Origin of the sequence: Heyndrickxia ginsengihumi, from assembly GCF_011008565.1 — a bacterium.
GTDB lineage: Bacteria > Bacillota > Bacilli > Bacillales > Bacillaceae_C > Weizmannia > Weizmannia ginsengihumi.
Window position 1 is genome coordinate 1 of record NZ_JAAIWK010000025.1, and the last position, 55,154, is coordinate 55,154.

Genomic DNA, 55,154 nt, shown 5'->3' on the forward strand with positions numbered 1-55,154 from the left:
CATTTGTTTCTCGACAATTCAAGTGTAAAGGATTTAGGAGTTTACGTGTATTTTTATGTCTGAATTTTATTCACACCCCAACAAATATAATAGAGCCAATATTTTATACAATGTTTACTGCTCAATAAAAAAACCGCTTGGATGATTATCCACGCGGTTTTTTGTCAATTAACGTATTTACGCTAAGTGGGTAGCAGATGTTAATTTTGAAAATCTCATACTCATCAGCATAGAAATGATACTTGTCACAATTAAAATAATCCCTAACGTAACAAAATGTGAAGGAGTGATTGCTTTTCCAAACACCATTCCAAGAACGACAGAAGACAAAATAGAGCCTAAATAGCGGCAAGTTTGAAAGAGACCGGAACTTGTGCCGACCATTTTTTCAGGTGTTGTGTCCAACATCGCAACTTGCAGAGCGACATTGCCAATACCATAACCAATGCCGAGAACAAATAAAATGATGCCCATTGCCCAAATCGGTACATGTACAAAGAAGAGCGTGAGTAAAATTGCACCAAGGATCATTGTAAACGTACCAATTTTGATCGGCTTAACAGCACCGACTTTATCGACCCATTTTCCTGTCAATAAGGAAACAAGGATGCTGGCACCAGACATAAATAACATCATTAAGCCGCTGGCATGCACGCTTAAATGCATACTGTCTTGGAAAAAACTCGGTAATCCGAAAAATAGACAATAATTAAATAAATTAAGGACGATGAATTGAATATAGACCATTGTTAACGGCCGATTTTGGTTCAAAAAATGAATATCGATAAAAGGTGTTTTTGCTTTTAATTCATGCCATACAAAAATCACCAGGAAGACGATACCAATCATACCGGCTACAATATGAAAGGCGGTATCAAGTGATAATAAGAACCATAATAGAAAGACAAGACCGATTGAAAATAATAAAATGCCGAACCAATCTAAATGGAGGATACTTTTTAAGTCGCTGTCTTTCTTTTTCTCATCTTTCGGAATCATGTACCATCCAAGTAGAAAGCTAATCACGATAAAAGGGAAGTTAACGGTAAAAATCGTTGGCCAATTACCGATGCCGATTAATAGTCCACCAACTGTTGGTCCAAGAGCGGTCATTGCTGAAGCAAAAATTGATAAGACGGCCAATGCTGATGCTTGATTTTCGTGAATATGATTTCTGATCAGTGCTACACCAGATGGATAAATGGCGCTGCTTCCGACAGATTGGAATAAACGCATGACAACTAAAAAGAAAAAACTTGGTGCCAATGGTGCCCCAAAGGCAGATACGGCAACAAGCAATAGGCCAATTAGAAAGACTTTTTTGCGGCCCACTAAGTCACCGATTTTACCGGTGACTGGTTGGGCAACAGCACTTGCTAAATAGAAAGCTGAAATAAGCCACGACACTGTTGAGAAAGAAAGATGGAAATCTTTTTGAATACTGTGCAATGCCAAGGAAATCATCGATGAATTAAGCGGATTGAGCATTGTCCCTGACGCAATGGCCGTTAAAAATAAGGCACGATTTTGTTTTAGGCTTTTCATTGTTGCACCTGATTCACAAATTCCTCTGTCGTTCTAATTCTGCCGATTCTTGGGAAAATATAACGAATCGTTGCATCGTGTTCCTCTTTACTGAAAGTAGTCATTGCGTCTGTAATAAAGATTTGTTGATAGCCATATTGGAATGCTTCACGAGCAGTACTTTCTACCCCAATATTCGTAGCAATTCCGCAGAGGACAATTGTGTCAATGCCGCGTCTTCTTAATTGAAGATCTAGATCTGTTCCAAAAAAAGCACCCCATTGTCTTTTCGTAACAATATAATCATTTTCTTGTACGCCAAGACGAGAATCTAAAACTGCCCAATCTGATGGACGTTCAAATTTAGCCGGTGCTTGATCAAGGATTGGTGAAAGAGCATCCTTTCCATCGTGAAAAGCGACACGTACGAAACTAATAAAGCCATTATTTTTTCTAAATACGTCGATAAGTTTGACAGCATTTTCTACAACTTCTTCGCCACCTGGAGATGCGACAATTCCTTTTTGAAGATCTATTAGGACGAGTGCAGTTTTGTTAAAATCAAGATTTAATGAATTCATGTTTTTCCTCCTATGTATTATGATTGCAGTTTTCTTCTTTTTTCGATTTTGCGATTTAATCGGGTCAGTAACGTTGCGAAAATGTCACGCTCTTCATCTGTCCAGCCTTCCAATATTTCCGTATAACTCTCATAACGCTCTTTTTTTGAATGTAAAAAGGCACGGCGACCATCTTCAGTAATTGAAAGAAAGCTAACACGAGCGTCTTTTTCATCAATTTCTCGTGCAATCAATCCTTTTGACTCAAGGGCGGCAATTTGTCTGCTGACGGTTGAAATATTTAATTGAAAAAGCTTTGAAAGCTCTTTCGTCGTTGTTGGACCATCTTCGTAAAGTCGCTGCAAAATTAAATATCCTGAGCGATCAAGGCTTTTTTGGCGCCCATCTAATGTTCTTTTAAAATCGGCTCTCCGTAATAATACAACAATTTCATGCTCTATCGTTTCAATCGTATCTTTTACATAATCAGCCATTTTATCCAACCTTTTTCTTTCTCATCGTTATTGTGGTTTCAGCAAAATCAGTTGTATTATACAATCAATTAGTTGTATAATGCAAACAGTTTTGTTCCATCATGTGATCGTTTTTGTGCAGGATATTTTGTGTTTTCCTGCAATCGTGGCATAATAAAGAAGCAAAATAATAGAATAGAGGTAATAAGATGAACGTAAAGATCAATCGCAATGCAGCTAAAAAATTAAACAGTATATTAAGCACTCCTGAAGCAGAAGGGAAGATGATCCGAGTTTATATTACACATATGCATGGGGATCATGCCCATTATGATATTGCTTTAGATACACCGAAAGAACATGATGAAATTGTCAAAACAGATAAGGACATTGATATCCTTGTTGATGCTCGTGAAGAGTTTTTAGATGGTGTTTGGATTCAATATTTCTATGTCCCACAAGAGGAATTTGTCATTACAAATCCAGCTAAAGATCGGGAGCACCATCATCACCATCATCATTGAGTGGTCAGATGAAATTCAAATTGCAAATTGACGGAATATTTCCCGATGTGATAAGATGGGAATATTCTTAATATTATTGAAAGGTGGTTACGTGTCATGCGAAGATTAGTGGTAGTTCAAAAAACGCAACAACCTCATACAACCGTAACCTGCCTAATTTGACATTGCCTTTTAGTTTGAAATGATAGCGCAGGTTACAATCCTGCGCATTTTTATGAAGCATAGTGCACTCATCATAAAGAGCGCACTATGTTTTTTTGTGCTACCTAATTTTCCGGGAGACGAGCAACTCGGTGTAGAAATAAACAACTTTTTTTGATAATAAAACAGCTTTTATAAATGAAAGGATGATGACATTGCGTAAATTAATTGTCTGTATTTCCATATCAGATGACGAAACGGGCTAATAAATCGAAACAAAAGAAGAGGAGGAGTATCCTTTGTTTAGTGTGTTAGTGAAATTGCGCTGGTTTTTTAAACAATATTGGAAAAGGTATAGCATCGCAATTGTTACGCTGTCTCTATGTAATTTTTTTGAGGTTATTCCCCCGATGATGATTGGCAATACGATCGATAAACTTTATCTTGGTGAATTATCAGCAAAATTATTTAGCTTGTATATCGCTATTTTTCTTACTGGTTCAATATTAAACTATCTTATTACGTATATTTGGCAGTACGCTTTATTTGGCGGTGCTTTCATTGTTGAGAAAACATTGCGTTCACGACTTATGAATCATTTGTTGAAAATGGGACCGACATTTTTTGAAAAAAATCGAACAGGAAATTTAATGGCAAGAGGAACGAATGATTTAAAAGCGGTGTCAATGACAGCGGGATTTGGCATTCTTACACTTGTAGATTCCACGATGTATATGCTTACTATTATTATGACGATGGGAGTATTCGTGTCATGGAAATTAACATTTGCTTCTATATTGCCATTACCTATTCTTGCGATCGGCATTAAATATTTAGGTGGAAAAATTCACGAACGCTATACGGTCGCCCAAGATGCTTTCGGTCAATTAAACGATCGAGTTTTAGAGTCTGTTGAAGGCGTTCGTGTTATCCGTGCATACAATCAGGAATTGAAAGAAGAATCAGTTTTTAAAGCGATGACAGATGACGTTTATCATAAAAATGTTACTGTTGCAAAAATCGATGCGCTCTTCAATCCATTAACTAAAATTGTAGCAGGTTTAAGTTATACGATCGGTTTATCATATGGTGCTTATTTGGTATTTCATCAAAAGATTACATTAGGAAATTTAGTATCATTTAATGTATTTTTAGGGATGTTAACGTGGCCAATGTTTGCGATCGGTGAACTGATTAATGTTATGCAGCGGGGAAATGCCTCTTTGGACCGTGTGCAGGAGACATTGAATGAGTGTGAAGATGTAGAAGATCCAGAGAAACCAAAAGAGTTGAAGAAGTTAGGTGATATTACATTTGAAAATAGTTCATTTCAGTATCCACGCTCAAAAACGATGAATCTCAAACATATCCATCTCCATATTCACCGTGGAGATACAATTGGTGTTGTAGGAAAAACTGGGAGTGGAAAAACAACATTCATTAAACAACTGCTGCGGGAATATCCGCTTGGTGAAGGTACTGTAATGGTAGCGAACACTAGAATAGATGAGTTATCTAAAGAGCAAATTCGCAGCTGGATTGGCTATGTCCCTCAATCGCATTTCTTATTTTCACGAACAGTGAAAGAAAATATTTTATTTGGTGTTGATGATGCTGCAGAGGAAGAAGTTCAAAAAGTGATTAAACTTACGGCATTAGATAAAGATATTCGAATGTTTCCAAATGGACTTGACACTTTAGTCGGGGAAAAAGGTGTGTCACTTTCAGGTGGACAGAAACAACGGATTTCCATTGCTCGTGCATTAATGGTCGATCCAGAGCTGCTCATACTAGATGATGCCTTATCAGCTGTTGATGCCAAAACAGAGGCGCGGATCATTTGCAATATTCGTAAAGAAAGAGCAGATAAAACGACGATTATCGTGACCCATCGTTTGTCTGCGATTGAACACGCTCAGTGGATTGTTGTTTTGGATGACGGCAACATTATCGAAGAAGGCACTCATGAACAGCTGCTTGCGCTCAATGGATGGTATAGACAGCAATTTGATCGCCAACAAGTTCATCTGCCGGGACAAATGGAGGTGCAAGCATAGTGGTCGCAAAACGGTTATTTCAATACGCTTTGCATGTTAAAGGCATCATTTTAACAGCGGTCATTGCATTAATCCTTTCGGTCAGTGCGGATGTTTTAAGTCCGCTCGTTGCGAAAAATTTAATTGATCATCATATACTTGGCATTGAACACGGATGGGTTGAAACGAATCATTCATCGCAAGCTGTTCACTTTCAAGGAAAGTTATATAAAAGGATGACCTATGCAACAGCAGAAGAAAAAGAAGGAAAGAAAGCAAGCATATTACAAGTTGGTAAGTATTTTTATTTTGTGAACAGTGATGTACCGCAGGAGGGAGAACGGACTGTTAAGAACCATGTACTTATTGTCTCTCTTCATGGAAAAACGACATCATATAAAGCGACACCATTATCGGTTACAGATATTTTTCATTTTTACCAGCCTGAAGTCCCATATATGTTAAAACGATTTATCGTATATCTATTATTATTTATTGTGTCAGGTGTAGCAGCATATGGTCAGTTTTATTATCTTCAAAAAGCTGCAAATCGCATCATTCAAAAAATGCGCAATGATTTGTTTAGCCAGCTGCAAAGATTACCAATCTCTTATTTTGATCATTTGCCCGCAGGAAAAGTTGTTGCCCGCATTACGAATGATACAGAAGCGATCCACGATCTTTATGTAGCAGTATTATCAAATTTTCTTACAGGCATCATTTATATGGCTGGGATTTATACGGCGATGTTTCTATTGGATGCAAAATTGGCTCTGTTTTGTTTGGTGCTACTGCCGATATTATATGTCTGGATGAAAATTTACCGGATCTTTGCACAAAAATACAACCATATCATTCGTTCAAAAAACAGTGAGCTAAATGCGATGCTGAATGAAGCGATACAAGGTATGAGTATTATCCAAGTCTTTCGGCGCCAAAAACAAGTTTATCATGACTTTGAGCAGCTGAACGACACCCATTATAAATATCAAAATAAATTGTTAACTTTAAACTCTTTATCTTCTCATAATCTAGTAGGAATATTGAGAAATCTAATTTTTGTAGTGTTTATTTGGTATTTTGGCCACGATGCGATTGGCATCCAAACGACATTATCAATTGGATTATTATATGCTTACATTGATTATATAAATCGTTTATTTAATCCAATTAATAATATTGTGAACCAATTTGGCAATTTAGAGCAAGCACTCGTTGCGGGTGAACGTGTTTTTCATTTGCTTGATCAGGAAGGGATCACTGTGAGCAAGCAAACGATTCCCCGTTTTCAAGGAAATGTTACTTTTGACCATGTTTATTTTGGCTATAAGGACCATCAATACGTACTGAAGGACATTCATTTTGAGGCAAAACAAGGGGAAACGATAGCACTTGTCGGTCATAGTGGTTCCGGAAAAAGTTCCATTATGAACGTATTGTTTCGATTTTATGATTGCCAAAAAGGGGAAATTCGTATTGATGGAGTCAATATTCAAGACATACCGAAACAAACATTGCGTGAGCATATGGGCATTGTACTTCAAGACCCATATTTATTTACAGGGACAATTTTTACGAATGTCAGTTTAAATGATCCGCGGATAACGCGTGAAAAAGTAGAGGACGTTCTGAAAGCAGTAGGGGCAGAGCAAATTTTGCAACATCTTGAAAAAGGGATAGATGAACCAGTTATTGAAAAAGGAAGTACGTTATCAGCAGGACAGAGACAGCTCATATCGTTTGCGCGAGCATTAGCATTCAATCCTGCTATTTTAATATTAGATGAAGCAACATCAAATATTGATACGGAAACGGAAGCACTCATTCAAGGTGCAATGGATGTATTGAAAAGAGGGCGAACGACATTTGTTATTGCTCATCGTCTTTCCACGATTAAAAATGCAGATCAAATCATCGTGTTAGATCGAGGAGAAATCGTTGAGCATGGCAGTCATGATTCATTAATGGCTCAAAAAGGAACATATTATCAAATGTACCAAATGCAGCATGGGCTTGCATTTAGTGATGTCAGTTAGCAAAAAGATAGCGTGAATGCGAGGACACTGAAAAAGTCTCTTAAATTAAATTGTGATATTAAATTGGGCTGTTAATTTCCGCTCCAGGCGCCTTCGCTTTCCACTGCAATCAACCACGTTTTTTACCTAGGCTAAATTTAAAAAGATATAATGAACATATTAATTTCAAACGGGTTTAAAAGATGTAAATCTTTTGGTCTGTTAATCAATAAAACCATTGAAATTGCCATTGAGAAAGGAATTATAAAGAGTAAAGCCATTATTGTAGATGCTACCTACAAAAGCTTGCTACAACCAAATGAAACCAAGAGAAATACTGATGGCCCGTTCTAAGAAGCTGAGAAAAGTTATAGATGTGTCTATGAAAAACAAGTTTCATGTCAAAAATACAACCGATGTTTCGGAAGATGAAATTGCTTATTGCCAGGAGTTTATTGACATAATTGAAAAGGAAAAAGCTCTATCGAGTATCCAAAAGTAAAGGGACATTTAAAGAAAGGGTTACCGATAATATTGAACATTTACAAAGCTCCGAAGAGAAGGATGCAAAAGGAGGTCATAAAACCGCTGATTCATCCTTTTTTGATATAAAACTCATATGGCAAAATCCTCGGGTTTATTAGGCATGGAACTGCAAAGCGCATGGCTATATTCACAGTAAATCTAAAAAGAATATTGAAAATAATGGATCAAAAATAAGGGAAAGTAGCTACGGTAACTAAAAAGCCAAGGGTTTTCAGCGCCCTCCGTGAATATCATCTTTCTTACTTAGCTGAAATAATATAGTTGTTTCCGTTTCGAAGTTTGAAAAATAATTTTTATTTTTAGCCTTGCTATTTTTAGTATATGCTGATAATATAAAGAAGCATTAATTGGAAACCTAATATTCAATATATCAAGGGGGCTTTCCAAGCAGATAATTTTGACCACTTCTTATAAGGAAGGAATGGCCATACGGACAGCCGGGTCAAATGCCGATTGGCAACTTTAGTTGCCTTATTGATTGAGTTAAAAGCTCAAATTTTATAAGTTGGTTACTTTACAACCAGTGCATACCATCAACTTGTGAAACAGTCAATAAGAGTACTAAAAGTAATTATTTGCTATATAGACTCTATCTAATGAAGATATATTTTGAATATTAAAGAGCTTTCTTCCATAATGTCTTTGAATTTACGTATGTATGCTTTTTTAATATTGATGACTATATCTAAAGCAAGTGTTATGCGCGATTTTGCGTCCTGCACTTGCTTTTTTATTGTTTAAACCATTTTTTTAAGGATATTACAATACTACAGACATCCTAAGAAGAAAGTTCTTAGCCTGTTGTGTTGTTTATGTTAGAAAATTTACATAGTGAGGAGATTAGAGAATGGGAAAGGCACTTATTATCGGTTGTGGTGGGGTGGCTTCAGTAGCCATCCATAAATGTTGTCAAAACAGTGAGGTTTTTGAGGAGATTTGTATCGCAAGCCGTACGAAATCAAAATGTGATGAGTTAAAAGCAAAACTAGATGGTGGAAAAACGAAAATTTCAACTGCACAAGTAGATGCAAATAATGTAGAAGAGCTAATTGCTTTAATTGAAAAGGTAAAACCAGATGTCGTGATGAACTTAGCATTACCATATCAGGATTTAACGATCATGGACGCTTGTCTTGCAACAAAAACAAACTATTTAGATACAGCAAACTACGAGCCAGAAGATACGGCAAAATTTGAATACAAATGGCAATGGGAATATCGTGAACGTTTCAAAGAAGCTGGTATCACAGCTCTTTTAGGAAGCGGATTTGATCCTGGTGTAACAGGTGTGTTTTCTGCATATGCATTGAAACATCATTTTGATGAAATTGAATATATTGATATTCTTGATTGTAATGCAGGTGATCATGGCTATCCTTTTGCAACGAATTTCAATCCTGAAATTAATATCCGTGAAGTTTCAGCAAAAGGAAGCTACTGGGAAAATGGTAAATGGATTGAAACTGAGCCAATGGAAATCAAACGTGTGTACAATTTCCCTGAAGTTGGCGAAAAGGATATGTACTTATTGCATCACGAAGAAATTGAATCTCTTGCACTAAATATTCCGGGCATTAAACGTATCCGTTTCTTCATGACATTCGGCCAAAGCTATCTTACTCATTTAAAATGTCTTGAAAATGTAGGGATGACTTCGATTGAGCCAATTGAATTTGAAGGGAAACAAATTATTCCACTTCAATTCTTAAAAGCCGTTTTACCAGATCCTTCTTCACTTGGACCACGTACGAAAGGTAAGACAAATATCGGCTGTATCTTCCGCGGCAAAAAAGATGGGAAAGATAAAACATATTATTTATACAATGTATGTGATCATGAAGCATGTTATAAAGAAGTGGGTTCTCAAGCAGTGGCATATACAACAGGTGTCCCTGCAATGATTGGTGCGATGATGTTAATGACAGGAACATGGGATTATAAAGGCGTATACAATATTGAAGAGTTTGATCCAGACCCATTCATGGAAGCATTGAACAAATGGGGACTACCATGGAAGGAAAGCTTTGACCCAGAGCTTGTTGACTGAAATGAGATTTGAAGAATTACCTACACCATGTTATGTCGTCGATGAAAGTCTTTTGGAGAAAAATTTACAGATATTAAATGGAGTCATGAAGCGGACAGGATGTAAGATCGTTTTGGCTCAAAAAGCATTTTCGATGTATACGATGTATCCTCTCGTCGGGAAATATTTAAGCGGTACGACTGCAAGCGGCTTGTATGAAGCGCGGCTAGGTTACGAGGAGATGGGAAAAGAGAATCATATCTTTTCCCCAGCTTACCGTGATGATGAAATTGATGAAATTATTGCCATTTGTGATCACATTATCTTTAATTCTTTCTCACAGGTGGAGAAATTTAGAGAGAAAGTGCTTAAAGCAGGAAAAAAAATAGGATTGCGTATCAATCCTGAATGTTCTACTCAAGTTGGTCATGCTATCTATGATCCATGTTCCCCAGGTTCTAGATTCGGTGTAACAATAGAACATTTCCGCCCTGATTTACTTGAAGGTATTTCAGGATTACATTTTCATACACTTTGTCAACAGAATGCTGATGATTTAGAAACAACGCTTCGTGCCGTGGAAGAAAAATTCGGACCATGGTTATCACAAATGGAGTGGATTAACTTTGGTGGCGGCCATCATATTACAAGGGAAGATTATGACATTCCATTATTAGAAGCATGTATTAAAAGAATGCAGGAGAAATATGGATTGGAAGTATATCTTGAGCCTGGAGAAGCAGTGGCACTTAATGCAGGTTATTTGGTAACAACTGTACTTGACACACTCCAAAACGGTATGGATATTGCGATTCTTGATACGTCTGCATCATGTCATATGCCTGATGTGTTAGAAATGCCTTACCGCCCGCCACTTCTTGGGTCAGGTGAGGTAGGAGAAAAGCCATTTACGTATCGACTTGGCGGACAAACCTGTCTTGCAGGTGACACAATTGGAGATTACTCCTTTGATCAGCCATTAAAGAGTGGAGATCGGTTAGTTTTCGGTGATATGGCGATCTATACGATGGTAAAAAACACGACATTTAATGGTATGGCGTTACCAGCCATCGCTGTAAAAGATAAAAATGGAGATTGTCATGTTGTCCGCGAATTTGGTTATCAAGACTTTAAGATGCGTTTAGGATAAAAAGTTTCTAATATTGTCCAAAACTCTTAGAGGCTCGTTAAAGGTTCGGTTATTTGTAAAAAGGGCTGGCAGAAAACTTAAAAGTGGTTAGCTGAAGACGAACATTGCATAAACCAGCTCTGGAAATAGACGTAGACTCTTGCGGGAGGATAGGCATCGGTGAAACCCCGCAGTGCATGAGCACGGCACGGGGAGGCTCACCAGCCATCGCGGAAAGCGAAGTTTATTTCCGGAGCGCAATATTCGGGTTTTCTTTCGTTAATATACTTTTGGCCCGGCCTCTTTAATATTTATATTTAAGATGGAACAAATAAGCCCCTGCTTCAGTCTTCTAATTCTCCTCATAAAGATGTTTTATTTTTTATCTATAATTGAATAATTAGCAGATGTAAAGCAGACCCCTCAAATAGAAATCAATTTCCAAGTTAAAAACAAAGACCGTAAATACTGCTGCTGCGATAGAATAGAATGGCTTCTCTTCTACATCGCAAAAAAACAGATTCATTTAGAATCTGTTTTTTTGTAAAATACTGTATTAAAGGTTCCTAGTGTGTTTTTAAAAATTTAAAATATTGCTATTTTAATAAATAAAAGTCATAATAATAAAAATAATAACATTGAGCAAAAGGGGAATTGCATAGATGACGGATATCCATAGACAGTTTTTACAGCAGGCAATTAAATTAGCTGAGAATAATGTACTTTTAAAAGGAGGGCCATTTGGAGCAGTTATTGCTAAGGGAGATGAATTAATTGCTACTGGCGTAAATCGAGTAACAGCCAACAGTGATCCAACAGCACATGCGGAAGTAACGGCGATAAGAGAAGCATGCAAACAATTACAAACATTTGATTTGTCGGGATGTACACTCTACACGAGTTGCGAGCCTTGTCCAATGTGTCTAGGCGCTATTTATTGGGCACGATTAGATTCAGTATATTTTGCGGCAACAAGGCAGGATGCGGCTTCAGTGCAATTTGATGATGATTTCATTTATAAAGAAGTTCCCTTAGATCCAAAAAATCGCACGATCCCATTCCATCATCAGCTATTAGAAGAAGCGCTGCGTCCTTTTGAAAAATGGAATCATCAGGTGGACAAAATGAGATATTAATAAAGGATGATCCTCCTCTACATAATCGCAGGATGAAAATGCTGAACCCCATTCTTAAGGGATGGGGTTTTCTTATAATGCTATGGCAGAAGAAGGAAAACGATTTATTTCGAAACATAAACAATGTTGACTTTTCTGACAAATTGTAATAATATAATTATTATTGAACAGGGTTTTATAATATTGAACATTATAATTTGATGAAGGAGGTAGAACTACTAGAGTTAGCGTTTTAGTGGTCTATTGAAAATCATCAGTCCAAAATGGAATAAATACAGCAAAAGGATGATTTATAGTGATAAACTATAATCAAGAATCATACAGTAAAAGGACTGAGTTAAATGCCGCTAATTCAATCAATTGATAGAGCACTTCGTATTTTAGATTTATTTGATGAGTATACTACAGAGCTCAAAATTACTGAGATAAGCAACCGTATGAATTTGAATAAGAGTACGGTACATGCACTATTAAAGACTTTGCAGCACCATAACTATATTGAGCAAGATAGTGAGACAGGAAAATATAAACTTGGTTTGAAATTATTCGAAAGAGGAAATCTCGTCGTCAATCGTTTAGACATTCGTTCTATTGCAAAGAAGTATTTATTGGAGCTCTCAAGAAAAACTGGTCACACCATCCATTTGGTCATTTTGGATGGAAAAGAAGGATTATATATTGATAAAGTAGAAGGGACTTCAGCGATCGTCGTTTATTCTCGCATTGGTCGAAGGATTCCTATCCATAGCAGTGCTGTTGGGAAAGCACTTGTGGCATTCAAAAGTGAACATGAGCTCAATAAGATACTAGATGGCTATATTTATAAACAACAAACAGAAAAAACGATTACAAGCGAACAAGATTTTCTGAAAGAATTAAGCATCGTACGAGAACGTGGATATGCTATTGATAATGAAGAAAATGAACCAGGAATTAGCTGTATCGCAATTCCAATTCGAAATCATCTTGGGGAAGTAGCAGCGGCCATTAGTTTGTCTATGCCTGCAGCTAAATTGACTGAGGGACAGATTGATCATATGATTCCAATGATAAAAGAAGTTGGCGATCACATTTCTAGTAAGATGGGCTATAATCCTAATTTAATCATAAAATAAGAAAAGTAAGAAAAAATATCTATTATTTATTTGTTAAAAGTATGTTTAAATATAAGAACTTAGTTCATTATTATTGAACTAATGGAGGGGGATACTATGAGAATCATTCGCTATGTAAACGATAAAGGCATACCACAATTGGGAGCGGTTACAGAATCGCAACAAATATATGATTTGCCTTACAAAGATATTTTAGAAGTAGTGGAAATTGCAAAGCTTCATCATATGACGCCATCTGCATTAGTGGAAGAAGTGATAAACGATTCTTTACCTCTGGAAAAGAGTTTGGAGGAACTGCGTCTTCTTGTTCCGATTGAAGCACAAGAAGTATGGGCAGCGGGAGTAACCTATGAAAAAAGCAGGGACGAGAGGAATTATGAATCAACAGGTGGTCAATCAGACGGTCCGACTTTTTATGACAAAGTATATGATGCAGAAAGACCGGAAATCTTTTTTAAATCAACTAAAGAGAGAACGGTTGGTCCAGAACAAGATGTGTATCTTCGCAGTGATTCAACGTGGCAAATTCCAGAGCCGGAGTTAGGACTTGTCGTAAATGGCAGTGGGGATATTTTAGGCTATACGGTTGGAAATGACATGAGTAGCCGCGACATTGAAGGCGAAAATCCGCTTTATTTACCGCAAGCAAAAGTATGGCGGCACTCTTGCTCAATAGGTCCTGCAATTCGCTTGGCTGAAACAGTTGCTGATCCATATCAAATACAAATCATTTGTCGTATTTACCGTGGTGAAACGCTCGTATTTGAAGACTCTGCGAACACGAATCAGCTCAAAAGAAAATTCGATGAACTTGTTCGCTATCTTGTGAAGGATAACGTTGTCTTTGATGGGACTGTTTTATTAACAGGAACATGTATTGTCCCGCCGAATGATTTTACTTTGCAAGATGGGGATCGAATTGAAATTGAGATACCAGGTATCGGCACTTTGAACAATCCTGTAAAAAGCCAGGTTAATGAAAAGCTTGTTAAGTAAATGACTAGAATGATAGAAAGGGAGAAGGATATGACTGTTCAAACTAAGATATTAACATATCAAAATTATATTAATGGCGAGTGGGTAGAATCTTCTTCACAAACCGCACAGAAAAGTATTAATCCAGCTAACAAGAATGAGATTGTTGGCTACATTCAAAACTCTACTGAAGACGATGTTAATCTTGCGGTAGCAGCGGCGAAACAAGCGTATAAAAACTGGAGAAAGCTTGGAGCTGTTGCTCGTGGAAATTATTTGTATAAAATCGCTGAGATCATCGAAAAACGTCAGAATGAGATTGCTGAAACATTGACGAGGGAAATGGGGAAACCTTTAGCAGAGGCGAAAGGCGAAACAGCAAGAGGGATTGCGATTCTGCGCTATTATGCTGCTGAAGGAATGCGAAAAACAGGTGACGTGATCCCGGCTTCAGATAGTAGAGCGTTAATGTATACAGACCGGGTACCGCTCGGAGTTGTTGGGATTATTACTCCATGGAATTTCCCAGTAGCAATTCCAATTTGGAAAATGGCTCCCGCACTTATTTATGGCAATACAGTCGTCATTAAGCCGGCAAGTGAGGCTGCAGTAACAGCCGCGAAGATCATTGAATGTATAAATGATGCAGGTTTACCAAAAGGCGTTGTCAATTTTGTCACAGGTAAGGGGTCAATAGTTGGGGGGCGAATTATTGAGCATTCAGACGTTAACGGTATTACTTTTACAGGATCAAACACGATTGGTAAAGAGGTTGCACAAAAAGCAGTTGCACGCGGAGCAAAATATCAGTTGGAAATGGGCGGAAAAAATCCTATTATCATTGCGGATGATGCCGATCTTGAAAAGGCAGTTGACGCAACAATAAGCGGTGGATTTAGTTCAACTGGACAAAAATGTACTGCAACAAGCAGGGTGATTATACATGAAAAGGTTTATGATGACTTTAAGCGTATGTTAATTGAAAAAACAAAAGCATTAACAGTAGGAAATGGTCTTGATCCAAACTCGAAGATTACACCAAGTGTCAGCGAAGCGCAATTAAATACAGTTCTTTCTTACATTGAAAAAGGAAAATCTGAAGGTGCGACGTTGCTATTAGGTGGAAAACGACCAGAAGATGCAGGTTTGGAAAATGGCTTTTATGTCGAACCAACTATTTTTGAAAATGTCCATTCTGAAATGACGATAGGTCAGGAAGAAATCTTTGGACCGGTATTGGCTTTAATGAAGGTAACGTCAATTGAGGAAGCATTACATTTAGCAAACGACGTTTCATTTGGTCTAAGTGCATCAATCTTTACCAAAAATATTGATCATATGTTTGATTTTATTGATGAAATCAACGCGGGATTAGTACGTGTTAACTATGAAACAGCGGGAGTAGAATTACAAGCACCTTTTGGAGGCATGAAGGATTCAAGTTCTGGTTCCCGTGAACAAGGTGAAGCTGCTAAAGAATTTTTCACATCAATCAAAACGGTGTTTGTTAAACCATAAATAAGAATTTCATTACGTTGTTCCAATGCGATATGCATTGGCCAAGTGACTGCCCCGGAATTTTTTCCGGGCATGTTCCTTAGTTGTCCTTTATTTGTCATAAGAGTTGCTCAATATTTAAAACTTATGTCAGCTAGCAATTATAAGCAAAAGAATACTGGACGAATCGGCCTCAAAACATCTGATGTTGATTATGAAAGGTGGTTATGCTTGTGACAAAAGTTCCAAACGGAAGATGGATTCATATTATTCCGACTACGATACTTGTATATATTGTTGCTTACATGGATCGTACGAACATTGCGTTTGCTATTGCTGGAGGAATGGATAAGGATCTAGGGATGACAAGTACGATAGCGGGATTAGCTGCAGGTATCTTTTTTATTGGTTATATGGTGTTGCAAGTACCTGGTGGCATGATTGCAGAAAAAGGAAGTGCTAAAAGGTTTATAGCATGGTCTATTTTAGCATGGGGTGGATTAGCCGTTATTTCTGGTTTTGTTCAATCACCAACTCAATTATTGATGATACGATTTTTATTAGGCGTGGCTGAAGGGGGAATATGGCCAGCGATATTGGTGATTATTAGTAATTGGTTTCCTAACGAAGAACGCGGCCGTGCCAATGCTTTTTTTATCATGAATATTGCAATCGCTTCCATAATTACTGGCCCGCTTTCTGGTTGGATCTTAACATTTTCTAATTGGCGGATGGTCTTTATTATCGAGGGGATTATCTCACTCGCTTTAATCGTGATTTGGTTACCTTTTATCTATGATAAGCCTGAAGATGCAAAATGGATTTCAAAGGAAGAACTTGATTATTTATTGAGAAAAAGACGTGAAGAACAAGAAAAAATAAAAGAAATACAAACGAATACTTCCTTTATTGGCATTTTAAAAAAGGCAAATACGTGGAAATTAATTTTCATTTACTTTTTCTATCAAACTGGCATTTATGGTTTCTCGCTTTGGCTTCCAACTATCATAAAAGAATTAACTCACACAGGGATGGGGAATGTAGGACTATTGTCTATTTTTCCTTATATCGGGACAATCGTGGGTCTTTATCTTTTTGCCCAGTTATCTGATAGAAGCATGAATCGTAAATTATATACCGCATTGCCAATGATTTGTTTCGCTATTTGTTTATTTTTTTCCGTTGAGTTTACTAGTCATATATGGATATCCTTTGCGTTTCTAATTGGCTGCGGTGTGTTTTTACAGTCAGCAAGCAGTATATTCTGGACGATTCCTCCACTTCTTTTTTCTCCTGAAGTAGCTGGTAGAACGCGAGGCTTAATTAATGCACTTGGGAATTTAGGCGGATTTTTAGGTCCATATATCGTAGGGTGGTTAACTGCCAACTACAGTCAAAATATCGGTATTTATGGATTAATTTGTTTCTTAATTGTTGGATTTATTCTTACGATGCTTCTTCCTAACATTACATCTGGTAAATCTCTGTCTACAGTTAATGGAAAAGGCTTACATCATCATAGATAAAATCTATGTTGTTTTCAATAGTTTTGATTCAAAGCAAAAGTAGAAAATGAGAAAGTGCTGTTAGAAAGGAACATTATATTGATTCTAATCTGTAAAAGAGGGATAAAGAATGAGTGAACAGCTAATTTCCATTATGGAAAATAATGAACGCAAGGATTTGTACAATATTAAAACACATGCTTCTGGACCTAGCGGCTCTTTACCGCTCACACATCATATGTTGATGAATTCTCCAAGTGGAAACCTGTTTGGATTATCACAAAATGTTGGTATGGGATGGAAGCCAACAAAACTAACAGGTAAACAAGTGCTTATTCTCGGTACACAGGGGGGTATTCGTGCAGAAGATGGAACACCGATCGCTCTCGGTTATCATACAGGACATTGGGAAATTGGTTTATTAATGCGTGCCGCAGCAGAAGAAATTAGAACTAAAGGTGGAATACCATTCGCTGGATATGTCAGCGATCCATGTGATGGGCGCTCCCAAGGAACAACAGGCATGTTCGACTCGCTTCCTTATCGTAATGATGCAGCGATGGTCCTTCGTAGATTGACAAGATCTCTCCCTACTCGACATGCGGTAATGGGTGTAGCGACATGCGATAAAGGACTGCCAGCAATGATGATTGCTTTAGCAGCAATGCACGATTTACCGTGCATTATCGTTCCGGGCGGTGTCACACTTCCTGCAACTTACGGAGAAGATGCCGGAAAAGTTCAGACGATCGGGGTTCGTTATGCACAGGATGAGCTTTCTTTACAAGAGGCTGCTGATTTAGGATGTAGAGCATGTGCAACCCCTGGAGGCGGATGTCAATTTCTAGGTACAGCTGCAACCTCTCAAGTCGTATCTGAAGCGTTAGGGATGTCAGTTCCTCACTCTGCCTTAGCTCCATCTGGTCAACCTATTTGGGATGAAATGGGAAGACAGTCAGCCAGAGCAGTGCTAGCAATGGAATCGAAAGGGATGAGCATGAAAGACGTTTTAACAGATCAGGCAATCCAAAATGCGATGGTCATACATGCTGCCTTTGGAGGGTCAACAAACTTGTTGCTTCATATCCCTGCTATCGCACATGCGGCTGGCAGGAACATACCATCCGTTCATGATTGGAATCGGATAAATAAAACAGTGCCAAGACTTGTCAGTGTTTTGCCAAATGGACCGGTGTATCATCCAACGATAAGGGCTTTTATGGCAGGGGGAGTACCAGAAGTTATGCTTCACCTTCGCAAACTTGGTTTATTAGATTGTTCAGTACTTACAGTAACAGGCGAAACATTAGATCATGTATTAGATTGGTGGGAATCATCAGAACGTCGCTATACAGTGAGAAAGCAGCTCATGGAACTAGACGGTGTCGATCCAGATGATGTTCTTATGAATCCGGATCAATCAAAAGCGCGCGGATTAACGTCCACTGTAACATTCCCAATTGGAAACATTGCCCCTGAAGGCTCCGTTATTAAGTCTACGGCTATTGATCCAGCGGTTGTAAATGAAGATGGAGTCTATCGCCAAAAAGGAAAAGCGAAAGTTTTTACATCTGAAAAAGAGGCCATTTCAGCCATTAAAAATGGAAACATTGCAGCAGGCGATATTATGGTGCTAATTGGCCGCGGCCCTTTAGGTACTGGTATGGAAGAGACATACCAAATCACCTCTGCATTGAAACATTTATCATATGGAAAATATGTGTCTTTAATAACAGATGCTCGTTTTTCAGGGGTGTCAACAGGGGCTTGCATTGGTCATGTTGGACCAGAAGCATTGGCCGGAGGTCCGATCGGAAGGCTGCGAACAGGTGATATAATTGAAATCATTGTTGATCGCAATCAGCTTGAAGGAAGTATCAATTTTATAGGAGCAGATAATCAGACATTAACAGCTGAGGAAGGTGCGAAAGTTCTTGCAGGTCGAGAATTACATCCGGATTTAAAACCTGATGCGCAGTTACCTGATGATACAAGATTATGGGCTGAACTACAAGCTGTTAGTGGGGGAATCTGGAAAGGAAGCGTCTATGACGTTGATAAAATTATAGAAGTATTGAAAGCAGGAAAAGAAGCACTGGCGTTAAAATCAGAAAGTATAAAATAATGCATGTTTGGTTGAAATCCTTTAGTTGAGGCCGGGACAAAGGTCTAATTAACGAAAGAAATCTCGAATATTGCGCGCCAACCCCGCTCCGAAAATCGACTTTGTTTTCCGCAGGCGGCTGGTGAGCCTCTTGCAGGAGTCTATGTATATTTCCAGAGCTAATTTGTGTAATATTCGTCTTTAGCTAACCACTTTTGAGCTTTGTCCCATTTTCTTTTTGAAAAACTGCACATCACTCAAAAACAAGCGTCTATTAATTCTGTCATTAACTGATCACCTCTATATAAAAACATCATATCTTTTATGTCTATTATGTTTCTTTCTTCATATATATTATTTACATATTGGAGTTCTTATAGAAAGTGGTGAGTAATATTGGCGATTCGAATAAATAAAAAAAATAAAGAATTCCATTTGTATAATGATCAGGTGAGCTATATTTTTAGAGTGCTAGAAAAATGTGGACAACTTGAGCAGGTTTACTATGGAAAGAAAGTACATCACCGATCTTCATTCAAACATTTAATTGAAAGAGAACCGCATACCGCTTCATGTAATATGTTTGAACATGATGATACATCCTCGCTTGAATTTATTAAACAGGAGTATCCAAGTTATGGAACAACCGATTTTCGTTCCCCCGCATACGCTATTATTAATCGTAATGGCAGTCATGTTACAAATTTTCAATATATTGGTTATCGGTTGTTTCAAGGAAAACGGAAGCTTACACAGTTGCCGGCAACATATGTAGAGGAGTATAGTGAAGCAGATACTTTAGAAATCACATTATATGATTACGTATTGCAAGCTAAATTAATCGTTAGTTACACGATTTATAATAGAAGAAATGTGATTACACGTCACGTAACATTTGTGAATGAAGGACGTGAGTCTTTTTATATCGATACAGCAATGAGTGCGAGTGTTGATTTTCCTGACGATGTGTATGAAATGGTTTACTTAAATGGTGCTTGGGGACGAGAGGCACATATTCAGACAGTACCGTTGGCAAAAGGAGTGCAATCTATTGCGAGTGCAAGGGGTGCAAGTAGCCACCAGTTTAACCCATTTCTAGCACTGAAAAGACCGGAAACGACAGAACATAGCGGGGAAGTTTATGGGTTCAGTTTAGTATATAGCGGGAATTTTTTAGCGCAAGCAGAAGTCGATTCTTTTCATACGACACGTGTAATGCTAGGAATTAATCCATTTCAATTCAAATGGAAGCTTGCACAGGGGGAAATATTTCAAACACCAGAATGTGTGATGGTATATTCTGATCGAGGTTTAAATGGTATGAGCCAGACATATCATGATTTGTATCGGAAAAGATTAGTCCGCGGCTATTGGCGGGATCAAAATCGGCCGATTTTAATTAATAACTGGGAAGCGACGTATTTTAATTTTACTGAAGATTCGATTTTGAAAATTGCAAAAGAAGCACAACGATTAGGCATTGAGTTATTTGTGTTAGATGATGGCTGGTTTGGAAAACGAAATAATGCAAAAAGTTCGTTAGGTGATTGGTATGTCAATAAAGAGAAATTACCTAATGGAATAAAAGGTTTGTCAGAAAAGATTACAGCGTTAGGGATGAAGTTCGGTTTATGGTTTGAACCAGAAATGGTTTGTAAAGATTCACGTTTATATGAAAGACATCCTGACTGGGTGCTTTCTACTCCTAACCGTCCAATGTCACATGGGAGAAATCAGTACGTATTAGATTTCTCTAGAGAAGAAGTTGTGGAAACGATTTTTAACCTTATGTGCAAAGTTATTGATGATGCACAAATTTCCTATATTAAATGGGATATGAATCGTAATATAACGGAAGCGTATTCCCTTGGATTGTCAAATAAGCATCAAGGCGAGCTTTTTCATCGTTATATTTTAGGGGTATATAAATTATATGAAAAATTGATTGAGAGATTTCCGGAAATCCTGTTTGAATCTTGTGCAAGCGGTGGAGGCCGTTTTGATCCTGGACTATTGTATTACGCACCACAAACATGGACAAGTGATGATACTGATGCGATTGAGCGTTTATATATCCAATACGGAACATCATTGGTTTATCCAATTAATTCAATGGGCAGCCATGTTTCTGCTGTACCGAATCATCAAATTGGCAGAATAACACCACTGGAAACGCGCGCAAACGTTGCCTATTTTGGGACATTTGGCTATGAATTGGATGTGACAACTTTGAGTGATACAGAAAAGCAACAAGTCAAACAACAAATAGAGTTTTTTAAGAAAAAAAGCCGACTGATTTCCACAGGAACATTTTATCGGCTAGTAAATCCTAAAGATAATGATCATAGTGCATGGATGATTGTTTCAGAAAATCAGAGTGAGGCAATCGTTGGCTATTATCGTATTCTTGTTAAACCAAACGATGGTTATCGTCGAATTAAACTAGATGGACTTCATCCTAATAAACGATATGCGGTAAGTGGAAAAGAAGGCCATTATTACGGGAGTGAGCTGATGAATATCGGGTTAATATTAAATAATAATCATGATGTCCGTAACAAACAAAAGCCAAAAGACTTTTCCTCTGAACTATTTATCATTACGGAGATTCACTAATTGAAACTATGAAATGAACAAAAAGGATACTGAGAAAAAAGCATATCAATATTCTGTCAACTATTCATTGATATGTTTAGCATAATAGGTAGCGCGTATATATAAATTTGTGTAATTTAATTGTGGGCTACGTTTGAACATTCTTCGTAGGAATACTAGGAAGGGAATTTCCTTGTAGTGGCGAAATGATAAATAAAAGGCTGTCTTCTTAAGGAATATTTTGATTTCCGCTCTATGATGCTTTCCGCCTGTGGGGTCACTTCAATCTCGCTTTTCCCGCAGGAGTCTCGCATCCTTCCGCTCCAACCGGCTTTTTATGAAATGTTGAAGTTAACAAAATCAAAATTCATGTTAAAACTTCAATAATTTTAAAAGGTTGTTTTTTGAACTTTGTAGGTCTTCATCAAAGGAGAATAGTTTGACCTAATTAAAAATAATAATCTTTTAGAAGACAGCCTGAATATTGAAAGGGGTCATTGACTTTGAAATATCGTCGTTTAGGGAATAGTGGTTTAAAGGTAAGTGAAATTGCATTAGGCAGTTGGTTAACATATGGTGAAACAGTTGAACAAGAAAATGCAATCAATTGTATACATCAAGCATATGAACTAGGCATCAATTTTTTTGACACGGCCAATGCTTATAATCGCGGAGAAGCTGAAAAAGTTGTTGGTAAAGCGCTGAAAGATTACGAACGCTCTAGTTATGTTTTAGCAACGAAACTTTATTTTCCGATGGGAGATGAACCAAATCAAAGAGGTTTATCAAGAAAAGCGGTCATTGAACAATGTGATGCTAGTTTAAAACGACTTGGCGTAGAGTATATCGATTTATATCAATGCCACCGTTTTGATACGGAAACACCAGTAGAAGAAACGTTACGTGCATTAGATGATCTAGTATCGCAAGGAAAAATCCTTTATTATGGTGTAAGTGAATGGAGTGCCCAACAAATTCAACAAGCTGCTGATATTGTGAAACAATACCGCCTGCATCCAATTGTATCTAATCAGCCGATTTACAATATGCTCGTGCGTTACATTGAGAAAGAAGTGTTGCCTGTTTCCGTCAAGGAAGGTATTGGACAAGTTGTCTTTTCACCGTTGGCACAAGGAATTCTAACAGGTAAATACAAACCGGGAAAACAATTGCCGAATGATAGCCGTGCTGCAAATAACCAAATTAATAGATGGATTCAAAGTTATCTTCGTGATGATGTGTTGTCATGTATTCAAAGACTAGAGAATTTATCAAGTGAGCTTGGATTACAATTATCACAATTAGCAATCGCTTGGATTTTAAGACAACCTGGTGTTAGTTCAGCGATTATCGGGGCAAGTCGTCCATCGCAAATTGCTGAGAACGTGAAAGCATCTGGAGTTGTATTAACAGAAGATGTTTTAACAGAAATAGAAAGCATTTTAAATGAAGTTGACCGATTTGTTCCTATTTGGTAACTGCAAGCAAAACTCTGTTAGAAGTCGATAACAGAGTTTTTTATTTGCTTTTAAGATCCTGTTACATACTATTTTTATTACGTTAAAGCAATAAAGGGGTCAGGCCCCTTTATTGCTTTTTGAGTTGTTCTTGCGCCATACGAATCATTTCCTTTACCATATTGCCACCTATTGGTCCGCCAACCTTTCCGGCTTGTTCTGATGTTAGACTGCCATTATATCCCTTCTTTAGGGGAATTCCCTGTTCTTTTGCTACTTCATATTTGACGGCATCGGGATGATCTAATGGAACATCATATCCTTGTTTTTTCATGACCTCTGCTTTGAATTGATCAAGTGCATTTCTTGAGCTTGCGACAAGTGGCTTTCGTTTTCTTCTGCTCATATCCATCTCCTCCATATTTCTATTATTCGATATATTTCCTTCTTTTATGTTTCAAAAACAAATAATTGATTTTGTGGATGGATACATAGTTTTTACGATGAAGACAACAATAAGTCTACAGGTCGAATTCTTTGTCCGTTTTTGTTTGATAAGCTAAAATAAACGAGCAAATGAAAATGATGAGGTGTTGAAAATGAAAGCTGTTGTAATTAATCAATATGGGGGAAAGGAACATTTGCAAGAAGTTCAATTTCCAGATCCGATTATAAAAGATCATCAAGTTTTAGTAGAAATGAAGGCTACTTCAATTAATCCAATAGATTGGAAATTAAGAGAAGGCTACTTAAAGGAGATGCTTCCTTTTGAATTTCCTATTATCCTTGGCTGGGATGCCGCAGGGATTATAAAAAAAGTAGGAAAGGCTGTAACGAAGTTCAAAGTGGGAGATGCTGTTTTTGCTCGCCCAGATACGACAAGATTTGGTACATATGCAGAATTTGTTGCGATTGATGAAGACAAGCTGGCATTAAAACCAGAAAATATCAGTTATGTAGAAGCCGCTTCAATTCCGTTAGCTGGTCTAACGGCATGGCAAGGACTATTTGATGTTTTAAAACTAAAAGCTGGTGAAAAGGTTTTGATCCATGCTGGAGCCGGTGGAGTTGGGAGCTTAGCGATCCAATTCGCACACCATGTAGGAGCGTATGTCGCGACAACGGCGAGCAAAGAAAATGAAGATTTTGTCAAAAGCTTAGGGGCAGATGAAGTGATTGACTATCGAACAACTGCATTTGAGGATGTATTATTAAATTATGATGCTGTTTATGATACGATGGGCGGAGAAATTCAATCGAAAAGTTATAAAGTGTTAAAAAAAGATGGTAGATTAGTGTCAATTGCTTCATATCCAAGTACAGAAGAAGCTGAATTGTATGGTGTAAAAGCAGGTTTTTTATGGTTAGAACCAAACGGAAAACAACTAGCAGAAATTGGCGAGCTCTTGAAAACAGGAGATGTCAAAGCAATCGTTGGTCACGTTTTCCCATTTTCAGAGCAAGGAATTAAAGACGCCCATGCTTTAAGTGAAAGTCATCACGCGCGTGGGAAAATTGTCATTAAGTTTTAAAAAAACTATGTCAAAGGTATTAGATCAGGATCAGAGATACTATTCTCTGATCTTTTTATTTGAAGTGGGAGAATAGACCAAGCATGATGAAGTTTCCTGATTGCCCGCGGAAAGCAACTTAGAGTAAACATCATCGTCCAAGTAAAACAAAGTTATAACTGAAGGGAAAGTTCGATGCAATATCATATTAAAAAGACATTTTACAAACATTCCTTTATAAGGGGGATATACTCTTTGCAGCATCAGTTGATGATGGGGGCTGTTATTTTCAAAGGTCTTTTTTCATATACAGTTTGTAAGGAAAGAAAATATTTTTCTTTGCCTAGTTGGAAAGGAATATGCGTTTATAAAATCGAATGATGTTAAGTGGGGATTGATAAAACATATTATAAAGGGGAAAGAAAGTTGAAAAAGGGCGTATTTTTTGTCATGCAGCTATTGTTATTATGGGCTTTAAACGAAGTGGGTAATTTGTTTGTCGGATGGACACATTTGCCGATTCCTGGCAATGTTGTCGGTATGGTGCTGCTCTTTATATTATTAATGACAGGCATCGTGAAATTACACTGGGTAGATGCAGGTGGCTCATGGCTTCTGAAACATTTATCATTCTTCTTTATTCCTATTTCTGTCGGATTAATGACATTAGGGTCAACGTTTATCCATAGTGGCATTATATTGCTGTTTATTTTAATGCTAAGTGGAGCTTTAGGAATCATTGGAACAGGTATATCGTCACAACTGCTTTCTAAAGGGAAGGAGGAGTACCATGACCATCATCATCACGCTTTATAGCATCGCAGTTACAGTAACCGTTTATCTTTTGTCTTTAAAAGTGACGCGCAAGTATCCAACTCCTTTTACAACTCCGGTTTTTTTAAGTACAGTGGCAATCATTCTTATTTTATTAGTAAGTCATATTTCTTATCAAAATTATCAAATTGCAAAAGATATTATGAGCTATTTTTTAGGACCTGCAACAGTTGCACTAGCAATTCCGTTATATAAGAATCGTACGATGATGTTGAAATACTTAACACCTATATTGTTCGGGATGATAGTAGGGAGTACAGTTACCATTAGTTCAGCTGTGATTCTGGCAAAACTGCTTCATCTGTCCCAACATGTTCTTGCGGCACTTACAATTAAATCAATTACTGTTCCAGTTGCTTCTGAAGTTGCCAAAAATATTGGCGCAAATCAAGTATTAGTTGCAGGGTTTGTTATGATTACCGGTATGTTCGGAGCGATGTTCGGATTAAAACTATTATCATTATTGAATATTCATCATCCCATTTCTAGAGGACTAGCATTAGGCACGATCTCACACGGCATTGGAACCGGGGAAGCGGTGAAAGAAGGAGAAATACAGGGAGCAATTTCTGGCGTGGCCATGGCTTTTACTGCTGTATTAACTTCTTTTATTATTCCGTGGTTTTTTCGTTAACATCTAATCGGTTTGTAAGATATATACTTTAGTATCTGAAGATAAAGGAGAAGATTGTTATGATGAAAACCCCGCTTTTATTATCATCTTTTATGGAAAGAGCAGAAAAATATTTTCCAAACAAATATGTTATTTCGAGGACACATACTGGTATTAAAAGAATTCCGTATTCAGAAATTGGAAAACGTACACGCAGGCTCGCTAGTGCTCTTGAAAAAATAGGAATGAACAAAGGCGATAAAATTGGGTCTTTTGCTTGGAATCATCATCGTCATCTAGAAGCCTATTTTGCAGTACCTAGCCGTGGAGCAATTTTGCACATGGTGAATATTCGGTTGTCAGAAGAACATTTAATTTATGTGATTAATCATGCAGAAGATAAAATTTTGATGATTGATGTTGACTTAATCCCGACTATTGAAAACATCCGTGATCGATTAACAACTGTCCAACATTTTATTATTATGTCGGATGATAAAACATTACCAAACACAACATTGTCACCTGTCTATTCGTATGAGCAGTTTCTTGAAGAAGGAGATGAGCAGTATCCTTTCTTACATGACTTAGATGAATACGCTCCTGCAGCAATGTGCTATACATCAGCTACAACAGGATATCCAAAAGGTGTTGTATACTCTCATCGAGGACTTTATCTCCATAGTATGGCATTAGGTTTGGCAGACAATTTAGGGATAAAGGAAAGCGATATTGCGATGCCTGTAGTTCCGATGTTTCATGTAAATGCGTGGGGATTGCCTTTTGCCGCTGTATGGTTTGGTACTACACTTGTGCTTCCAGGACCTTCTTTTACGCCAAAACTAATTGCTGAATTGATTGAACAAGAAAAAGTTACGATTACTGCGGGTGTTCCAACGATTTGGATCGGAGTCTTAAAAGAATTGGAAGCGCGAGATTATGATTTAAGCAGTCTTCGTTTAATCGTTAGTGGCGGTTCTTCTTCGCCTAAAGGGGTTATAAAAGCGTTTGAAGAAAAATATGGTATTCCTTTTATATCTGGCTATGGAATGACTGAAACAACGCCAATTGTTGCCATTTCATCTTTGAAAAGCTATATGATGGATTATTCATTAGAAGAAGTAATCGAGACAAGGAGTAAAACAGGTCTAGTTGTTCCGGGAATAGAGCTTAAAGTCATTAATGATCATGGTGAAGTTCCAAGAGATTCAAAGACGATCGGAGAACTGATTTTAAGGGGACCTTGGATCGCTGATCAATATTACAAAGATGATCGGACGACAGATGCTTTTAAAGATGGCTGGCTTTATACAGGAGATATTGCTGTCGTAGATCAAGAAGGATATGTTAAAATTACGGATCGAACAAAAGATTTAATTAAAAGCGGTGGCGAATGGATTTCCTCCGTCGATATTGAAAACGCTCTCATGTCTCATGAAGCAGTTTTTGAAGCAGCGGTTATTGCGGTACCACACCCAAAGTGGCAAGAAAGGCCACTCGCTTGTGTCGTTCTAAAGCAAGGCTATGAGCAAAAAGTAAAAGCGGAGGATTTAAAAAACTTTTTAAAAAATCAATTTGCATCTTGGTGGATTCCTGATGACTTATTATTTGTTGATGAAATTCCGAAAACATCCGTCGGAAAATTTCTAAAAAGAGCTTTGCGCGAGCAATTAAAAGAACATTATTCAAATTCATGAGCATGATGAAAAAGAGTCGAAATCAAATATGGATTTCGGCTCTCTATTTCTGTAATATAGATAATAAGATTAGTTTTTGTGTAAGGAAAGTGAAGGGATTTATTTCGCAATGAAAAAGTCAGTAAAAAAGAAGAAAGAAAAAAAAGGGTTACTAGCAATTCTATTCATTCCACTGCTTGTAATTGGACTTTACATGATTACACATCAAGGTGCTACGCAAATTAAAGAAAAACTTACACAGCCAATTCCTGAAAAATACATTCCTATTTACAAAGCAGCTGAAAAAAAATATGGTGTTCCGTGGTACGTCTTAGCGGCACATCATCGTGTAGAATCTAAATTCTCCACAATGAATCCAATGGTATCTCCAGTTGGAGCAGAGGGACCAATGCAATTTATGCCTTGTACTTTTGTTGGATGGAAACATCCATCATGCAGTGGAAAAGGAAAGGGAAACATTCCAGAAAAGGATAAAACAAATCCCACATTAATTAAGAAGTATGGCGGTTATGGAGTAGATGCGGATGGAGATGGAAAAGCCGATCCATTTGATGATGCTGATGCAATTTTTAGTGCTGCAAATTATTTAGCAAAAAATGGTGCTGCAAATGGTCATTTAAAAAAGGCGATTTATTCTTATAATCATAGTGACAAGTATGTCCTTGAGGTAATGTATTATATGAATATATACAAAAATGAGTATAACAAAAAATATAGTTTTTAACGTAAAATAGACAAGACGTAACAGAAGCATGGCTCTGTTACGTCTTGTCTATTTACTATCATCGACTTGATTACGCCCGGCGCATAGATCGTAAAATGAGACTTAAGATAAACACTAATATAATGGAGCCAATTAATGCTGGAATAATAGCTATTCCGGCAATGTCTGGACCAAAATGTCCCATAATCAATCCGCCAAGCCATGCGCCAATGATCCCTGCGATAATATTTCCAATAATGCCGCCGGGAATATTTTTTCCTAATATTAATCCGGCTAGCCAGCCGATAATCCCGCCGACAATTAAATAAAAAATAAATGACATGACAATCCCTCCAATAGTTAAATTTATTATTTGTTTCTATATGTTTCATTAACCTTTATTTAAATATTTAAAACATAAAAAGGCTCATCGTTTCATTCAGTGAAAAACGTGTGAAACATATCATTTCACACTGATATAAACATTACATGTCATGGCTAGAGTTATGTTTTTGTCTAGTGTGATTACGATTCTTTACCTTTTTAGAACCACTTAATGGTTCAGGCTGTCCACTTTGTTTTGGAGCATTTTTCCGCATATCTTTGCCATCATTTTTGTTTGTCATATTATTTTACCTCCTCGTTTCTTGTAAATTGTGCATTTCATATGGATTTTATACTGTATAAATCCTATTTTTTTACATAATCTATAGATGCATTCTTTACTAAAAGGAGAGATCTTGATGCCCTATCATAAAAATAAGCAACAGGCATTCCAAGCAGCTCAACAAGATTTTCATCAGGCGATTGATATATACAAAAACTTAGTTGAAGATCAAGAAGACTACGGTCATCACTTAAAATTGTTAAAAGAAGAAATTAATGAGACTTATCAGCAAGTTGAAAATGCATTAGAAGTAGCGAGTGAAGCTCAAAGAACACAATTAGAAGAATATCAGCAAACATTAAATCAAATTATGCAACAAGTAAATCAAGAATAATAAAAAGAGAATGCTTTTTATTTTCTTCGAAGAGGCTGGGACAAAAGTGCTAAACTAAGACGAACATTGCCCAAATCAGTTTCGGAAATATACATCGACTTCTGTGGGAGGCTCAGCAGCCGCTTGTGGAAAGCAAGTATATTTCCAGGGAGGGGTCGGAGCGCAATATTCGGTTTTTCTTTCGTTAATAAACCTTGTCCCAGCTTTTTTAATTTAGTCTAAAGATGCCATTCTTTCGCTTAACTCTGTAGAAAAAGAATCCCTGAAGTGAAACTTGGTAATATTTTATATGAATTTTTAGTTGATTATAATAATATGGTTATTATACTGAAATAAAAAAAGAAATCAGTAAATCATACTGATTTCTTTTTTTATTTATTGATTCTTTTTCTTCTTTTTATTAAATTGTCTCTCTTTTTCAGAAAGCTGTTCATTCCCAAATTCTTCGTTATATCCAGCACCTTTACCTTGCGCTTTTGCGGCGTTCATTCCAGGACGTAAATGATTTGCCTTTTGTTTGCTCATAATGATATGTTCCTCCAAATACATTTTTTGTTGCATCATTATTGTTTATAAATGGACTGAAAACATACATCCATTTTCATGAAAAAAAGATATTGAAATAAACAAAACTTATTGAATGTAATAACATTATTGTTATTTACTTATGTCGCTTATTGTAATATGATGAAAATATGAAAAGTATTAAAAACTGTTAAAACTTTTCTTTTAAACTATTTTTTAACACGAAAGTTTTTAAAGGGGGAAATAAAATGGCTAACCATGATTTATTTCATGCGCGTTCTTCTTTTGAACTAAAAGGGAAACGTTACCATTACTATCGCCTAGCAGCATTGGAAGAAGCTGGACTAGGAAAAGTTTCAAAATTACCATACTCTATTAAAGTGTTACTAGAATCAGTTGTCCGTCAATTAGATGAGCGTGTCATTAAAAAAGAGCATGTAGAAGATTTAGCAAAATGGGGTTCAGATGAAGTAAAAGATAAAGAAGTTCCATTTAAACCGTCACGTGTTATTTTACAAGACTTCACTGGGGTTCCAGCCGTTGTTGACCTTGCATCATTACGTAAAGCAATGGCCGATCTAGGGGGAAATCCAGATAAAATTAACCCTGAAATTCCAGTTGATCTTGTAATTGACCACTCTGTTCAAGTAGATAAATATGGTACTCCAGATGCGCTACAAGTGAACATGGATTTTGAATTTAAACGCAATGCTGAACGTTATCAATTTTTAAGTTGGGCACAAAAAGTTTTTGATAACTATCGTGCAGTTCCGCCTGCAACGGGTATTGTTCACCAAGTAAACCTTGAATACTTGGCAAGTGTTGTTCATGCAAACGAAACGAGCGAAGGTGAATTTGAAACATTCCCTGACACATTAGTTGGTACCGATTCACATACAACGATGATTAATGGTATTGGTGTTCTTGGTTGGGGCGTTGGTGGTATTGAAGCAGAAGCTGGAATGCTTGGTCAACCATCTTACTTCCCAATTCCTGAAGTAATTGGCGTGAAATTAACAGGTGCGCTTCCAAACGGTGCTACAGCAACAGACTTAGCATTAAAAGTAACTCAAGTGCTTCGTCAAAAAGGTGTTGTAGGAAAATTTGTTGAATTCTTTGGCCCTGGTGTGTCTACATTACCATTAGCTGACCGTGCTACAATTGCAAACATGGCTCCTGAATATGGTGCTACTTGTGGATTCTTCCCAGTTGATCAAGAATCTTTAGCTTACTTACGTTTAACAGGACGTTCTGAAGAACACGTTGAATTAGTTGAAAAATATTTGAAAGAAAATGATATGTTCTTTACACCAGAAAATGAAGATCCAATTTATACAGATGTTGTTGAACTTAACTTATCTGAAATTGAAGCGAATCTTTCTGGTCCAAAACGTCCACAAGACTTGATTCCACTTTCTCAAATGCAAAAAGCATTCCAAGAAGCGCTTACTGCACCAGCTGGAAACCAAGGGTTTGGCTTAGATCAAAAAGAAATTGATAAAGAAGCAGTTGTCAACTTTAACAATGGCGATACTGCTACGATGAAAACAGGTGCTGTTGCAATCGCAGCCATTACAAGCTGTACAAACACATCTAACCCTTATGTAATGTTAGGTGCAGGTTTGCTTGCAAAAAAAGCGATTGAAAAAGGATTAGAGGTTCCAAAATATGTAAAAACTTCTTTGGCACCAGGATCAAAAGTTGTTACAGGTTATTTAAGAGATTCAGGATTGTTGCCATATTTAGAACAATTAGGCTTTAATCTAGTTGGTTATGGATGTACAACTTGTATCGGTAACTCAGGTCCATTAAAAGAAGAAATTGAAAAAGCAGTTGCGGATAGTGACCTGCTTGTAACATCTGTTCTTTCAGGTAACCGTAACTTTGAAGGACGTATTCATCCGTTAGTAAAAGCTAACTATTTAGCTTCACCTCCGCTTGTTGTTGCGTATGCTTTAGCAGGTACTGTGGATACAGACTTGAACAATGATCCAATTGGTAAAGATAGCGCAGGCCATGATGTTTATCTTAAAGATATTTGGCCATCTCAAGAAGAAATTAATGAAGCGGTTAAACAGGCTGTTACACCTGAATTATTCCGTAAAGAGTATGAAAGAGTATTTGATGATAATGAACGTTGGAATGAAATTAAAACAAGCAATGAACCATTATACAATTGGGATGAAGAGTCTACTTATATTCAAAATCCACCGTTCTTTGAAAACTTATCACCAAATCCAGATGAAGTTAAACCACTTTCAAACTTGCGTGTCATTGGCAAATTTGGTGATTCTGTAACAACTGACCATATCTCACCAGCTGGGGCAATCGGTAAAGATACACCAGCAGGTCAATATTTGCGTTCTAAAGGTGTAGAACCTCGTGACTTCAACTCTTACGGTTCTCGCCGTGGTAACCATGAAGTCATGATGAGAGGAACATTTGCGAATATTCGTATACGTAACCAAATTGCACCAGGCACAGAAGGTGGTTATACTACTTACTGGCCAACAAACGAAATAACATCCATTTATGATGCTGCTATGAAATACAAAGAAGACGGTACTGGTCTTGTTGTATTAGCAGGTAAAGATTATGGTATGGGTTCTTCTCGGGACTGGGCAGCAAAAGGTACAAACCTTCTTGGTATTAAAACTGTAATTGCTGAAAGTTTTGAAAGAATTCACCGCTCAAATCTAGTATTAATGGGTGTTCTTCCACTTCAATTTAAAAAAGGTGAAAGTGCTGAAACACTTGGTTTAACTGGCAAAGAAACATTAGAAGTTCATATTGATGAGAATGTAAGACCACGCGATTACATTAAAGTTGTTGCTACTGATGAAGATGGTAACAAAAAAGAATTTGAAGTACTTGTACGTTTCGATTCTGAAGTTGAAATCGACTACTATCGTCATGGCGGAATTTTACAAATGGTTCTCCGTGACAAAATCCAATCGAAATAAGTTTTTAATGTTTTTGAACTATGCATGCACACATTTTTCAAGACTGTGATTCATAATCACAGTCTTTTTTTTATGCAAAACTCTTTGTTTTTCTTCTATTATTTCTTTTCTTACATAAAATAATACAAATCATAATCGTCATGGAGGATGAAAATGATTAAAAGAATTGTGAGTTTAGCAATTGTTTTTGCTTTAATTGTGATCATGATTGTACAAGCTATAGTAAAGCATGAAGAACATATTAAAGCAGAGAAAACAGCGGAAAAAAAAGCAAAGATAGAAAAATCTAATAAGGAAATTGAAGCAATGTATAACCAAGCTCTTTTAAGTGACCAGGATGAAAGCCCTGATTTAAAAGTTGGCACAACCGCACCAGATTTCTCCTTAAAAAACTTAAATAATGAAACCATTCATTTATCAGATTTCAAAGGAAAAAAAGTTATCTTGAATTTTTGGGCAACATGGTGTCCGCCGTGTAAAAAAGAGATGCCTTTACTAGAAGAGGTGTATAAAAAATATCCTTCGACTGTGAAAATCGTGTCCGTAAATATTGATCCGCAAGCTGATGTGAAAAGATATATACAAAATACGGGAATTACATTTCCTGTATTATTAGATGAAAATGGCGATGTTAATGAAGTATATAATGTAATGACAGTTCCAACAACGTATTTGATTAATGGGCAAGGAGAAATTAAACAGATTCAACAAGGTCAATTAACTAAGGATATATTGGAAAAATGGATACAATCATAATGTTTGCGTTATATTAAAATTTTAAGAAAACATTAATATTTTCTTGTTTAAATGTCCATAATAGTAAAAAAATTAAAGAGGAGTGGCATTTAATGAGAAAATTAAATAAGAAAACTTTTTCAGATTTAGTATTAGAAAATAAGCAAGAGCTTATGAAAGACATTGAAGCAATGAATCGGATTGAGGAAAGATTTGAAAAAAAACATGAGATTAAAGTTGCTGAATAATCCTGTTTTTTTCCATTCATAAACTCTCATCAACAGGACAAACTGTTGATAAGGAGGGGATGAAAGTGGGCAATCCAAAAAAAGATAGTAAACATTATGTACCAAGTCATTTGGGTACTCAACCTCGAGGCTTTTCTGGAAATAATGGCAAAAAAATGCAAGACCATTCAGGTAAACATGCACAAGTGATCCAAACCAAGGGTGAATAAGCAACTGCTAATGAAATAGAGGGGGATTAAACAATGACAACACATCAACCAAAACCTGATGATCGCAGTGATAATGTAGAAAAATTACAAAATATGGTGCAAAACACGATTGAAAATGTTGAAAAAGCAGAAGATTCCGTTGAGTTTGCCAATGATGATACGCAAATTCAACAAATAAAAGAAAAAAATGAACGGCGCCGTGAAAGTATTAAAGCAATGAAAAGTGAAATTAAGGACGAGGCACAAGCTAAGGAAAACGGATATCATTAATAGATAAAGCCAAATGATACAAGGCGGCAACAGGAAGGGTTCAGAATAGTCTCATTCTGAACCCTTTTTAATTAATGCATGAAAAAAACGGAGAGGGTGAAAACTGCGTGGGTGTAGTTGAAGAGGCTTAGCATCTAGGGAAAGAGAGCATATGAAGCTCCAATTTAATGAGTGATCTCAGAATTTCACCTTTAATGGGAGTTGGATAGGCAACGTTACAGCGTAATGGCTAACAAGTATGATAAAATAAATTATATTATATATTATTGAGGTGTTTGCGCATGCATGTTGCTGAAACAAAAGTTGAAGTTCGCTATGCTGAAACAGACCAAATGGGTGTTGTTTATCATGCGAATTATTTAGTCTGGATGGAAGTTGGAAGAACAAAACTAATTGAAGATCTAGGCTTTCGTTATGCTGATATGGAGAAAGACGGTATCATTTCACCTGTCATTGATATTGCAATTTCTTATAAAAAACCAGTGCGTTACGGTGAAACTGCAACGGTAAAAACATGGGTTGAACAATATGACGGCTTGCGTGTTGAATATGGATATGAAATATATACGGAAGCAGGAGAGCTGGCAATTGTTGCAACATCTAAACATGTTTGTGTCACGAAAGATCGTTTTCGCCCTATTTCGATAAGAAGAGTTTATCCAAATTGGCATCAGGCATATGAAAATGCCAAAAAACAACAAAGCGAGTAACACTTAATGGCTTTTGGCATTAGTAAGCAGCAAGTGAAGGAATGGAAGAATACGATAAATCGTGGCGAAATTGCTTTTTTGACTCATTTTTGGCTTGACGAGCGATTTCCTAATACAAAATCAGTTACAAAAGTAGGGTGTAATGATCTTAATCGTTTAGCAGAATGGGGAGAAAAATATCAGCTAAAGAAAGAATGGATACATATTCGTAAAGATGGTTATAGTCATTTCGATCTATTAGGTGATAAGCAGCGTGAAATATTAGAAAAAGAAGGAAGGCTGTACGACCAAAGAAAATTTATCAATATGAGGAAATAATTAAAAGTCTGGTTTTAAACCAGACTTTTATGATGTTTTTTTATATTCATATGCAGGTTCTTCTAAATCATGATCATAGTTTACATATAAATCATGGTCATCTAAGTACCAAGCATCTACATGTTCGATAAAGTAAGTAATTCCATTTATTTCTACAGAAAGTGTGGGATCTTTCGGAGCTTCTTTATGAATGCCAAGTGAAAAACCTTGTTGAACTGAGCTGCAGCCACCATATTTAACAAAAAAACGTAAAGAATCCCCTTGTTCTAACATTAATTCTTCTTCGAACCATTTTCTCGCTTCATCACTAATAAACATATTCAAAGATAGAACCCCCTTCATTTTCCCATTTTTCATTCAGATGACGGACTAATTTCTAAATCCATTTCACCTTTGGTTCAGTTTTATTTTTGATCCGTTTCATATTTTCTTTATGGCGATAAACAATAAATGAAACAAGTGCAAAGATTACTACAAAAAGAGGCCAGTCATGCGTCAGAATCATATAAACTAGCGTATAAAGCACTGCAAAGATCCCTGTAATAATGGAAGATAATGATACATACTTACTTAGTTTTAGTGTTAATAGAAACACAATAATGACAAAAACAAATAATAATGGCTGATATGCTAATATAACACCTGCAGACGTAGCAACTGCCTTTCCACCTTTAAACTTAGCAAAAATTGGAAACATATGCCCAACAACAGCAATCAATCCGATCACGAGTGGATGTACGCTATGCTCGATCCCAAAAAATAATGGTAGCAGCGTTGCAACCGTTCCTTTTAAAATATCCACAACTGTAACGACAATACCGGCTTTTTTTCCTAAAGTTCGAAATGTATTGGTTGCTCCTAAATTACCACTGCCATGTTCTCTAATATCTATCCCGTAAAAAAGCTTACCGACAATTAAACCTGTGGGAATGGAACCAAGCAGGTAAGCTAATATAATCGTAATATAAATCATTTGCATAACTCCTTATATACTATGAAATAACGATATTTCAAAGCACGTATCATTTAACGCTCAAACGTAATTTCGTAATCTTATTGTAGCATTTCTTACTTAAAATGAGAAAGACTTTTCTGCCTAATAAGCCCGAAATATTCCACATATAAGTGTAATACATTATTCCAAAAATTGTAAGGGTCAAATATCAACATCAAGAACAAAAATAAATTTGCATGATTGTCATTTTACAATCTTTTATATATGTTATGATATTTTTGGTTATTACAAATGCAAGGAGATGGGAGCGCGAGTAGCACTATTAAATAATAAAAATTTAAATCATTTTAGCAAGTATGTTAACTTTTTATTTTTTATTTCTTGATGCAGACAAGACTACAGTATAGAGGAAGAGACGTTGATGACAGTTAAAGAGATACATAGAAATCCATTACTACTCTTTGAATTTATGAATGAAAAAGGTGAACAATCACCTATTTTATTTACACAGCCGACTAACATAATTGTCGCCTATACAATAGATGAAGTACTGCCATGTATGCTGAAAATTCAGGAGGCTGTAGCAGACGGCTTTTTTGCTGCTGGCTATGTTTCCTATGAGGCAGCACCAGCATTTGATGCATCTTATCATGTACGTCCTGATCATCAGCTTCCATTACTTTGGTTTGGTATTTTTCAAGAGTCGTCTGTTTATGAAAGAACTGAAAGTCAAGGAAGTTATAAAGTTTCTGAGTGGAAGCCATCTATATATGGAGATCAGTACCATGACGGCATTTTAAAAATAAAAGAAGCGATTCGACAAGGTGATACTTACCAAGTTAATTTTACAACACGTATGCATGCGCATTTTGAAGGCGATGATTTTAGCTTTTATCAAAAACTTGCGAAAGACCAAGACTCTAATTATTGCGCTTACTTAAACATTGGTGATTATCGCATATTATCGGCATCCCCAGAGTTATTTTTCCGTTGGGACGGGAAAAAAATTACGACAAAGCCAATGAAGGGGACAACAGCTAGAGGGAAAACTCGCAAGGAAGATGAAGAAAACGCAACATGGCTGTTCCATTCTGAAAAAAATCGTGCAGAAAATATTATGATTGTTGATTTATTGCGAAATGATTTGGGGAATATCGCAAAAACAGGAACAGTAAAAGTAGAAAAGCTTTTTGATATTGAACAATATCCAACCGTTTTACAAATGACTTCAACTATAACAGCAATGACAAAAGAGAATACGAGCATTACAGATATTTTTTCTGCTCTTTTTCCATGCGGCTCAATTACAGGTGCCCCAAAAATAAGTACAATGCGCTTAATATCTGAGCTTGAAGATTCTCCACGTGAAGTATATTGTGGGGCGATCGGATATATCCGACCACAAGGAGAAGCTGTCTTTAATGTACCAATTCGGACGGTTACGATTGATGCTGAAAATGGTCATGCTGTGTATGGAGTGGGCGGCGGAATTACGTGGGATTCAACAACAAAGGATGAGTACGATGAAATTGTCACGAAGGCGTCCTTATTGACCGTTGAGCGTCCAACATTCGATTTATTAGAAAGTTTAAAGCTTGATAATGGCATATATTTGTTATTAGATAGACACTTGAATCGTCTTTATGATTCAGCTCAATATTTTCATTTTCACGTTCGTATTGATCATATCAAAAAGTCTTTAATGGATTATGCAGACAATCATCGAAAAGGGACTTTTAAAGTTAGATTAGTCGTATCAAAAGATGGCAGCCATACAATTACTGGAGAACCAATTAAGCCGTTTCATGGACCACTTATTGTTGCATTGGCACGTGAACCTATTGATGAGGATCATCCGTTTTTGTACCATAAAACAACTAATCGGGATGTATATAACCATTTTAAGACTAAATTAGAACCATCTTTATTTGATGTCGTGTTATGGAACAAAAAAGGAGAATTAACCGAATTTATAAATGGAAATTTAGTACTAGAAATACAAGATGAATTTTTCACGCCAAAAATAACTTCTGGGCTGCTAGCGGGAACTTTTCGTGAGGAGCTTATCCATGAAGGGAAAATAAAAGAACGAGTATTGACAAAGCAAGATTTATTAAACTGTTCAAGTATTTGGTTTATTAATAGTGTACGTGAATGGGTAAATGTAAAGTTGAAAGAAGATACAATAATATAATTATGTAAACTTTATTGACGCGTCCTTGCATATAGGGCGCGTTTTTAATATTGCTGTTTTCATTAAAATGTTCAGGTATTTGACGATAACGGAAGGTGCGAGACGCCAGCGGGAAAAGCGAAATAGATGAGACACCAAAGGCGTAAGCGCCAAAGGAGGTTCAGTATTCGCCCGAAGAAAACGAGCAACTTGGAGCGAAAATCTATTAATTGAACAACATCTATCGGGCGCGGATTTTTCAATTTCATCTGCACAAAAAAGACCTCTACAGCATATTGGTGTAATGAGGAACAGGGTGGGTATAAAGTATGTATCATAATTTTTTCCGAATTGTACATAATAATACATAAACACGCAAGGAGGATATTTAGTGTCAGAATTAGAAAATGTAAAAAAGAATTTTATTGATAAGCTACTTGAAAATGGGATATATAAATTAAAAAATAAACAACTATATGAGCTAACGATTCAAGATCTCGAGAAAATGTATGATGAAGTAAAAGATAAAAGGACATCTTGATACTGCATTTTTACCTTCGTTCAATATAATCATTCCACTCACGATAAATCATCACGAATAAAAAGGCCAGAGCGTCTGAAATATATTCAGTCGCTCTGGCTTTTTTTATTATGAAAATGTTTTTAAAATAATGACTGCATTATGTCCACCAAAACCAAAGGAGTTAGATAGACCGATATTCAGTTGGGCATGTCTTCCTTCATTTGCGACATAATCTAAATCACATTGTGGATCAGGATGTTCTAGATTGATTGTTGGCGGAATGAAATGATCTATTAAACTTTGCAGTAAGGCAATCGCTTCAACCCCTCCAGTGGCACCAAGCATATGACCAAACATTGATTTATTTGCAGTGACAGGAATGTTGTAGGCATGGTCTTTAAACACATGTTTAATTGCTTTCGTTTCTGAAATATCTCCTACTGTTGTACTTGTTGCATGTGCACTGATTACATCCACTTCATGAACGGCAATCTTTGCATCATTTAGTGCTTTATTCATCGCTTGTGAAGCCCCATTGCCTTCTGGATGTGAAGCGACCATATGATAGGCATCAGAACTTGCTCCATAACCAATCATTTCTCCGTATATGTTGGCATCTCTTTGGAGTGCATGCTCTAGTGATTCAAGGACGATGATACCGGCACCCTCGCTCATGACAAACCCATCTCTATTTATATCAAACGGCCGACTGGCTTTCGTCGGTTGATCATTATTAGTAGATAAAGCAGTAGCGTTCCCAAAGCTTGCTAAAGATAATTTTGTTATCGCTGCTTCTGCACCGCCAGCAAACATGACATCAGCATCTCCATGCTGGATCGCTCGATATGCTTCACCAATTGAAGTATTTCCTATTGAACAGGCGGTAACAGGAGACATAGATGGACCAAGAGCACCTAATCTTATACTTATTTGTGCTGAAGCTGCATTTGCAATCATCATCGGCACAAGATTAGGACTTACTCTCCTAGGCCCCTTTTCATTTAGCGTGTTTACTTGATCAATTAAAGTTTGAATCCCGCCAATTCCTGAACCGACATATACACCTAAACGTTCACGATCAATTTTATCCAAATTAATGTTCGAGTCGATTAAAGCTTGCTCAGCGGCTGCTAAAGCAAACTGACTAAAACGATCAATTTTACGGGCTTCCTTTTTTCCAAAAATACCTTCAGCATCAAAATCACGGACAATTCCTGCGATTTTTGTTTTACTGTCAGTGACGTCAAATAGATCAATAGTCGAAATGCCTGATTTACCGTTACGTACATTCTTCCAAAATGTAGCGGTATCATTTCCTAGCGGGGAAATAACGCCCATTCCCGTAATCACTACTCTTTTCATAAAAATACCTCCTGATAGTACTTATAAGATTATTTTAATTGTGATTTATCCTATTACAAGTTGTTGTTTATCATAGTATAATAACTAATAGTTAAAGAAAGGGGCAGGAGAATGGATCGAAATACAAGGTTGAAAGAAATGTCTGCTTTTTTGAAAATGAAACGGTCTAAACTGCATCCCCACATGGTAGGACTGCCTTCAGGGACGCGAAGAAGGACTCCGGGTTTGCGTAGAGAAGAAGTGGCACAGTTAGCAGGTGTTAGTACAACATGGTACACGTGGCTAGAACAAGGGAGAGACATAAAAGTCTCTTCATCAGTTCTTGATGCAGTTTCTAATGCCTTAAGATTAAATATAGATGAGCGCAAATATTTAGCTGCCCTTGCAATGGAAGAAGGGGCACAATCTGATTGGTTAATTGCGCAAGAAACGAGTATTAGTCCTTCATTAAAAAAAATTTTACAGGAGTTGCGTTATTGTCCAACCATTATTTCAGATCGGCGCTGTTTTATTGTTGGCTGGAACCAGGCAGCTGCAAATGTCTTTCTTGATTTTGAAGCAATCGGAGAAAGAAGGAGAAATCTTATTTATTTGCTATTTGCGAGGAAAGAATTAAGGAGCTTGGCGGTCAATTGGGAGCATTTTGTAAAAGGTTTTCTTGCAATCTTTCGTACATACTACGGGCAATATGTAGCAGATAATTGGTATCTTCAATTTATTGAAAAAATGGCGAAAAAATATCCTGAATTTCATGATTTATGGAATCAAAGTGAGGTAAGCTCAGCTCCGGAAGTCTTAATTGAATTTCGTCATGCAAAAGCTGGAAAAATGTTGTTTAATCTAACCTCCTTAGAAGTAAAAGGAAATAATGATTTAAGGTGCAGCATTTACACTCCTGTAGAGGATACAGACACTGAAATAAAATTAAAAAAGCTAATGGGGCATAATGAATAAATCAGCGCCCCGCAGGGATGCTAAACAATATAAAAGGAATAACTTCCGTCTTCGGAAGCTGAGCATTCATGCCTGTGGGGGTTCCTCTCACTCGCTACTCCCGCCGATTGTACCCGTAAATGTTATATATGATTCGATTTGATTAAACTTTATAACAGTTTAAAATATTATATATAGGCTAAATAAGGATTAAAGGGCATTATATTACATGTGAGGTGATCGATTGATGGCAATTAACAACCCGAGCAGAGAAGAAATTAAAGATATTTTAAAGAAAGCAAAAAGAATTGCTGTTGTTGGTTTGAGTGATAATCCGGAAAGAACTTCTTATATGGTTGCCGAAGCGATGCAAAAAGCGGGGTATGAAATTATTCCTGTAAACCCCAATGCAACAGAAATATTAGGGGAAAAGGCTGTTGCCCGGTTAACAGATATTAAAGGGCATGTCGATATTGTCGATGTTTTTCGTCGTTCTGAATATTTACTAGATATTGCGAAAGACTTTGTCCAAATAGATGCAGATGTTTTTTGGGCGCAATTAGGGCTTGAAAATGAAGAGGCTTATCAGTTTTTGAAAGACAAAGGTTATACCGTCATAATGGATCGTTGCATTAAAGTTGAACACGCTTTAACGAAATAAAATTTTATTACAAGAACAGCAAGCGTATTGACATTTTTACGCTTGCTTTTTTATATCATTTAAAAAACGCGATTTGCTAAATTTAGATTTCACGATAAAATGGGTAATAGACGTTTTGATGACCTATGTTATAATAATGAACGAATGTTTGTTCCTTATTTCTCTGTTTGACGCCTGTCATTAGAGATGTTTGGCAATTGAAAGGGGAATGTTTGTGACAAAGAAACAAAAAACAATCACATATAATGATGATGCTATACAAGTATTAGAAGGACTTGAAGCCGTTAGAAAGAGACCAGGTATGTATATAGGTTCAACTGACGCTAGAGGTTTGCATCATCTTGTATATGAAATCGTTGATAATTCAGTGGATGAGGCGTTATCGGGTTTCGGTAACCACATCATTGTTAAAATACATAAAGATAATAGCATAAGTGTAACGGACTATGGTCGCGGTATGCCTACAGGGATGCATAAATTAGGAAAACCGACAACTGAAGTGATTTTAACGGTGCTGCATGCAGGCGGTAAATTTGGTCAAGGCGGATATAAAACGAGTGGTGGTTTGCATGGAGTCGGCGCTTCAGTTGTAAATGCACTTTCTGAATGGTTAGTTGTCACAATTAAACGTGATGGTTTCGTTTATGAACAGAAATTTGAAAATGGCGGAAAGCCTGCAACAACGTTAGAAAAGATTGGAAAAACAAATCAAACTGGAACAACCCTTCATTTTAAACCGGATCCAACCATTTTTAGTTCCACGACATTTAATTACGAAACTTTATGCGAACGTTTGCGTGAATCAGCCTTTTTATTAAAAGGATTAAAAATTGAAATTATTGATGAACGTTACGACCAGTCAGATGTTTTTCATTATGAAAATGGGATTGAGGCATTTGTTCAATACTTGAACGAAGAAAAAGATGTCTTACATCCAGTCGTTTTTATTGAAGGTGAAGCTAGCGGCATTGAAGTAGAATTTGCCTTCCAATTTAATGATGGCTTCTCAGAAAACATTCTTTCATTTGTCAATAATGTAAGGACGAAAGATGGCGGTACACATGAGGCTGGTGCAAAAGCAGCTTTTACACGTGTCGTGAATGACTATGCACGGAAAGTACATTTGTTAAAAGAAAGAGATAAAAACTTAGATGGTACAGACATTCGAGAAGGGATTTCGGCCATTGTCTCTGTCCGCATACCAGAAGAATTGCTGCAATTCGAAGGGCAAACGAAAGGAAAACTTGGTACAAGCGAAGCACGTTCAGCTGTTGATACAGTTGTCTCTGAACATTTAGCATACTTTTTTGAAGAAAATCCCGAAATTAGTAGTAATTTAATTAAAAAAGCAATCAAGGCATATCAGGCTAGGGAAGCAGCGAGAAAAGCTCGTGAAGAAGCACGAAGCGGTAAAAAAAGAAAAAAATCAGAGACCATTCTTTCTGGTAAATTAACACCGGCACAAAGCCGCAATCCGCAAAGGAACGAATTGTATTTAGTAGAGGGTGATTCTGCCGGCGGATCAGCTAAGCAAGGGCGCGACCGCCGTTTCCAAGCTGTTTTGCCATTACGCGGAAAAGTTATTAATACGGAAAAGGCAAAACTCCAAGATATTTTTAAAAACGAAGAAATTAATACGATTATTTATACGATCGGCGCTGGCGTAGGGCCAGATTTTAATATAGATGACGTGAACTATGACAAAATTATTATTATGACGGATGCTGATACAGATGGTGCACATATTCAAGTTCTTTTATTAACGTTCTTTTACCGTTATATGCGCCCGCTTATTGAAGCTGGAAAAGTCTACATTGCTTTACCACCTTTATTTAAGGTTAGTAAAGGCTCAGGTAAAAAAGAGGTCATTGAATATGCTTGGACGGAAAACGAATTACAAGATACCATTAAAAAGGTTGGACGCGGATACATTTTACAAAGATACAAAGGTCTTGGGGAAATGAATGCCGACCAGCTTTGGGAAACGACAATGAATCCAGAAACACGTACATTAATTCGCGTCCGTATAGATGATGCGGCAAGAGCAGAAAGACGGATTACAACCCTTATGGGTGACAAAGTTGAACCGAGACGTAAATGGATTGAAAACAATGTTGCGTTTGGTTTAGACGAAGATAGTAATATATTGGAAAATGAAAATTTAATGGTTGAGGAAGGAGAGCAAAGCGAATGACAACGGTAGAACGATTTCAAGATTTGCCTTTAGAAGAGGTTTTAGGCGACCGTTTCGGACGTTATAGTAAATATATCATTCAAGATCGTGCTCTTCCTGATGCTAGAGATGGTTTAAAACCTGTTCAACGCCGTATTTTATATGCAATGTATATGGAAGGAAATACGGCAGAAAAGCATTTTCGAAAATCTGCAAAAACGGTCGGTAATGTAATCGGGAATTACCACCCGCACGGTGATTCATCTGTTTATGAAGCAATGGTTAGAATGAGCCAAGATTGGAAATTGCGCAACGTGTTAATTGAAATGCATGGAAATAATGGTAGTATCGACGGTGATCCGGCTGCCGCAATGCGGTATACAGAAGCAAGATTATCGCCGATCGCCTCTGAGCTTCTTCATGATATTGAGAAGGAAACAGTTTTATTTATTCCAAACTTTGATGATACAGCAAATGAACCAACTGTTTTACCGGCTAGATTTCCGAATCTGTTAGTGAACGGCTCAACAGGCATTTCCGCGGGGTATGCAACAGATATTCCCCCTCATAATCTTGGAGAAATTATTGATGGGGCGATCATGCGGATTGAAAAACCGCAAAGTACACTAGATGATTTGATGACGGTCATTAAAGGTCCTGATTTTCCTACGGGCGGAATCATTCAAGGCATTGAAGGAATTAAAAAAGCTTACGAGTCCGGAAAAGGAAAGATGATTGTCAGAGGAAAGACTGCTATTGAAGATATGCGCGGTGGCAGACAGCAAATCGTTGTAACGGAAATTCCTTATGAAGTGAATAAAGCGAACTTAGTGAAGAAAATAGACGAATTCAGAGTTGACCGCAAAATTGAAGGGATTTCAGAAGTTCGTGATGAAACGGATCGCACTGGTTTACGGATTGTAATTGAATTAAAAAAAGACGCAGATGCAAACAGCGTCTTAAACTATTTATTCAAAAATACAGAACTGCAAGTATCTTATAATTTCAACATGGTTGCTATATATAACCGCAGACCGAAATTAATGGGCCTACAAGAACTTTTAGATGCGTATATTGAGCATCAAAAAGAAGTTGTAACGAAACGGACGGAGTTTGATTTGAAAAAAGCACGTGACCGTAAACATATTGTAGACGGTCTAATGAAAGCTCTCTCAATACTTGATGAAGTAATTGCAACCATCCGTGCTTCTAAAGATAAAAGAAATGCAAAAGAAAATCTTATGGAAACATTTGATTTTACTGAACCGCAATCAGAAGCAATCGTTTCGTTACAGTTATATCGTTTAACAAATACGGATATCACTTCATTGCAGCAAGAGGCAGCTGAATTAGAAGAAAAAATCGATACGTACACAAAGATTTTAGAAAGTGAAAAAAGATTATTAACCGTTATTAAAAATGAATTAAAGGAAATTAAAAAGAAATATGCAGACGGACGACGAACAATTATCGAAAATGAAATTCAAGAATTAAAAATCAATCTTGAAGTAATGATTCCAAACGAAGATGTGATCGTTACCGTTACAAAAGAAGGATATGTAAAACGGACGAGTCTTCGCTCTTACAGTGCATCAAATGGACAAGACTTTGCCATTAAAGATCGTGACAGACTGCTCTTTAAGCAAGAGTTAAATACAACAAGCGTTATTCTTGTCTTTACGAATAAAGGAAATTATTTATATTTGCCTGTTCACGAGCTTCCGGATATTCGCTGGAAAGATTTAGGCCAGCATGTCACAAATCTTGTTTCTATTGACCGTGATGAAGAAATTATAAAAGTGCTACCGATTATTGATTACAATCAGCCATTCTACATACTATTCTTTACGAAAAATGGAATGGCGAAGAAGTCAGAATTACAACAATACAAGGCACAAAGATATTCTAAATCATTAGTCGCAATTAATTTAAAGGGTGACGATGAAGTAGTTGATGTTCATTTAACAGACGGAAAGAAAGAGATATTTTTAGCGACCCATTTAGGATATGGCTTAAGGTTTCATGAGGAAGAGGTTAATATTGTTGGTCCGCGTGCTGCTGGTGTCAAAGGCATTAATTTAAAAGAAGGAGATTATCTAGTTAGCGGAAAAGTATTAGAAGATAATCAAGAAAAGGTATTCGTTGCTACCCAAAGAGGTGCTGTCAAGAAAATGAAATTAGCCGATTTTGAACCTTCTAGTCGTGCGAAGCGCGGAAACGTGATGTTGCGTGATTTGAAAGCTCATCCGCATAGAATTGTTGGAATGGAGATCGTTCACGAGAATGATACGATTTATTTACAAACAGTAAAAGACTATATAGAAGCAGTATCAGTGCAAACACTTCGTGTAAGTGATCGATATTCAAACGGTTCATTTGTACTTGATGAAAGTGAAAACGGTGAAGTTCAAACAATTTGGAAGCAGCAACATGATCATGAAAGTGAACATAAGGAATAGTCAAGTATTCTTTTAAGCATAAATGTAACATGGAACTTAATAACAAATAGCGAGGCTGGGACAAAAAGTATTTAGTAGCTAAAGAAGAACATTGCACAACTCCGCTCCGGAAACAAAGTATATTCGGGAGCGGGGTGGAGACAATATTCGGGGTTTCTTTCGTTAATATACTTTTGTCCCAGGCTCTTTTCTTTTTAGGTCAAAAACTTAACATAGATATATTTTTTGCATACAATTTTAATTCTTTTAGGAAGAATCGGTTTCTTATTCTTTTATGCCAATCACTCTAATTCTTTTGTAGTCCGCATACCATTTTCCATTTTTGATTAAAATTGCTTTCAAATTTTGCTCCATTTTAGTATAAATCACTTCTTTTACCTCATCCATTATATCTTGCAATATGTTGTTGCAAAACATCTCCAGCCAATTTCTTATCCCTCGTTCACCATCTAAAAGAGTAGGGCGATCAAATAATTGCGCAAATGTTACTTTAAATCCAGTTGCTTCCATTAAATTCGTATACTCTCCGATGCTTGGAAAATACCATGATAATGCTGGTGAAGAACTTCCTAACTGTTTCAATTGTTGCTCTAATTCATTTGTAATAGAGTTTACATTTCCTTTGCCTCCAAATTCAGCAACAAATCTGCCGCCATGCTTTAAACTTCTATAAATATTCTGCAATGCTTGTTTAGGATGCTGGATCCAATGAAGAACGGCATTTGAAAATACGGCATCAAACTGTTGCTCATATTGCATATGAAGCACATCTTCAACTTGAAAGAAAATAGAAGGGTATTTTTTTCTTGCTTGTTCTATCATACTTGCAGATTGATCGATTCCTGTAACAATCGCTCCCGCTTCACTGATTTGATGTGTCAGATCCCCTGTTCCGCAGCCAAGATCAAGAATGATTTCTCCATCTTTAGGAGCTAAAAGCTTCATTACATGGCTACCATAATGAGAAACAAACGCATGTTTTTCATCATATAATTTTGGATTCCATTCAGCAACATAATTTCCCATCGTTTTAATCCTCCAATGTGCATAGTAATGTAAATCATTATAACAGATGAATGTTTAGAAAATATGAACTAGTGGTAATTTATGAAAAATAAGAGAATGGGAAGTGAATCAATAAATGTATTTATGATGATGGAAGTGATTGTGTTGAAAGAAAAAGAGTTCAGGATAAAGGAATAAATTACATATTTTTTCCTTAATTGCACAATCTATAGAAAATAAGAAGCAGAGGTGAGGTTTTTTGAAAGCGAAATATGTTATTACGATAATCGTTTTGTGCTATTTGTCGATTAGTACAATGACAATGACCATTACGTATGCAAATGAACAGAAGCATTCAAAAATCATCACAGTCCATGAGTATCGCAAAGATGTAACAGGCGATGGCAAAGAAGAAACCATCAAGCTAAAAGGAATTCCTTTTGAAGCTGGCAGTCATTTTCTTAAAGCTGTATATGCAACGGTTGCGACATCAACTGGTAAAACATTTAAACTAATGTATGAGCCAGGTTATGATCCTAAACTGACATTTCTTGATGTGAATCATGATGGAGTGAAAGATATTTTTGAATCAAGCGCGACAGGCGGCAGCGGTGGCATGATGAATTATCGCATAAACAGCATTAAAGGAGAGGAACAGTCTGAAATTCCACTTCCTCCTCCGTTAAAACTCCAAGGAAAGTTTGATCAAGCCTTTACCGCAAGCTTAAAAATTATGGATACAAATCAAACGTTTCTCATCAATTTACGCTCGCGTCAAAAAGATTATGTTCGGTTAGGATTGTACCAAAAAAATGGCATTTTAAATGAGCCTACTGAATTAATGATTGATCCTGTTGCGGTTTATAAACCAGTAAAAATTTCAGGAAAGAAAGGCTATGGATTACTAGGTTTGCAGCAAGTAAGCGGAGCTTACCACGCAGATCGTATTGGGACCATTTTATCAACATGGTATTATGAGCATGGAAGATGGCAGCTTATTAAAACAAAATGGCAAGTTGGGAACCGTTCTTAGGCAAGTATCATATCATATGATAAATAGCTGGAAAGGGGAATGATTTATGATTGAACAAATTGATCATGGCAATCAGACATCAATTACTATGATTCCACCAGTTACAGCTTATTTCCCATTACAAGGCAGAAAATATACCGCAACTTATTCAGATATTACTGGAGATATTTATGTATCCGTCGGCAATCGCTTTACAATTAATCCAACGAATATAAATTCATATGATTGTTTGAAAGCTGAATGGAAAACGTATTTAGGAGAATATGCGCTTTCTTGTACGATTGACTTGCATTGTGAAGAACATGAGAAAACACTTGCTCGGGTAAAATATCTTATTTACAAAAAAGAGCTTCCGAACTTGCTGGCAGTTATGTTAGAAAGTGATAAACCTTTCTTACATTATTATCCATTACTATTGGATGCCCCAATTAAGGTGGAAATGACTTCGAATTTCCCTGAATTTCGGCAAATACTATATATGGGTACACCTAGACATTATTTAAAGTAAGCTTAAAACATCAGCTCCCTGTTCGGGAGTTTTTTATGTTAAATAATTTTTCCGTTCCAGTCTATTAATAGTTCAAACACTTTATATATCCTTTAAACAATAAGTTCGCATACATTTCCGGTCTTTTGTAGTTGGAGAGTACTTTTACTTTAGAGCGGGCAATATAAACTTGAAATGTAAAGCCGAACATTTCGTATCATACTTTCTATTTTATTTATAGCTGTTTATCGTGATGTCTCCCTTATACATAATGTGGCTTGTGAAAAAAAGAACAATTGCACATAGTTATTTGTCATGATTTATTCGCAATCTTGATATAATGAAAGCAGTCGTTTTTGAGCAAGAAATGTATATAAAAATATGATATGATGTTAAAGTGAAATTTCATTTCATTATCAAGATTGTTAGCTTAATAATGAAATAGAACATATAGATTTGACATTAGAAATGGGAGACGAGAATTTTGGAGAAACAAACAAGTGGGTATAGATGGGTTGTCTTTGCAACAGTTTTATTTTCTTATTTTTTAATTGTCAGCCAAAGAACAGCACCGGGGCTAATATCTGATCAACTAATGCATGATTTTCATCTGACGGCATCGACGATTGGATTATTGACAGGAATTCAATTTTTAGCTTATGCAGGATTACAAATTCCAATTGGTCTTTTATCTGATCGCTTTGGACCGAATCCATTTTTAATTATAGGTACATTATTAAATGGTTTAGGTACTTTGTTATATAGTATTGCCCAAAATGAAACTGTACTGATTCTATCACGACTATTAGTTGGACTTGGTGATGCGACCATTTGGGTAAATTTAGTGTTAATTTTAAGTCAATGGTTTAAGGTTAATGAATTTGTCGGCTTACTTAGCTGGGCAGGGATGACAGGAAGCTTTGGATCAATGATGGCAACAGTACCATTTACAAAATGGATTGCCTTATCTGGATGGAGGCCGCCATTTTTTATCGTTGGCTTTATCATTTTTATTGCTGGGATTACGCTTTATTATGTATTAATAAAAAAACCGCAGCAATTATTTGCGACAGATCGCCAGCGCAACAGCGAATCTTTAGCATCAGTGAAAAAAGAAAAACGCGAGAGTATATATGCAATTTTAAAAAGAATGTTTACAACTCGGCAGGCATGGGCGACATTTTTCTGCCATTTTGGCGTAGTAGGTACGTATGTTGGCTTCATCGGCACATGGGCGGTTCCATATGGCATGCATGTCTATGGATTGACGCGTTCGGGTTCGAGTCAGCTTATTATGTTGGGGTTGATTGGCGCAATTGTTGGTGCCCCTTTAACAGGCTGGATTTCTAATCGGTTAAGCTCAAGAAAAAAACCATATATTGTTGTTCAAATTATTATATTTTTAAGCTGGACATCGTTTGTTTTACTTGGTGGAAAACCGCCGATGGCTTTATTGATTATTCTCTTTTTAATTATAGGATACGGAAATGGTGCCAGTGCCCTTACTTTTGCAGTTGTTCGTCATTCATTTCCGGTAAAAGAAGTCGGTGTTGTTTCAGGATTTGCTAATACAGGTGGTTTTTTAAGTGCTGTGCTGCTACCAAGTATTTTTGGAAATGTGCTCGATCATTTTCATTCACTTCCAAGTGTTGTAGGGTATCATTATGGTTTTATTATTCCAGCGCTCTTTTCACTATGCGGAATTTTAGGTGGATTACTGATTAAAGAAAAACAAAAGGAAATGAAACCAGCTGTCAAATCAGCACTTTCATAAGCATATATCGCTGTGAAATGATTAAAAGGCATGCGTTTACATAAACGCATGCCTTTTTTTATTTGAAATAAATAAAATTTTATAAAAAACTATACCCATAACGAATTAAATGTGTTATTCTTTATTTGTAATTAGTATAACACATTTAATTAAATGTTAAATAAGTATATCGCATTTGGTGGTGAATGTCTCTCAAATAAGGATATTTTTATTAATGATAACACTTTTATAGAATGAAAGAGTTGAAATGTTATGGTTCAATCTGAAAGGGGGATATGTTTGGGACATGAAACAGTATATATCGTATCAGACTCTGTAGGGGAAACAGCCGAATATGTCGTGAGAGCGGTATCAACCCAATTTAGCAATGAATTTGTTGAAATTAAACGTTTTTCACACGTAGAAGATATAGCTGATTTAGAGGAAATCATTAAAAGCGCTAAAGAAAAAAATTCGATTATCGCTTATACAATCGTCATTTCCTCTTTAAAAACCTATTTAGATTGTAGGTCTGCAGAGGAAGATGTGATGGCCGTTGACTTATTAAGTCCTCTAATGAATGCGTTTGAACAAAAATATCAAACAGTCCCAAATCATCAACCTAAACTAATGAGAAAGCTCGATGATGATTATTTTAATAGAATTGCGGCAATTGAGTTCGCTGTTAAGTATGATGATGGCCGTGATCCAAGTGGGCTGATTAGGGCTGATATTGTATTAATCGGTGTGTCACGAACGTCCAAAACACCGCTTTCTATGTACCTTGCCCATCAGCGCTATAAGGTTGCCAATGTGCCGCTCGTTCCGGAAGTGCCGCCACCTGCTGAGTTATTCAAACTTCCAAGAAATAAATGTATCGGTTTAATGATTAATCCTGATCAACTGAATGGAATTCGTAAAGAAAGACTGAAATCTTTAGGATTGTCATCTGATATCAATTATGCAAGCTATGAGCGAATTTTAAAGGAATTAGATCATGCCGAATCGATTATGAAACGGGTGGGCTGTCCGATTATCGATGTTACAAATAAAGCAGTCGAAGAAACTGCAAGCTTGATTATTGATCTTTTAAATAAAGAGAGGAGTTAGAAGAATGACTAAATTTGTCTATTTATTTCATGAAGGAAATAGCAATATGAGAGAGTTACTTGGTGGAAAAGGGGCAAACTTGGCAGAAATGACCAATATTGGATTGCCTGTACCATTTGGATTTACAATTTCTACACAAGCTTGCAATGCTTATTATGAAGCTGGAAAAGAAATATCACCGGAAGTGAAAGAGCAAATTGAAGATGCACTTTATGAATTAGAAAGAAAAACTGGGAAAATATTAGGGGATCAAAATCAGCCTTTACTCGTTTCTGTACGATCAGGTTCTGTATTTTCAATGCCGGGCATGATGGATACCGTTTTAAATTTAGGAATGAACGATCAAACGGTAGAAGCGATTGCTCATTTAACAGGAAATGCCCGCTTTGCCTATGATTCGTACCGTCGTTTTATCCAAATGTTTAGCGATGTCGTTCTTCAAATTGATGTGTATCATTTTGAAAGATTACTAGAAGAAACTCGTGAACAAAAGGGGTATACAGCCGACCCTGAGTTAACAGCTGAGGATTGGAAAGAAGTTATTATAAAATATAAAGAAATTGTTAAAGAACATACAAAGCAAGATTTCCCGCAAGATCCAAAAGAGCAATTATTTTTAGCCATTAATGCTGTCTTCGATTCTTGGAATAATCAACGTGCGATCATTTATCGGCGCTTAAATAAAATCCCGGATCATTTAGGGACTGCAGTCAATATTCAAAGCATGGTGTTTGGAAATATGGGAAATGATTCTGGTACAGGTGTTGCTTTTACGAGAAATCCGTCTACAGGTGAAAAAATATTATACGGTGAGTATTTAATTAATGCACAAGGTGAAGATGTTGTTGCTGGGATTCGGACTCCGCAGCCAATTCAAGTTCTTTCAAAAGATATGCCAAAAGTATATGATCAGTTTTTACAAATTAGTCAATTGTTAGAGCAGCATTATCAAGATATGCAAGATATTGAATTTACTGTAGAGCGCGGAAAACTCTTTATTTTGCAAACTAGAAACGGAAAAAGAACTGCACAAGCAGCGATTAGAATTGCAGTAGATATGGTGAATGAAGGGATTATTGATCAACAAACAGCTTTATTGCGAGTTGATCCAGATCAATTAAACCAACTGCTTCATCGCCGTATAGATGATTCATATGAACGGCAACAATTAGCGAAAGGGTTGCCAGCTTCTCCTGGTGCAGCAACAGGCCAAGTCGTATTTGATGCTGATGAAGCGGAACAATTAGGCAACGAAGGGAAAAAAGTCATTTTAGTTCGTCCTGAGACTACCCCAGATGATATACATGGGATTATCGCATCCCAAGCCATTGTTACAAGCCGTGGTGGAATGACAAGCCATGCGGCTGTCGTTGCTAGGGGGATGGGAAAAGCATGTATTTGTGGCTGTGAAGCGTTAAAAATCGACCTTGATGCAAAACAATTTTCAGTAGGTAATACAATTGTTCATTATGGCGATGTAATCACCATTGATGGATCTACAGGTGAAGTAATGCTAGGGGAAATTCCGATGATTGATCCACAGCTTTCTGAAGAATTCCAGCAATTGCTTTCTTGGGCTGATGAGACGAGACAAATTGGTGTTCGTGCTAATGCTGATAATCCTGCTGACGCAAAAAAATCATTGGAATTTGGTGCAGATGGTATCGGACTATGCCGGACAGAGCATATGTTTATGGATATTAAAAGAATTCCGATTGTGCAGGAAATGATTTTAGCTGAGACAAGTGAAGAACGAAAACAGGCGCTTGATCAATTACTCCCAATGCAGCAAGGAGATTTTGAAGGTATCTTCTTAGAAATGAAAGGGCATCCAGTAACGATCCGTTTGCTAGATCCGCCGATGCATGAATTTTTACCTGATAAAGAGGATTTAATCGTTGATGTAACAAAACTTCAATTGACTGAACCTAATAGCGCAGAACTAAAGAGAAAGGAAAAGCTGTTAAAAAAGGTGCAGCAATTAGCTGAATTTAATCCGATGCTCGGACATCGTGGATGCAGACTAGGAATGATTTATCCGGAAATTTATGAAATGCAAGTGAGAGCAATCTTTAATGCAGTGGCAAAGCTTACTGAACAAGGAATGACAGTGACACCAGAAATTATGATTCCTTTAGTCGGTCATGTGAATGAATTAAAGCGGATGCGTGAATTGGTTATTAACATAGCAAATCAAGTAATGGGTGAGCAAAGTATGCACTTCGACTATACTGTTGGTACGATGATTGAAATTCCGCGGGCAGCGTTAACTGCTGATGAAATTGCAGAGCAAGCAGACTTTTTCTCTTTTGGTACAAACGATTTAACACAAACGACATTTGGATATAGCCGCGATGATGCGGAAGGTAAGTTTTTACAAGCGTATATCGAACAAAAAGTGCTGCCGGAAAATCCATTTGCGGTTCTTGATCAGCAAGGTGTAGGAAAATTGATTCAAACAGGTGTAAGTTTAGGTAGACAAACGAAACCATCATTAAAAACAGGAATATGTGGTGAACACGGCGGCGAGAAGAAATCGATCGAATTTTGTTATCAAGCAGGATTAAACTATGTAAGCTGTTCTCCTTACCGTGTTCCTCTTGCAAGGCTGGCAGCTGCTCAGGCAACGATTAAGCATGGCATTGTAAAGGAGCAAATGACGGTAGCTTCTAAATAATATTAATGAACAAGTATTCATATAACGAAAGGCTAAAGACAATCCCCCAATGAATGTGAACTGCCCCCTGTCAAGTAGACAGTGGAAATAATAAAAATGATTTAAGCGGCTTTAGCTCTATATTCCATCGGGCTAAGGCCGTTTAATCGTTTTTG

The 55,154-nt window shown here is 36.8% G+C and carries 48 protein-coding genes and 1 pseudogene; 38 read left to right on the plus strand and 11 right to left on the minus strand.

Annotation, left to right across the window (positions count from 1 at the left end):
* Nucleotides 1-177: 177 nt before the first annotated feature.
* From G4D61_RS13955 to G4D61_RS13965, 3 genes are read right to left on the minus strand one after another with little or no spacing between them, the layout of a single operon-like run.
* On the minus strand, nt 178-1,545 hold the full coding sequence (locus G4D61_RS13955) for an MFS transporter (RefSeq protein ID WP_025728556.1): 1,368 nt from the start codon (nt 1,543-1,545) through the stop codon (nt 178-180).
* Nucleotides 1,542-2,105: an isochorismatase family protein gene (locus G4D61_RS13960; protein WP_025728557.1), complete on the minus strand. Its 564-nt coding sequence runs from the start codon at nt 2,103-2,105 to the stop codon at nt 1,542-1,544. Before G4D61_RS13960 ends, G4D61_RS13955 begins: the two co-directional genes overlap by 4 nt.
* A gap of 17 nt (nt 2,106-2,122) precedes the next feature.
* Entirely contained in the window at nt 2,123-2,578 is a 456-nt protein-coding gene (locus G4D61_RS13965) for a MarR family winged helix-turn-helix transcriptional regulator (protein ID WP_025728559.1), read from the minus strand.
* Between the two features lie 188 nt (nt 2,579-2,766).
* On the opposite strand from G4D61_RS13965, the gene G4D61_RS13970 reads away from it, so the two are divergent.
* The 14 genes and pseudogenes from G4D61_RS13970 to G4D61_RS14030 all read left to right on the plus strand — a co-directional run bounded on the left by G4D61_RS13970 (nt 2,767) and on the right by G4D61_RS14030 (nt 23,379).
* Nucleotides 2,767-3,081, plus strand: coding sequence for a heme biosynthesis protein HemY (locus tag G4D61_RS13970; RefSeq protein ID WP_025728561.1), 315 nt, complete (start codon nt 2,767-2,769; stop codon nt 3,079-3,081).
* Nucleotides 3,082-3,521: 440 nt separating this feature from the next.
* Complete coding sequence (locus tag G4D61_RS13975; RefSeq protein ID WP_025728563.1) at nt 3,522-5,279, plus strand: ABC transporter ATP-binding protein; 1,758 nt, start codon at nt 3,522-3,524, stop codon at nt 5,277-5,279.
* A complete protein-coding gene (locus G4D61_RS13980; RefSeq protein ID WP_035354978.1) occupies nt 5,279-7,294 on the plus strand; it encodes an ABC transporter ATP-binding protein in 2,016 nt (671 codons plus the stop codon). Before G4D61_RS13975 ends, G4D61_RS13980 begins: the two co-directional genes overlap by 1 nt.
* Nucleotides 7,295-7,492: 198 nt before the next feature.
* Nucleotides 7,493-7,904, plus strand: a pseudogene (locus G4D61_RS18235) (IS5/IS1182 family transposase); the annotation flags it as partial.
* 762 nt (nt 7,905-8,666) lie between these two features.
* On the plus strand, nt 8,667-9,866 hold the full coding sequence (locus G4D61_RS13985; RefSeq protein WP_035354980.1) for a saccharopine dehydrogenase family protein: 1,200 nt from the start codon (nt 8,667-8,669) through the stop codon (nt 9,864-9,866).
* 1 nt (nt 9,867) lies between these two features.
* Nucleotides 9,868-10,995 carry a carboxynorspermidine decarboxylase gene (nspC, locus tag G4D61_RS13990; protein WP_025728572.1) on the plus strand — a complete coding sequence of 376 codons (1,128 nt, stop codon included), beginning with the start codon at nt 9,868-9,870 and terminating at the stop codon, nt 10,993-10,995.
* A 641-nt stretch (nt 10,996-11,636) separates the two neighbouring features.
* Entirely contained in the window at nt 11,637-12,110 is a 474-nt protein-coding gene (locus G4D61_RS13995) for a nucleoside deaminase (protein WP_025728574.1), read from the plus strand.
* Between the two features lie 341 nt (nt 12,111-12,451).
* Nucleotides 12,452-13,225, plus strand: a complete 774-nt coding sequence (locus G4D61_RS14000) for an IclR family transcriptional regulator (RefSeq protein ID WP_025728576.1) — start codon at nt 12,452-12,454, stop codon at nt 13,223-13,225.
* Between the two features lie 96 nt (nt 13,226-13,321).
* Nucleotides 13,322-14,221 (plus strand): fumarylacetoacetate hydrolase family protein, encoded by a 900-nt coding sequence (locus G4D61_RS14005; protein WP_025728578.1) that lies wholly within the window; start codon nt 13,322-13,324, stop codon nt 14,219-14,221.
* A 30-nt stretch (nt 14,222-14,251) separates the two neighbouring features.
* On the plus strand, nt 14,252-15,718 hold the full coding sequence (gene gucD, locus G4D61_RS14010) for an alpha-ketoglutaric semialdehyde dehydrogenase GucD (protein WP_163174185.1): 1,467 nt from the start codon (nt 14,252-14,254) through the stop codon (nt 15,716-15,718).
* A 212-nt stretch (nt 15,719-15,930) separates the two neighbouring features.
* The gene (locus tag G4D61_RS14015; protein WP_197023484.1) at nt 15,931-17,223 is read left to right on the plus strand and encodes an MFS transporter; all 1,293 of its coding nucleotides are present in this window, start codon (nt 15,931-15,933) and stop codon (nt 17,221-17,223) included.
* A 109-nt stretch (nt 17,224-17,332) separates the two neighbouring features.
* Complete coding sequence (locus tag G4D61_RS14020; protein WP_163174187.1) at nt 17,333-19,327, plus strand: YjhG/YagF family D-xylonate dehydratase; 1,995 nt, start codon at nt 17,333-17,335, stop codon at nt 19,325-19,327.
* Nucleotides 19,328-19,702: 375 nt separating this feature from the next.
* Nucleotides 19,703-21,922 (plus strand): alpha-galactosidase, encoded by a 2,220-nt coding sequence (locus G4D61_RS14025; protein WP_163174189.1) that lies wholly within the window; start codon nt 19,703-19,705, stop codon nt 21,920-21,922.
* Between the two features lie 482 nt (nt 21,923-22,404).
* On the plus strand, nt 22,405-23,379 hold the full coding sequence (locus tag G4D61_RS14030) for an aldo/keto reductase family protein (RefSeq protein ID WP_025728588.1): 975 nt from the start codon (nt 22,405-22,407) through the stop codon (nt 23,377-23,379).
* A gap of 109 nt (nt 23,380-23,488) precedes the next feature.
* Here the strand turns inward: G4D61_RS14030 and G4D61_RS14035 are convergent, their stop codons facing one another.
* A complete protein-coding gene (locus G4D61_RS14035; protein WP_025728590.1) occupies nt 23,489-23,764 on the minus strand; it encodes an alpha/beta-type small acid-soluble spore protein in 276 nt (91 codons plus the stop codon).
* Between the two features lie 193 nt (nt 23,765-23,957).
* Here G4D61_RS14035 and G4D61_RS14040 point away from each other — a divergent pair, with 193 nt between their 5' ends.
* From G4D61_RS14040 to G4D61_RS14060, 5 genes are all read left to right on the plus strand, one after another.
* On the plus strand, nt 23,958-24,890 hold the full coding sequence (locus tag G4D61_RS14040) for an NADP-dependent oxidoreductase (protein WP_025728592.1): 933 nt from the start codon (nt 23,958-23,960) through the stop codon (nt 24,888-24,890).
* 405 nt (nt 24,891-25,295) lie between these two features.
* Nucleotides 25,296-25,685 (plus strand): CidA/LrgA family protein, encoded by a 390-nt coding sequence (locus G4D61_RS14045; protein ID WP_025728594.1) that lies wholly within the window; start codon nt 25,296-25,298, stop codon nt 25,683-25,685.
* Nucleotides 25,660-26,337: an LrgB family protein gene (locus tag G4D61_RS14050; RefSeq protein WP_025728596.1), complete on the plus strand. Its 678-nt coding sequence runs from the start codon at nt 25,660-25,662 to the stop codon at nt 26,335-26,337. Before G4D61_RS14045 ends, G4D61_RS14050 begins: the two co-directional genes overlap by 26 nt.
* Before the next feature lie 59 nt (nt 26,338-26,396).
* Complete coding sequence (locus G4D61_RS14055; protein WP_163174191.1) at nt 26,397-28,013, plus strand: long-chain fatty acid--CoA ligase; 1,617 nt, start codon at nt 26,397-26,399, stop codon at nt 28,011-28,013.
* A gap of 109 nt (nt 28,014-28,122) precedes the next feature.
* Nucleotides 28,123-28,737 carry a lytic transglycosylase domain-containing protein gene (locus G4D61_RS14060; protein WP_025728600.1) on the plus strand — a complete coding sequence of 205 codons (615 nt, stop codon included), beginning with the start codon at nt 28,123-28,125 and terminating at the stop codon, nt 28,735-28,737.
* A gap of 70 nt (nt 28,738-28,807) precedes the next feature.
* Here the strand turns inward: G4D61_RS14060 and G4D61_RS14065 are convergent, their stop codons facing one another.
* Both G4D61_RS14065 and G4D61_RS14070 read right to left on the minus strand, forming a co-directional pair.
* Nucleotides 28,808-29,059 carry a GlsB/YeaQ/YmgE family stress response membrane protein gene (locus tag G4D61_RS14065; protein WP_025728602.1) on the minus strand — a complete coding sequence of 84 codons (252 nt, stop codon included), beginning with the start codon at nt 29,057-29,059 and terminating at the stop codon, nt 28,808-28,810.
* Nucleotides 29,060-29,201: 142 nt separating this feature from the next.
* Complete coding sequence (locus G4D61_RS14070) at nt 29,202-29,342, minus strand: small acid-soluble spore protein P (RefSeq protein ID WP_025728604.1); 141 nt, start codon at nt 29,340-29,342, stop codon at nt 29,202-29,204.
* A 117-nt stretch (nt 29,343-29,459) separates the two neighbouring features.
* Between G4D61_RS14070 and G4D61_RS14075 the strand changes: the two genes are divergently transcribed.
* Entirely contained in the window at nt 29,460-29,717 is a 258-nt protein-coding gene (locus tag G4D61_RS14075; RefSeq protein WP_025728606.1) for a hypothetical protein, read from the plus strand.
* Between the two features lie 375 nt (nt 29,718-30,092).
* Here the strand turns inward: G4D61_RS14075 and sspO are convergent, their stop codons facing one another.
* On the minus strand, nt 30,093-30,242 hold the full coding sequence (gene sspO / locus G4D61_RS14080; RefSeq protein WP_025728607.1) for a small acid-soluble spore protein SspO: 150 nt from the start codon (nt 30,240-30,242) through the stop codon (nt 30,093-30,095).
* Nucleotides 30,243-30,490: 248 nt separating this feature from the next.
* Here sspO and acnA point away from each other — a divergent pair, with 248 nt between their 5' ends.
* The 7 genes from acnA (at nt 30,491) to G4D61_RS14115 (ending at nt 35,695) form a co-directional block, all read left to right on the plus strand.
* Nucleotides 30,491-33,205: an aconitate hydratase AcnA gene (acnA, locus tag G4D61_RS14085; protein ID WP_025728608.1), complete on the plus strand. Its 2,715-nt coding sequence runs from the start codon at nt 30,491-30,493 to the stop codon at nt 33,203-33,205.
* Nucleotides 33,206-33,358: 153 nt separating this feature from the next.
* Complete coding sequence (locus tag G4D61_RS14090; RefSeq protein WP_025728609.1) at nt 33,359-33,961, plus strand: TlpA family protein disulfide reductase; 603 nt, start codon at nt 33,359-33,361, stop codon at nt 33,959-33,961.
* A gap of 92 nt (nt 33,962-34,053) precedes the next feature.
* Nucleotides 34,054-34,188, plus strand: coding sequence for an FbpB family small basic protein (locus tag G4D61_RS14095; protein ID WP_081750012.1), 135 nt, complete (start codon nt 34,054-34,056; stop codon nt 34,186-34,188).
* A gap of 65 nt (nt 34,189-34,253) precedes the next feature.
* Nucleotides 34,254-34,397: an acid-soluble spore protein N gene (locus G4D61_RS14100; protein WP_025728610.1), complete on the plus strand. Its 144-nt coding sequence runs from the start codon at nt 34,254-34,256 to the stop codon at nt 34,395-34,397.
* A 33-nt stretch (nt 34,398-34,430) separates the two neighbouring features.
* Nucleotides 34,431-34,667: a small acid-soluble spore protein Tlp gene (gene tlp / locus G4D61_RS14105; protein ID WP_025728612.1), complete on the plus strand. Its 237-nt coding sequence runs from the start codon at nt 34,431-34,433 to the stop codon at nt 34,665-34,667.
* Nucleotides 34,668-34,948: 281 nt separating this feature from the next.
* The gene (locus G4D61_RS14110) at nt 34,949-35,377 is read left to right on the plus strand and encodes an acyl-CoA thioesterase (protein WP_025728614.1); all 429 of its coding nucleotides are present in this window, start codon (nt 34,949-34,951) and stop codon (nt 35,375-35,377) included.
* Nucleotides 35,378-35,383: 6 nt separating this feature from the next.
* A complete protein-coding gene (locus G4D61_RS14115) occupies nt 35,384-35,695 on the plus strand; it encodes a hypothetical protein (RefSeq protein ID WP_025728616.1) in 312 nt (103 codons plus the stop codon).
* 27 nt (nt 35,696-35,722) lie between these two features.
* Here G4D61_RS14115 and G4D61_RS14120 read toward each other — a convergent pair whose 3' ends face one another.
* On the minus strand, nt 35,723-36,019 hold the full coding sequence (locus tag G4D61_RS14120; RefSeq protein ID WP_025728619.1) for a HesB/YadR/YfhF family protein: 297 nt from the start codon (nt 36,017-36,019) through the stop codon (nt 35,723-35,725).
* Between the two features lie 52 nt (nt 36,020-36,071).
* Nucleotides 36,072-36,668, minus strand: a complete 597-nt coding sequence (plsY, locus tag G4D61_RS14125) for a glycerol-3-phosphate 1-O-acyltransferase PlsY (RefSeq protein WP_025728621.1) — start codon at nt 36,666-36,668, stop codon at nt 36,072-36,074.
* A 403-nt stretch (nt 36,669-37,071) separates the two neighbouring features.
* Here plsY and pabB point away from each other — a divergent pair, with 403 nt between their 5' ends.
* Together pabB and G4D61_RS18240 are read left to right on the plus strand one after the other, a co-directional pair.
* On the plus strand, nt 37,072-38,844 hold the full coding sequence (gene pabB / locus G4D61_RS14130; protein ID WP_025728623.1) for an aminodeoxychorismate synthase component I: 1,773 nt from the start codon (nt 37,072-37,074) through the stop codon (nt 38,842-38,844).
* A 370-nt stretch (nt 38,845-39,214) separates the two neighbouring features.
* On the plus strand, nt 39,215-39,364 hold the full coding sequence (locus G4D61_RS18240; protein ID WP_161783358.1) for a Fur-regulated basic protein FbpA: 150 nt from the start codon (nt 39,215-39,217) through the stop codon (nt 39,362-39,364).
* Between the two features lie 108 nt (nt 39,365-39,472).
* Here G4D61_RS18240 and fabF read toward each other — a convergent pair whose 3' ends face one another.
* The gene (gene fabF, locus G4D61_RS14140) at nt 39,473-40,708 is read right to left on the minus strand and encodes a beta-ketoacyl-ACP synthase II (protein WP_025728625.1); all 1,236 of its coding nucleotides are present in this window, start codon (nt 40,706-40,708) and stop codon (nt 39,473-39,475) included.
* A gap of 111 nt (nt 40,709-40,819) precedes the next feature.
* Here fabF and G4D61_RS14145 point away from each other — a divergent pair, with 111 nt between their 5' ends.
* The 4 genes from G4D61_RS14145 (at nt 40,820) to parC (ending at nt 46,934) form a co-directional block, all read left to right on the plus strand.
* Entirely contained in the window at nt 40,820-41,662 is an 843-nt protein-coding gene (locus G4D61_RS14145) for a helix-turn-helix transcriptional regulator (RefSeq protein WP_025728627.1), read from the plus strand.
* A 226-nt stretch (nt 41,663-41,888) separates the two neighbouring features.
* The gene (locus tag G4D61_RS14150) at nt 41,889-42,302 is read left to right on the plus strand and encodes a CoA-binding protein (protein ID WP_025728629.1); all 414 of its coding nucleotides are present in this window, start codon (nt 41,889-41,891) and stop codon (nt 42,300-42,302) included.
* Nucleotides 42,303-42,510: 208 nt separating this feature from the next.
* Nucleotides 42,511-44,496: a DNA topoisomerase IV subunit B gene (gene parE / locus G4D61_RS14155; RefSeq protein ID WP_155918447.1), complete on the plus strand. Its 1,986-nt coding sequence runs from the start codon at nt 42,511-42,513 to the stop codon at nt 44,494-44,496.
* On the plus strand, nt 44,493-46,934 hold the full coding sequence (gene parC, locus G4D61_RS14160) for a DNA topoisomerase IV subunit A (RefSeq protein ID WP_025728633.1): 2,442 nt from the start codon (nt 44,493-44,495) through the stop codon (nt 46,932-46,934). The genes parE and parC overlap by 4 nt, the downstream gene beginning before the upstream one ends.
* A 264-nt stretch (nt 46,935-47,198) precedes the next feature.
* Here parC and G4D61_RS14165 read toward each other — a convergent pair whose 3' ends face one another.
* Nucleotides 47,199-47,960 carry a class I SAM-dependent methyltransferase gene (locus tag G4D61_RS14165; protein WP_163174193.1) on the minus strand — a complete coding sequence of 254 codons (762 nt, stop codon included), beginning with the start codon at nt 47,958-47,960 and terminating at the stop codon, nt 47,199-47,201.
* A 238-nt stretch (nt 47,961-48,198) separates the two neighbouring features.
* On the opposite strand from G4D61_RS14165, the gene G4D61_RS14170 reads away from it, so the two are divergent.
* The 5 genes from G4D61_RS14170 to ppdK all read left to right on the plus strand — a co-directional run bounded on the left by G4D61_RS14170 (nt 48,199) and on the right by ppdK (nt 54,999).
* Nucleotides 48,199-48,972: a YybI family spore inner coat protein gene (locus G4D61_RS14170; RefSeq protein WP_025728636.1), complete on the plus strand. Its 774-nt coding sequence runs from the start codon at nt 48,199-48,201 to the stop codon at nt 48,970-48,972.
* Nucleotides 48,973-49,018: 46 nt separating this feature from the next.
* Nucleotides 49,019-49,480: a staygreen family protein gene (locus tag G4D61_RS14175; protein WP_025728638.1), complete on the plus strand. Its 462-nt coding sequence runs from the start codon at nt 49,019-49,021 to the stop codon at nt 49,478-49,480.
* Nucleotides 49,481-49,943: 463 nt separating this feature from the next.
* Nucleotides 49,944-51,233, plus strand: a complete 1,290-nt coding sequence (locus G4D61_RS14180; RefSeq protein ID WP_025728641.1) for an MFS transporter — start codon at nt 49,944-49,946, stop codon at nt 51,231-51,233.
* 252 nt (nt 51,234-51,485) lie between these two features.
* Complete coding sequence (locus G4D61_RS14185; RefSeq protein WP_051476273.1) at nt 51,486-52,322, plus strand: pyruvate, water dikinase regulatory protein; 837 nt, start codon at nt 51,486-51,488, stop codon at nt 52,320-52,322.
* A 4-nt stretch (nt 52,323-52,326) separates the two neighbouring features.
* Nucleotides 52,327-54,999, plus strand: coding sequence for a pyruvate, phosphate dikinase (ppdK, locus tag G4D61_RS14190; protein ID WP_025728645.1), 2,673 nt, complete (start codon nt 52,327-52,329; stop codon nt 54,997-54,999).
* The last annotated feature ends 155 nt before the right edge of the window (nt 55,000-55,154 follow it).

Bases quoted from the DNA above. Each gene is read 5' to 3' on its own strand.
- G4D61_RS14075 (WP_025728606.1), top strand. From the start codon at position 29,460: ATGCCCTATCATAAAAATAAGCAACAGGCATTCCAAGCAGCTCAACAA.
- G4D61_RS13985 (WP_035354980.1), top strand. From the start codon at position 8,667: ATGGGAAAGGCACTTATTATCGGTTGTGGTGGGGTGGCTTCAGTAGCC.
- G4D61_RS14020 (WP_163174187.1), top strand. From the start codon at position 17,333: ATGAGTGAACAGCTAATTTCCATTATGGAAAATAATGAACGCAAGGAT.
- G4D61_RS13955 (WP_025728556.1), bottom strand. From the start codon at position 1,545: ATGAAAAGCCTAAAACAAAATCGTGCCTTATTTTTAACGGCCATTGCG.
- G4D61_RS14070 (WP_025728604.1), bottom strand. From the start codon at position 29,342: ATGACAAACAAAAATGATGGCAAAGATATGCGGAAAAATGCTCCAAAA.
- G4D61_RS14185 (WP_051476273.1), top strand. From the start codon at position 51,486: ATGGTTCAATCTGAAAGGGGGATATGTTTGGGACATGAAACAGTATAT.
- G4D61_RS14005 (WP_025728578.1), top strand. From the start codon at position 13,322: ATGAGAATCATTCGCTATGTAAACGATAAAGGCATACCACAATTGGGA.
- G4D61_RS14115 (WP_025728616.1), top strand. From the start codon at position 35,384: ATGGCTTTTGGCATTAGTAAGCAGCAAGTGAAGGAATGGAAGAATACG.
- fabF (WP_025728625.1), bottom strand. From the start codon at position 40,708: ATGAAAAGAGTAGTGATTACGGGAATGGGCGTTATTTCCCCGCTAGGA.
- pabB (WP_025728623.1), top strand. From the start codon at position 37,072: ATGACAGTTAAAGAGATACATAGAAATCCATTACTACTCTTTGAATTT.
- G4D61_RS13995 (WP_025728574.1), top strand. From the start codon at position 11,637: ATGACGGATATCCATAGACAGTTTTTACAGCAGGCAATTAAATTAGCT.
- parE (WP_155918447.1), top strand. From the start codon at position 42,511: ATGTTTGTGACAAAGAAACAAAAAACAATCACATATAATGATGATGCT.
- G4D61_RS13965 (WP_025728559.1), bottom strand. From the start codon at position 2,578: ATGGCTGATTATGTAAAAGATACGATTGAAACGATAGAGCATGAAATT.
- G4D61_RS14055 (WP_163174191.1), top strand. From the start codon at position 26,397: ATGATGAAAACCCCGCTTTTATTATCATCTTTTATGGAAAGAGCAGAA.
- gucD (WP_163174185.1), top strand. From the start codon at position 14,252: ATGACTGTTCAAACTAAGATATTAACATATCAAAATTATATTAATGGC.
- G4D61_RS14000 (WP_025728576.1), top strand. From the start codon at position 12,452: ATGCCGCTAATTCAATCAATTGATAGAGCACTTCGTATTTTAGATTTA.
- G4D61_RS14095 (WP_081750012.1), top strand. From the start codon at position 34,054: ATGAGAAAATTAAATAAGAAAACTTTTTCAGATTTAGTATTAGAAAAT.
- G4D61_RS14035 (WP_025728590.1), bottom strand. From the start codon at position 23,764: ATGAGCAGAAGAAAACGAAAGCCACTTGTCGCAAGCTCAAGAAATGCA.
- tlp (WP_025728612.1), top strand. From the start codon at position 34,431: ATGACAACACATCAACCAAAACCTGATGATCGCAGTGATAATGTAGAA.
- sspO (WP_025728607.1), bottom strand. From the start codon at position 30,242: ATGAGCAAACAAAAGGCAAATCATTTACGTCCTGGAATGAACGCCGCA.
- G4D61_RS14150 (WP_025728629.1), top strand. From the start codon at position 41,889: ATGGCAATTAACAACCCGAGCAGAGAAGAAATTAAAGATATTTTAAAG.
- G4D61_RS14110 (WP_025728614.1), top strand. From the start codon at position 34,949: ATGCATGTTGCTGAAACAAAAGTTGAAGTTCGCTATGCTGAAACAGAC.
- G4D61_RS13960 (WP_025728557.1), bottom strand. From the start codon at position 2,105: ATGAATTCATTAAATCTTGATTTTAACAAAACTGCACTCGTCCTAATA.
- plsY (WP_025728621.1), bottom strand. From the start codon at position 36,668: ATGATTTATATTACGATTATATTAGCTTACCTGCTTGGTTCCATTCCC.
- nspC (WP_025728572.1), top strand. From the start codon at position 9,868: ATGAGATTTGAAGAATTACCTACACCATGTTATGTCGTCGATGAAAGT.
- G4D61_RS14040 (WP_025728592.1), top strand. From the start codon at position 23,958: ATGAAAGCTGTTGTAATTAATCAATATGGGGGAAAGGAACATTTGCAA.
- G4D61_RS14145 (WP_025728627.1), top strand. From the start codon at position 40,820: ATGGATCGAAATACAAGGTTGAAAGAAATGTCTGCTTTTTTGAAAATG.
- ppdK (WP_025728645.1), top strand. From the start codon at position 52,327: ATGACTAAATTTGTCTATTTATTTCATGAAGGAAATAGCAATATGAGA.
- G4D61_RS14050 (WP_025728596.1), top strand. From the start codon at position 25,660: ATGACCATCATCATCACGCTTTATAGCATCGCAGTTACAGTAACCGTT.
- G4D61_RS14175 (WP_025728638.1), top strand. From the start codon at position 49,019: ATGATTGAACAAATTGATCATGGCAATCAGACATCAATTACTATGATT.
- parC (WP_025728633.1), top strand. From the start codon at position 44,493: ATGACAACGGTAGAACGATTTCAAGATTTGCCTTTAGAAGAGGTTTTA.
- acnA (WP_025728608.1), top strand. From the start codon at position 30,491: ATGGCTAACCATGATTTATTTCATGCGCGTTCTTCTTTTGAACTAAAA.
- G4D61_RS14165 (WP_163174193.1), bottom strand. From the start codon at position 47,960: ATGGGAAATTATGTTGCTGAATGGAATCCAAAATTATATGATGAAAAA.
- G4D61_RS14090 (WP_025728609.1), top strand. From the start codon at position 33,359: ATGATTAAAAGAATTGTGAGTTTAGCAATTGTTTTTGCTTTAATTGTG.
- G4D61_RS14065 (WP_025728602.1), bottom strand. From the start codon at position 29,059: ATGTCATTTATTTTTTATTTAATTGTCGGCGGGATTATCGGCTGGCTA.
- G4D61_RS13970 (WP_025728561.1), top strand. From the start codon at position 2,767: ATGAACGTAAAGATCAATCGCAATGCAGCTAAAAAATTAAACAGTATA.
- G4D61_RS14060 (WP_025728600.1), top strand. From the start codon at position 28,123: ATGAAAAAGTCAGTAAAAAAGAAGAAAGAAAAAAAAGGGTTACTAGCA.